Consider the following 54,371-nt stretch of genomic DNA (forward strand, 5'->3'; position numbering starts at 1 on the left):
GGCATCGCGTTGAAACATCCACCACAATACTCCAAAAGCTGTGACGCATAGTCCAAGCTGAGGCCAGCTGGCGCGAGACAGGCTTCCCATCTGCCACAGGCTGAGATCTCTTAGCATACTGTCCGATGCCAGGTAGCTTAGAAGACCGATTCCGGCTCCGGAAAGGGCGCTGATGGCGATTCCTGCCAGTAGCATCAGCATGATTGAGGTTCCCCAGGGACTGCGGCCCAGGCGATACACCAGCAAGGTAGTGATCAGTCCTCCAATGAATGCAGCAAGTGGCAGGTTTACCAGTTGCATCAGCTCCGGATATTGAGTCTGCAGAGGAGCGAGTAGCACTATGGCAACTGCGGCTCCTAGTGCAGCTCCTCCTGAAACTCCGATGATCCCGGGATCGGCCAGAGGGTTACGAAACAAGCCCTGCATCACAGTCCCGCATAGCGCCAGAATGCCTCCGACACAGATGCATAACAGGGTGCGGGGCAAGCGGATCTGCTGGATCACCAATGCAAAAGAGTTTGCTCCCTGTTGCTGGTCGGGCAACAGGCTCTTGAGACTTTCCCCCAGGCTAATGCTGATAGGGCCGGTTGCCAGAGAGAGTACTGCTGCGGCGCACAGTAGCAGAGCTCCAAGCAGGATCAGGGTCGCCGGGGTCAGAGATTTAACCATGACGCTGCGTCATCCCAGGGTAGAGTTTTTCTCTAAGCTCTTTTGCCTGCTCCAGGGTGGTGAGCCCGACTCCACCGAGCAGGGCGTTGTCATCGATCGGGTAGATCTGCCGTTTGGTGTAGGCCGGAGTCGCTGCCAGCATAGGGAATGCATTCACCAGTCCCCGGGTTCCTCCGAGCTGCTGCCAGTTATGGTTACCGATCAGTAAAACCTCGGGCTTCATTTTAACCAGTGCCTCCATTGAGGCAGGCTTGTAGCCATCGAGATCTGAGGCCGGGTTGGCACCTCCGGCCAGCTGGATCAGGGTGTTGGCACTGCTATGATCTCCGGCGACCTTCAGCCCTGATTCCCCGAGGAGTAACAAAAACAACGTACGCTTTCTGGGAGCTGTGGGCGAGTGTTCAAGTTGCTCGACCAGGGTTGCAACTCTTTGGCTAAGGGCTTGCCCTTGCTGTGGGCGATCCAGTGCCTTTGCCAGCAGGCGAATATTGCTCTGAAGGGCCTGGACGGTCGGGGCTGCATCCAGAGTCGTCACCTTTACCCCTGAGCTCTGAACCAACTTGAGGGTGTGATCCGGCCCCATTTCAGCCGTGCCTATTAAGCGTGTGGGGTTGAGGCTCAGCAGCCCTTCAGCCGACAAAGCCCTTAAGTAACCGACTCTGGGTAGTTTCATTTGTCCGGGAAGCTTGCTTTGATCATCCACGGCGATGAGCTGTGGTGTCTCGCCGAGGGCTTGTAGTAACTCGGTCGTGGTGGGCCCTATGCTGACGATTCTGCTTTGGGCCAGCACTGAGCACGATAGCAGTAGGCTGATGATGATTAGGGTCGAGCGTATCATGCGTGTTGTTTATCCATCAGTAGTTGTGAGGTTTTAATATTATGGGCCTGTAAAAACGCCAGTAGTTTGAGCATCTTATCCACGGTGGTTTGCTTATCTGCCCCAATAACCAATGGCCGTTTTGGCTGAGATTTGACCTTGCTTAGTAGCTGCTGACTAAAGGTGTCCCAGTGCTGATAGCTCATGCCATCCAGTGCCCATGGTTTTTTCCCCTCTGAGATATTGATCACCAGGGATTGACTCGAGGCTGGCTTGAGGATCTTCTGCTTGGTTTGGGGCAGCTGCAGATTCAGGGTGTTGAGATGAACACTGGCGGTTAGCAGCAAAAAAACCATCACGATAAAAATGATATCGAGAAGCGGAGTCAGATCCGGGGCCGGAAGTTCGGAGCTTTTGGAGGTGTTGGCGCGGATCATCCGTGACTCTCCTGGTTCAGGGGGACACCTTCCAACCAGAGGTTACAGTGATTCAGGGTATGCTCCAGACCAGCGACAATTCGCTCGGCCCACAGGCCGATCAGCTGGGATCCAACGATAGCCGGCACTGCGATTAACAGACCTGCTGCCGTGGTACGCATGGCGATTCCAAGGCCATCGGCAAGCAGGCTTGGGGTGACGGGATCCTGGGTGTGGGCGATCGCCTGGAACATCTCAATGAGTCCCAATACGGTACCAAGCAGTCCCAGAAGTGGGCTGACAACGCCAAGCAAAGCGAGAAGGCGCAGACCGGCATTGAGTTTACGGCGCCGGGTTTGCAACCAGATTGCGGCACACTCTTCTCGTAACGTTTTGTCCAGATGGTGGTTATTCATCAGCTGTCCTATGCCCTGCTTTTGTAAAGAGCGCTGAGCACTTAATTGCTCTGCTGTATTGCAGAGCTCATCCTGGCTCCACTGAGCGGATGGGCGCTTGAGACTGGACAAGGGATTGCGAGAAATAGCTCCGCTGAACAGAACATAAAGGAACCGCTCCAGCAGCAAAGCCAGGGTTAGCAGCGAACAGATCACCAGGGGCCAACACATCAGGCCAAGCTGTTGCTCTAGTGTATGAATATCAATCATTTAACTCTCCAGTACAAAACGGACGGGGATCTCAACAAGTCGGGGGGTATTACTTCCACTAAAGGGAGCAAATTTCCAGTGACGAACCGCCCTCAGGGCTGATTGATCCAGGAGGGCATAGCCTGAAGACTTGAGTAATTTTTGCCCAAGCTGTTGCCCCTTTTTATTAAGCTCAACCTCTAGCAGCACCAATCCCTGCTGATCTCTTTGTTTGGCAAGCTTTGGGTAGTTCGGGGCCTGGCGGTGGAGCAGTTCAAACTCCCTCACTCGACGCGGTTGTGAGGTAACCAGATTAGCTTTCTTTGAGTCAGCCTGGTGGGCAGAAGCGGTTTTTTGGACAGCCTCCACCTTCTTTGGGTGACGCTCTTTTGGCCTGGGTTGAGGCTTCTTGTGAATGGCCTCTGTATGCCGGGCCTGGAGCTTAGGAGGTTGCGTACCCTTATCCTCCTGGATGAGCTTGGGGGCTGGCTTGGGTGGCGGATCCACAACCGTGACTAGCTGCACGGAGACACTTTTAGGATCATTACCAGCCCCGCTGCTGCTCAGGTTCATGCTATCGCGACTTGCCGCAATAGCCGACAGGGCGAGTCCATGCAATAGCAAGGAGGCACTGATGCATACAAAGTAACGATTCGCTGCCACGACTGGTGTTTTCCTGATTACCCAAACTCATCTATGTTCTGAATTATCCAAAAAACTCCCGCCCTGTCAATGCGAATGAAAATGATAATGATTATCATTTGAATTTAATTCCTGTTCGGGTTTTAATAGCCCGCGTTTGACGAAAACATAACTCGTCAGTGGCTCAGACACAGGAATAGCTCAAACCATGAACACCCGTCTTTCTTTGCTGGCCTTGGCCGTTGCCAGCAGCTTGCCCCTGGTGGCACAGGCTCAATCCGACACAACCCAACCCAGTGAAATTGTCGCGAATACCGGCAAGCATCAGGCTCAGTCAGATGCAACTAAGCTCAATGAAGTCATCGTCAGTGCGGTGCGGCAAAATCACAGTGATGCGCAGCCGACCCAGTCGACCGTGGTTGTTGATCAGCAGAAGTTGGAGCAGAGTCAGGCGGACTCGGTCGCCGAGGCGATTAGCGGAGCCCCCAACATCAGCACCAGTGGGGGCCCCAGAAGCAGTGCTCAGGCGCCGGTGATCCGGGGGCTTACCGGAGATAGGATCCTCCAGGTCATCGATGGTGCCAGGCAAGACTTTAGCTCGGGTCACAGGGGCAGCTACTTTATCGATCCCGAGTTGCTCAAGTCAGCGGTGATCATCAAGGGGCCCAGTAGCTCATTGTGGGGCAGTGGCGCCCTGGGGGGCGCTGTCATCATGCAGACCAAGGATGCCAGCGATCTGCTCAAGGATGGGCAGAAGCTCGGCGGATCTGTCAGTGGTGGCTGGCACAGTAATGATGATAGCTGGCTAAGCTCTGCCTCTGTGTATGGTAAGAGTGACTCTGGAGTCGACTTTTTGCTCAACGGTTATGGCAGGGATAGCCAGGATATCAAGCTCGGGGATGGTTCGAGCCTGGATAACTCAGCTCTGCGACGCAAGGGGGCCTGTTTAAGCTGGGCAGTGACTTTAGCCTGGGGCAGCGGCTGGCGTGGAGCGTTCGCCAGTCAGAGCAAAGTGGAGGTGTGCCGAGCAACCCGGCAGAAGATGTCAGCATGGAAAACCCGCTGGTAGATCGCGATACCCAGGATTTTAATACCACACTGGATTACAGCATAAACCCTGAAAGCTCACCCCTGCTGGATGCCAGGGCTACCCTCTACTACAACCACACCAAGATGGATGAAAACCGGGTGACTAAAAACCAGCAGGATACCACCCGGATAAAAACCCTGGGGCCAGCCTTGGGAATCACTCTAAGATCTGGGGGCAGACTGGCATTACGGGATGGACTGGTATCAGGATAAGACGGATGGAACTCGAGAGGGGGCTAGCCGGCCGGTTCCGGCCGATGGGGATACCCAGGTGTGGGGTAGCTATCTGCAGGCCAATATCCCCCTGGCGCAATCCTGGTCTCTTAATCCCGGGGTGCGCTACGACAGCTTCTCCACTCAGGCATCCAATGTGGCGAACTCAAAGCGAAGCAATGATCACCTGTCACCCTCGGTTGGCCTTAGCTGGCAAACCACCGACTGGCTGCGCCTGACGGCCCGCTATGATGAGGCCTTCAGGGCCCCGACCACCGAGGAGCTTTATACCACAGGGACCCATTACTGCATGGGGCCAGGCATGTGTAATACCTTTGTTCCAAACCCGGATCTCAAACCGGAGACGGCACAGAACAAGGAGCTTTCGGCGGATATGAAGTTCCGGGATTTGCTGGGAGATGACAGCCTCAAGTTCAAAGGCTCCTTGTTCCAGAACGATGTGAAGGACTTTATTGAGACTGTATATACAGCAACGACTACAACTTATCAGAATACTACGAATGCCCGCCTGCAGGGGTATGAGCTGGCGGCGCATTACCGCTGGCGTGAGATCACCACGGCCCTGAGCTATGGGCAGACCCGAGGTACCAATAGGGATAATGGGCAGGCCTTATCGGATATTCCCGCAGATACCTGGGTCTGGGAGATAGGCCATAGCTTCATGCAGCGTGATCTGAATATAGGGGCACAGTTTACCCATGCCGGGAGTCAGGACCGGGTGCCGAGCAGCAGCTCTGTCGAGGGTTACAGTGGCTATACGATCACCAATCTTTATATGCGTTGGCAACCGGCCATGGGAACCTTCTCCGGAGTGACGGTCGATGTCGGGGTCGACAACCTGACTAACCGTGATTACCGCCAGGCCTTTGCCAACCTGGATTCACCGGGGCGAAACATCAAGCTCAATGTGCGTTATCAGTTTTAAGTGGAGATAAATATGACCGAAAAACAGCAGAGACTTCAACAGCGTCTTGGGCCAGAAATTGAGTCCTTTATCGAGGAGCGCAAAACGCTTCAGCTGGCGACGCTGACCCCGGATGGCAAGCCGAGTATCAGCTATGCACCCTTCGTGTGTTTGGACGGCAAATTCTATGTGCTGCTTAGTGATATCGCGCGTCATGGACGTAACCTGCAAAGCTCACCACAGTTATCTTTGATGATGATTGAGGATGAGTCCGGTGCTAAGCAGCTCTATGCACGCAGGCGCCTGACCTATGAGGCGAGTGCCAGTTTAATTCAAAGGGACTCGCAAATCTGGGTTGAGGCCCTTGAGGCGCTGCAACAGAGGTTTGGCGAGATCATTGAGGGATTATCCAGGATGGCAGATTTCAAATTGTATTGCCTGGAGCCATTAAGCGGACGCTATGTGAAGGGTTTTGGGCAGGCTTTTGAGATTTCAGGCAGCGCAGAGATCGATTGGGTGCATCTCAAAGAGGGTCACAAAGAGATGGCCTGACCGGTTTTTTACCGAGCCGAGCATTGCCTTTGCTGGGCAATGTTCGGCACTTAATTCTATGAGTTAAAAGGAAAAAACATGCAAGACAAGCAGCAGCGCCTGAAAGATAAGCTGTACCCACAAATTAGCGAGTTTATTGAACGGCATCGGTCGATGCAGCTGGCGACCCTGGATGCCAGGGGATTGCCCTGTGCCAGCTATAGTCCGTTTGCCTATATAAACGGGGCATTTTTTGTGTTGCTGGGGGATTTTACCCAGCATGGGCAGAACTTAAAGCACAATCAAAATCTTGGGATGCTGATCATTGAGGATGAGCAACAAGCCGAGACCATCTATATCCGCAAGCGGGTCAGCTACCAGGGGCAGGCATCTTGCTGCAAGAAAGGGAGCGCCGATTGGTCTCAGGGCGTTGAGGCTCTGGTTTCGCGTTTTGGGGCCACTTTGGAAAAATTAGCCTTGCTTGATGAGTATCAGCTCTATCGTCTTGAGCCAATCAGGGGGCGCTATGTCAGGGGAGCGAGGCAGGTGTTTAACATAGACTCCGCCGGAGATATTGAGTTTGAGCCTGTGGTTGATGGTTATCAGAAGATTTGCGGGCAAGAGAGTGTATCTAAAGTTGAGGGGGAGATTTGAATGCAAGAGGTTGCACAAAAACCAAGCCTGTCAGGAGCTATGGCCCAGGGATTAATGGAGCTGCTTTCAAGCTGGGGTAACACTACGACCATCGTGATTTTACAGGGCTGTGTATTTGAGTTTAAGGGGATATTTCCGGAGGGGAGTGTAGGGCATGGTTACTTTAACCTAAGTGGGGGGATCCCCGGGCTCAGCGGACACATCAGGCTTGAGGCCATCGCCCGAATCGGCTTTCAGGACCGCCCTCATCGGGGAAAATCCAGCTATGCTTTCGTGTTTGAAGATAGTGATGGCAAAGCTATCTTCAAGGTCTTTTTAGGCAGAGATGAGCGGGGTGAGATCCACTCAGGGCAGCTCGAGGCTTTTAACAAGATTCGGCAACGACAGGCTCTCTGATTATTGCTATACACCCCGAGCCACTTGAGTGGTTTGGGGAGCTATCACTTCGTTTTAGTTCTCACCGGAATCATCATATGCAACCCAAGGCTCACGCCCCTATTCTCAACGAATGGATGACGGGCAGGGCATCGCCCTCTCCGATCCAATACGCATTCTCTGCTAAGAGCGCGCCCCACGCGGGACATCGCCATGGAGCAGCACCCCTTGCTGCGGATCTGCTGGATAGCAGATTCGATCAACTGCTGAGCAACCCTGCATCCAACAAAGCTCGCGCCATCTATCTGCATGTTCCCTTTTGCCGGGCGCGCTGTAGCTTCTGTAGTTTTTTCCAAAATGCATCTTCCCGGAGCATGGTTGAGACCTATTTTGAGAAGCTCCTTGAAGAGATTGAGCGTAAGGCTGAAACCGTCTGGGCACAAAGTGCGCCCTTTGAGGCTGTCTATGTGGGGGGCGGCACTCCAACCGATCTGACTCCAAAGCAGCTTTTCAGGCTTGGCCAGGCGCTCCATCAATCCTTTATCCTGACTCCTGATTGCGAGATAACCCTGGAGGGGAGGTTGAGTCAGTTTGGCGATGAAAAGTTTTCAGCGGCTCTTGAGGGGGGATTTAATCGATTCTCCTTTGGTGTCCAAAGCTTTGATACCAAAGTGCGTAGGGCGGCAAAGCGCCTTGAAGATCGTGAGCCAACCCTGGCACGCCTCAAAGATCTGACTGCTTCCAAGCGGGCGACAATCGCCATCGATCTGATGTTTGGCCTGCCTTATCAGGACGCATCGAACTGGCAGCAGGATCTTAAGGATGTAGTAGACAGTGGAGTGGATGGGGTCGACCTTTACCAGCTGATTGGCTTTAGTGGAACCTCACTGCAGAGGATTGTTCAGCAGGGGAAACTGCCGGAGCCACTGGCGACTCCTGAAAAGGCGATCATGTACCAGTCGGGCTCAAATTTTTTCCGGGATAAGGGGTTTCGCCAGTTAAGTTACTGCCACTGGGCCCGGGGAGACAGGGAGCTGAGCCGCTATAACAGCATGGCCAAAAGTGGTGCTGAGATTTTAGGGATAGGATCGGGGGCGGGAGGCAACCTGGGAGGTTTTTCCTATATGCAGCCAAGGGATCTATCCAGGTGGGGGGAGATGATGGGAAGTCACCTATGGCCGGTTGCCCAGCTAATAGAACAACCGCCTCAACAACCCCTGATTAGTGCAATCGTCGGGGGGTGTGATCGTGGAGCGCTTGAGCCTGTCGGAGCCCTCGCTCATCCCGGGCTGTTTGAGCACTGCCAGCCCCTGTTTAAGGCCTGGCAACAGCATGGGCTGGCGACATTCAAACCAGAGAAGGTTCAACTGACCCAGGCGGGTCAATTCTGGTCGGTTAATCTGGCTCAGGGGATGCAGCAGTATTTGCAGGAAAATGCTATTGCTAGAGAATTTTCCGGATAAGTAGGTGCCCTCTTATAAGGGCCGCTTCGACTTTAAGCTCTGACACGCAAGTCACATCCATGTTGCTCTGCTGCATCGATTATCTTCCCTGATAATCTTTTCCAGCTCAGCGTCCCAGCTTCTCGCTGTGTTGCGATACAACTCCGCCCTTGCTGCAGAAGGTCAGCTTAACAAAGGTTAAAGCTGCACTTGAATTTTAAGGGGCGAATAGCGCCCCTGATTAAACCAAAAATGCTCTAACTCGTTGATCCCGCTACTGCTACATGTATTGTGTGTGCCCGCAGGCATTCCATAAATCCCTCCATGGAGGTTCTAACGCGAAGGCGATAATCCCAGATAGCCCTTGTCAGCTTGGTTGCCATACCTCCCGTTCGGTTATGTCTCAGGTTCGTTGCTCATACAAAGGTGTACTGACTTCAAGGTCACCAACCTTCTGGCGCAGGGATGCGACAGCAGAGGTCCCATTGACGGATACACACCGTGTTGGTGAGGCGTGAAATCAGACATCAGCAACAGATGTAAAACACGATCCTTTCGTTCAATGGCATTGTTAGCCATTTCATCCCTGACCCGGAGAGCCTGCTTATTCAAAACTCAACAGAGTCTAAGTAATATTTATTTTTCCTGTCAAAATAAAAACATTACTCGCTTTGTGCTGTGAGCATTCGCTGTTTTAATCCCAAATGAAATATCCTAAGCAGGGAGTAAAGCTTATGGAGTCATTTAAATCTTTACCTATTAAGTTTATGTCAATTTTAACTCGCTAGAATTGGTCTCAGTCGATGCTTTCATTAATTAGTTGAGTGATTACCTGGAGATGGCAGGGATGTTTAACTTGAAGGGACTGTGTGTGTTGCTATTTGTGGTATGGAGCTTATCGGTGTGGGGGCTGGCTTCACGCACGATCAAGCAATGCCCCGGGGGATGGAGCCGCTTAACTCAAAAACTCCATTGTCAGGAATCCAGTATCAGTTAAGTGGTAATACTATTTAACCCCCCGGGTGTGTCAACTAATGTCGGGGGCGTCTTTTTTTTAATTAAGAATTAAGCCTGGATTAAACTTTAGCTAAAAAGGAGCCGAGACTTTATTTATGTTTCAAATTAATAGCACTATTTGAAACATGAATGAGCATTGGGGGTTTTATAGGATGGAAAGCACCGAGGAGCACTTTACCCGGAGGTCTATGGATATGGGACAAAGTACAATTCAACTTAGAATCGACAAGCCTGCAAATAATGGCAGCGTGGATCTTAACCAGAATGTTGAGATCCAGACCGAGCTCACCCCATCAGCCGAGAGTATCTCTAAGGTCGAGTTCTATATTGATGGTAGTTATATTGGCTCTGCAACACCTCCGAGGGCCAGCTTCGTCTGGAATAGTGGCGCGACCGCTGGTGAGCATAAGATTTCAGTCAGGGCCGTTTATCGTTCTGGCGAAGGGGCTGCCATTGGCTCTGAGATCAAGATAAGGGTCAAGGGTAAGCAGAATGACTTTGCTAACCAGGGACAATCGATTCTCTCAGATCAGGCCGTAGAAGATTTTGGCCATTTTCAGATGAAGGTACAAAATCGCTGGACCATGGTCATGGGAGGGGACATTGGTTTTAATCTTGGGTTTAAGTCCTACTCCTGTGTCGGTGCACAGATCAATACCAATCTTGGTCCTCAGACCAACTTTAACCTTGGGACTCCGATTGTTAATTTTGATCTGGGGTGGCGATTTGGCTTTGCATCTGATCCTGTCAAAGAGTTTAGGGTGACGCGAAGCTCCTGTGAGGCGAAGACAGAGGCCTTAGCTGTGAGAGAGTTAAATACCAGGCTGCAAGGAACCGATGTCTATGAAAACCTTCATCAGGCAATCATGAATCGAACCAATGCTCTTTCCAGCCAGATCTCCATTTTGCAGGGTGAGCTGGCGACGGTTGAGAAAGATATCAAAAAAAATAATGTAAGGATTCGCTCTTGCCAGACTCGGTTAAGCAAAAATGACAGCTCCATATCCGATTGTCAGCAATCTCTTAATACGCATAAGCAATTGCTCAACAACAATGCGACTGTATTGAATAATACCCAGACGAAGATCAATACGGTGATCAGCAATATCAACACCTTTGGAACTGTGATTAACCGAATCGATGGTGTTGTGATGTGGGGGTAAATCAGACTCTCTTTATCACACAAAAAACGCCTCAACATGAGGCGTTTTTTTAAAATTCCTGTTCTTGCTCCTGGTCCAGCTCAGACTTGAGATATTGGAACAGTTTACGAAAGGCGATGGGAGGCGTGTTATTGCTGCGCTCTTTTTGTGCCTGACGGATCAGCTGACGTAGCTTCTGGCGATCCAGGTGATGGTACTCACCGATGAGCTGATTGAGCGCATCATTGCCGCCGCTAATCAGGTCCTCACGCATCTTTTCCAGTTTATGTAGCTTGCCCTGGGACTCGTTATGCTGACCCTCAATTGCATCGATGGCTTGCTGGATGGGCTCAATGTCACGCGAGCGCATCAGTTTCCCAAGGTATTGAAGGTGGCGGCGAAAGGCTTCACGCTTATTGGCAAGCTTGTGGGCCAGTTCGATCGCATCCAATACCTCTTCATCCAGGGGGACTGTCGCGAGTTGTTGTGGATTGAGCTTGGTGAGCTTTTCACCCAGCTCCTGCAACGCATGCATCTCCCGCTTACGTTGACTTTTACTGACCCATTCCTCTTCTTCCTGAGGGCCATCAAAGTTGTTGTCTGAATGTGGATTCATAACCTGCTCTTCATCTCAATAGTCCCTGTATATGGTAACAGGTTCTGGCGATTGTGTATGGTATCCTAAATAGGATTTTTATTGGTCAGGTTGAGCTATGGACATAAATGAGCAGATAAGCCTTGAGCGACTGGAGCTCAAGGAGGCGGTAAGCGAAGCCCTTAAGGTTGCAGACAAGCTGGGGGCGGATGCCGCAGAGGTTGCGATAACCAAACAGGTGGGGATCTCAGTTTCAACCCGCCAGTCAGAGGTAGAGAACATTGAGTTCAATCGGGATGGCGCTTTAGGAATTGCGGTTTATAGTGGCCAAAGTAAAGGCTCCGCTTCCACTTCAGATCTGCGTCCCGAGGCGATCCGCAGCGCGGTTGAAGCCGCAGTTGAGTTTTCCCGGCATACTTCGGTTGACCCTTGTGCAGGCATTGCCGAGCGTGAGCGGATGGCCTGGGAGGCCCCGGAGCTGGATCTTTATCACAGTGCATCTTTGGAGCCCGAGCAGGGAATCGAGCTGGCTGCTGAGTGTGAGCGGCTGGCCCTGAGTCAGGATCCAAGGGTAGCCAAGAGTGATGGAGCTTCATTTAACAGTCATACCGGGATCAAGGTCTATGGAAACAGCCACGGCTTTATCGATAGTTATGTGGGGAGCCGCCACTCTCTGAGCTGTGTGCTGATCGGTGAGTCCGGGGGGCAGATGCAGCGCGACTACAGTTATTCGGTGGCTCGCGATCTCAATAAGTTGTGGACACCGCAGCGGATCGCCGATGAGGCTGTCGAGCGTACCGCATCACGCCTTGGGGCCCGCAAGATAGAGACTCAGAGCGTACCTGTTCTGTTTCGTGCCGATGTGGCATCCGGCCTGTTTGGTCATCTGGTGGGAGCCATCAGTGGCAGCAGCCTGTATCGCAAATCTTCTTTTTTGCTCGATAGTCTGGGTAAACAGATCTTTCCCGACTGGCTCAATATCACCGAAGATCCCCATATCAAGGGAGCCCTGGCCAGTACACCTTTTGATAGTGAAGGGGTTCTCACCGAGAAGCGGCAGATTATTAAGGGGGGCTGCCTTGAGAGCTACCTCCTGACCAGCTACTCGGCGCGGCGCCTAGGGATGCAGACCACGGGTCATGCCGGTGGTATCTATAACTGGCAGGTCAGCTCGACGGGTCAGGATTTCACCGCAATGCTTAGAGAGCTTGGAACCGGTCTGCTGGTGACCGAGCTGATGGGGCAGGGGGTGAACGGTGTGACCGGTGACTACTCCCGTGGTGCGGCCGGTTTCTGGGTGGAAAATGGTGAAATCGCCTTCCCGGTGCAGGAGATCACCATTGCCGGAAATCTCAAAGAGATGTTCCAGGATATCCGCGCCATAGGCACGGATCAGGATGAGCGAGCGACTCTGAAAACCGGCTCTATTCTGCTGGAAAAGATGAAGATCGCCGGACATTAAGGCGGATCTCAAAGAATAGAGAAAGGGGATGTAGTCATCCCCTTTTTTGATCCCTTAAGCCTCCAGATCGTCTTGTGGCCCCGAGCTTGTCATGGGCTGTGCAGGCTTTGCGGCTAACCCGAAGAGATTACGATACAGCACCCCCATCACCAGGGCGGAGAAAGGGACAGACCAGATCAGGCCAATCAGTAGGAATATCGTCGCTATGATATTGATAAACATCAAAATATGCATCGTAGCGAAGACGGTAAACCAGCGCCTGGTAATGGTTTTTCGCGAAAGCTCCATCGCCTGCCAAATCCCGACTCTTTTATCGATCATCACATACATGGCAAACATATAGGCGACAAACAGATAGATAAAGGGAAGGATTAACACCACAAAGCCAAGCGCCAGCAGGATATACATCAGGATCAGCATGCCAAACAGTGGCAGGATCTTATTAAAATAAGCAAACAGGGTTCTGACGGATGCTTTTTCTTCCCGGGCACGATGGATTCCGATAAACATCAGCCCAACTTGCATTGGGGTGATAACAAGCATAAAAATTACCTGCTCCAACATCAAAGATGGCATGGAGCTGATGTTCAGAAACTCACTCAGGAAGCTGGCTACAAAGGAAAGAGCCGTAAAGATCAGGGTATAGACAATGATAGCCAGCCAGTAAACGCCTTTAAATCCCTTGGTCATCCTCCAGGCCTCCCCCATGATATCTTCTATGGAGAATGAGCTGCTGGTGGCCGTACAGTTGCTTTGTTGAGAGGTTTCCGGGTTAGCTTCTGCTTCAGGGGGATCGGGGTCATCTGTTTATCTCCTTATACTCTGGACCTACAACAAGGGTAGGTGTCATCCAGAACCTTCTCAATCTTTTTTATGCAGGAAATCAGGGCATAGTCAGAGAGGGAGATTATCCGCTGAGCGCGCTCAGAGGTTTATCGGGGGTAATACCAATCCCGATGATTAGGTGATCAGAGTTCCTCTCACTCCAATCGGGATAATCTATGGGTCATTTAGCTCGTTGCTAGCATGGGCGTAGTTGCTTAGCAACGTAGCGAGAGCAATGGACTGCGAACTGGAAGAGGCTACCAGGATGGTAGCCGCTGGCTTCGAGCATACAAAGGGAAGTAGCTCCCAAAGCAACGCGCGCGAAGCAGGGTGGAATTGCCTCTTAGCAATGGAACGAGAGGCAGGATGCCGAACTGGGAGGATGCCCATGGATGGGTATCGTTGAGCTGCAAAGGAGCCTCATGGAAGAGGATCGGACTTGCTGCGTGGCGCAAGGGGCTCACAGACTATCGGAACAAGCCGATCAGCTGAGATTACTCCGGCTCTTCGAAGCCACTTTCAACCAGGGCTTTTATTGCCTCAAGGGCCTGGTCTGCATCCGGGCCTTTCACTGTAATCTTCAGTGTCTGGCCCTGGGCGAGCTCCAGCATCAATAGTCCCATCACAGTATTGGCCTCGACACACTGCTGATCGTTACTCAGGGTGATCTTTGCATCAAACTGATCGCACAATTCAACCAGTTTTATAGCGGCCCGGGCGTGAAGACCCAGGCGATTTCGGATGATGGCCCTAGTGCTTACCTTTTTCATTGACCTTGTCGATGGTGCGATGGCGCAGCCGGACATTTTTCCCCATCTGCTTAAAGCGATTCATCAGGTATTCGGCGATGAATACCGAGCGGTGGCGCCCACCGGTACAGCCGATCGCCACTGTGACATAGCTGCGGTTATTGCGCTCAAGCTGCGGCAGCCAGCTGCACAAAAAATTTTGGATTTGCAGCATATACTTCATCACATCGGGCTGGCTGGCAAGGTACTGCTTCACCGGCTCATCCTGACCACTGTAGGGTTTGAGCTCGGGTATCCAGTAGGGATTGGGTAGAAAACGGGCATCAAACACATAGTCGGCATCATTGGGGATGCCGTGTTTAAAGCCAAAGGACTCAAATACCAGGATCAACTCTTTCTCTTTCTTGCCGAGGATCCGCTCACAGATCAGCTCACTGAGCTGGTGAATACTCAGGGCACTGGTATCGATTCTAAGATCGGCACTGGAGGCCAGAGGGGCCAGCAGTCGGCTCTCTTCGATGATCGCCTCATCCAGTGACATATCACCCCTTGAGAGGGGATGTAAGCGGCGGGTCTCACTAAAGCGCTGGACCAGCTTGTCATCGGTGGCATCCAGATAGAGTCCGGTCACATCAATACCAGGTTCACTGCGGATGGTCTGCAGATCGGTGAGCAGCTGCTCGGGCTCTGCTGGCATGTTGCGGACATCGACACTGACGGCAACCTGTTGGTATTTCCCCCGCAGGGTATTGAGGAGCTCGGGCAGCAGGACTACGGGAAGGTTATCGACGCAGTAGTACCCAAGATCTTCTAAAACTCTCAGGGCAACGGTTTTTCCTGATCCGGAGCGACCGCTGACGGTGACTAGTTTCATAATGGCCTCACGCTGAAGTGATGAGCTCATAAAGCTCCTCGCTATCTTTGGCGTTTCTGAGTTTCTGGCTAAAGGATCTTTGATTAAGAGTCTTGGCGATGAGTGACAGGGTTTTCAGGTGTAGTTGACATTGATCTTCAGGAACCAGCAGGGCAAATAGCAGGTCGACAGGCTGACCATCCAGAGCATCAAAATCCAGAGGCTCCTGCAAGGTGATCAGCACCGCGGTCGCTTGCTCCAGATCGGCGAGTCGGCCATGAGGAATGGCGATCCCCTGACCAATCGCCGTGCTACCAATATTCTCCCGGTTTAGCAGGGCTTCGAGTATCGGTAGAGCGGGACGATCCAGATTCTCGGCCGCCAGCTCACTGATGATTTCAAAAGCGTGCTTTTTACTGCGGCACGGGACAGCACTTTGCGTGCAGTCCCGTGTGAGTAGCTCAATAAGATTCATGATGTTATTTGTGAGACATCTTCTCTTTGTGTTTGATGATCTGCCGATCCAGCTTATCGATCAGGCCATCAATAGCGGCATACATGTCCTGGTGACAGGCATTGGCAAAGATCTCGCCGCCATTAACATGAAGATTGGCTTCAGCGATCTGATCGAGTTTTTCTACGTTGAGAACCACATGTACCTGATTGATGTGGTCGAAGCGGCGCTCCAGCTTGGTGAATTTGTTTTCAACATAGTCCCTGAGTGCAGGGGTAACTTCTACGTGGTGACCAGTCAGATTAATCTGCATAAACGTCTTCCTTTTGTTTCTGATGCTTACACCAGGCGTTTTCGTTGGTTAGAAGGTGGTATCGCCAGAGATTCCCGATATTTGGCAATCGTGCGTCTTGCCACCTTGATCTCTTGTTCAGCCAGCAGCTTGGCAATTTTGCTATCACTCAGCGGCTTGGCTGGATTTTCTGCAGCGACCAGTTTTTTGATCAATGCACGAATTGCGGTTGATGAACATTCTCCGCCACTCTCGGTACTGACGTGACTGGAGAAAAAATACTTAAGCTCAAACACACCCCGTGGGGTATGCATAAATTTTTGGGTGGTCACTCTGGAGATGGTGGACTCATGCATCTCGACAGCCTCAGCCACATCATTGAGTACCATGGGTTTCATCGCCTCTTCCCCATGCTCAAAGAATTGCTGCTGATAGTTCACAATACAGCGGGCGACCTTGAGCAGGGTTTCGTTGCGGCTCTCCAGGCTTTTGATCAGCCATTTGGCATCCTGAAGGTGAGAGCGAATAAACTTGCTATCGGCCTGGGAACTGGCAGATCGCACCATGGCCGCATACTGCTCGTTGACCCTTAGTTTGGGTACAGCGTCGGGATTAAGCTCTACCACCCAGCGCTCACCGCGCTTGATCACAGAGACATCCGGAATCACATAGGCCGATGCACTGGAGACGATCCGGTTACCGGGGCGGGGCTCAAGATGCTGGATCAGATCCAGGACATCGCGCAGCTCCTCTTCCTTAAGGCGCATCTTGCGCTGTAGCTGGCGAAAATCTCTTTGGCCCAGCAGATCCATGTGCTGCTCGACCACCTGTTTGGCTTGCTCCAGCCAGGGGGTCGAAGAGTCATAGTTGTTGAGCTGGATCTGCAGGCACTCCTGAACCGAGCGAGCCGCGACTCCGACGGGATCGAAGTGCTGAATTCGCTTGAGGACCGTTATGATCTCCTCGATGGAGATCGGCTCTTCCTCATTGGGACTGCTGACCGCTTCCTGGATATCCTCCAGCTCCTGCTTGAGGTAGCCGGATTCATCGATGCCATCGATGATCGCCAGCGCAATGGCGGATTCCTCATCGGTGAAAGGGGTCATCCTGGCCTGCCAGAGCAGGTGCTCCTGCAGGCTCTGGGTGGTTTCCCCCTGGAACATGGAGTCTCGTTCATCATCGCGAATCGAGACGGCCGGGGTGTTTGCTCCGGCGCTGTAGGCTTCTTCCCAGGTGGTATCTACAGGCAAGTCGTCAGAGAGCTGCTCCTGATCCAATGCTTCTTTGATCTCCAGCTCGCTTTGGTGCTCAGTCTCGGTGTCTGCAGAAAGGGACTCTTCACGGGCTTGATCTGCATCCTGCTCCTGGCTCTCTTCGTTTTCCAGCAGGGGGTTGCTATCGAGCGCTTCCTGGATCTCTTGCTGCAGATCGAGTGTTGAGAGCTGTAACAGCCGGATCGCTTGTTGAAGTTGTGGAGTCATGGTCAGCTGCTGACCAATTCTTAACTGCAGTGATGGCTTCATTTAGGACTGTGCTTCCTTATTGTTATGGCTTTCTGATCCGCTTTCAGCCCGGGTCTGCGCCCTTGCTTTTACTATAGACTGAATTGATCTCCCAGGTAGACCTGCTTGACCTGTTGGTTTGCCAGCACTTCCTGAGGTGTACCCTCCGCTATCAGCTTACCATGGCTGACAATGTAAGCCTTTTCACAAACATCCAGTGTCTCTCTTACATTGTGGTCAGTAATGAGGATCCCAAGCCCCCGGTCCCGTAAATGCTCAATTATTTTTTTGATATCCAACACAGATATCGGATCTACCCCGGCAAAGGGCTCATCGAGCAAGATAAATTTTGGCTCTGCAGCCAGGGCTCTTGCGATCTCAACCCGGCGGCGCTCACCTCCGGAGAGGCTCATTCCTAGACTACCGCGAATATGGGTAATATTGAACTCTTCAAGTAGCTGTTCCATCTTTTGCTGTCTCGTTCCATGATCGAGATCCCGACGAGTCTCTAAAACAGCCATCAGATTTTGTTCAACACTCAGGCGGCGAAAGATTGAGGCTTCCTGAGGTAGGTAGCCGATCCCCTGGCGGGCACGGATATGCATTGGCTCGGTCGAGACATCCAGTTCGTCGATGCAGATGCTGCCGTTATCCCGCTGTACCAGGCCGACGATCATGTAAAACGAGGTGGTCTTCCCGGCTCCGTTAGGACCCAGCAGGCCGACAATTTGCCCGGTTGCAACCGAAAGGCTCACATCCTGAACAACCATCCGACCCTTGTAACTCTTTTGCAGACCTGATGCGGTTAACAGCGCCATAGTGACCTCATTTGTTGCTTTGCTTGGTATCGGATTTTTTGAACTGATTCGGAATAAACACCGTATGGACGCGATCTTGTTTGCCCTTGCTTTGGGCGTTGATCTGCTGTTTATCCATCTGATAGGTAATTACGTTGCCGGTGACTTCACTTTCCAGCTGTTTGACCTGAGCCTCTCCGGTCAGGGTCACCAGCTGTTTGGATACCTGATAGAGCAGGGTATCGGCCCGGCCGTCGACCGGTCTTCCATCATCCATCAGCTGATGAAAAGTAGCAGGCTTGCCATAGGCGGTAATGGTCTTGATCTGACCCTCTTTATCGCGCACCGCGATCACCTTATCTGCGTGAACTAAGATGGTGCCCTGACGGATCACCACATTGCCGCTGAAGGTCAGGGTGCCCGCAGTCATATCGCCAAACTGGGTTTTGGAGACCACATCCACAGGTTTTTGAAAATCGGACTGCTTGGCCAGTGCTGGTAGAGCCAGCAGCATCAGCAGCAGGCTAGCGGTTCGGAGTCGTATAGATTGCATGTGCGTCATCCAGAATCTTGAGTGTTTTCTTGTTTAGGTTACCGACGAAGCCAACCCCGCGGGTCGTGACATCCTGGCCATAGATGACGACCGGCTTATCCCCTGTCACTATGTTGGTTTTAAGATCCAGGGTTGCTTCATCTGTGTTGAGACGTTTGAGATAGTTGTTTGGTTGCAGGCTTTTGCCGACCACATCTCCCTGCATATGGGCACTGACATCCTGGATCAGGGTTCCCTGCTTAGACTTGAGCGACCATTGAGGCTTGCCGGTTGCATCAAACATGGTGATCTTGGGCTGGACAAAGTCACTGCGGCTCTGAGACTGGTAGTACTTCGCCTCGCTCGCAAAGAATGTCTTGTTGATCAGCCCATTCTTCCCATATTCAGTGGTGAGGATATCTTTCGCCTCTGAATCTGGCAGCTTACTCTCGACCTGGATTTCGGCAACCTGCTTTTGGGCCGGGGTAAAATAGCGCCAGCATCCCAGTGCGACAGCACATAGCAGGATCCATAACAGGGTTTGCTTGCTTATCATAGGCTTAGCCCTGTTGCCTGCTCTAGCTTGCCCTGGGCAAACAGCAGTAGATCGGATAACTCACGCACCGCTCCTCGTCCTCCATCGGTTTGGGTGATCCAGTCAGCTTTTGGCTGCAGCAGGGGATGAGCATCGGCGACGGCCACGCTCAGGCCACACTGCTCCATGACTGGCAGATCCACCAGATCATCTCCAATGTAGGCCACTTCCCGGGCCGAAAGTTCCAGCTCATTGAGCAGATATTCAAAGCGCTCAAGCTTGTCTTTTACTCCCTGCCAGACCTGGGTGATGCCAAGCGAAGCCATGCGATCACTGACAATCTGTGAGCTTCGCCCGGTGATGATCGCGATCTCAACCCCGGCATTGCGCAGGGCCTGCATCCCGAAGCCATCTTTGACATTAAATGCCTTGAACTCTTCACCCTGGTTGCCCAGGTAGATGGAGCCATCAGACAGGACACCATCCACATCACAGATCAGCAGTTTGATCGGTTGAGCCTTGTCGATGACCTGTTGGGGGACAGGGCCATAGATGGTGTTTACCATAGTCATTACATTACCCTCGCCTTAACCAGATCCAGCATATTAAAGATACCGACCGGCTTGTGGTCTGGATCAACCACAATGAGTCCATTGATTTTCTTCTCTTCCATCAGCTTCACCGCTTCGGCTGCTAACAGGTTATCACAGATGGTGATACAACCTGGGGTCATCACTTCGCGGATCTGGGTGGAGTGGAGATCATGTTCCTGATTGAGGGTGCGTCTGAGATCCCCATCGGTGTAGAGTCCGGCCAGGGTTCCATCCGGGTTGAGAATACAGACCATTCCCAGCCCCTTGCCACTCATCTCCAGCAGGGTCTCGGTGATGCTGGCATGCAGTGGCACACATGGGATCTCTGCTCCCTGATGCATGATATCACTGACCCGGATCAGCAGGCGTCGTCCCAGGGCGCCGCCGGGATGAGAGAGGGCAAAATCAGCCTCTCTAAAGCCCCGAGCCTCTAGCAGGGTAACGGCCAGGGCATCGCCGAGCACCAGGGCCACCGTGGTACTGGCGGTGGGCGCCAGCCCCAGTGGACAGGCCTCTTTCTCCACGCTGGCGTTGAGGTGAATGTGAGCTTCCTGGGCCATGGTGGACTCTGGATTGCCGGTGATACAGACGAGAGGGACGTTCCAACGCTTGATCACCGGCAGCAGAGCCAGGATCTCATTGCTTTCGCCTGAGTAGGACAGAGCGATCACCACATCCTGGGGGGAGATCATTCCTAGATCGCCATGGCTGGCTTCCCCCGGGTGCATGAAGAAGGAGGGGGTTCCGGTACTGGCCAGGGAGGCTGCAATCTTGCGTGCTATGTGTCCCGACTTTCCCATGCCGGTCACGACCACCTTACCCTGGCACTGCAGCAGCAGTTCACAGGCCTTGGAAAAGTCCCCATTGATGGAGCTGTAAAGGTGTTCTATTGCCGCCTTTTCAATATCAATGACTCGGCGGGCAGTTTCACAGAAGTTGATAGCTTGTTTCATAAAATTCGCGACCGACAGAAAATTAGCCTGGGCGATTATAGAAGAGAATCCACTGATAGGCGACAAAAGAGAGTAACAGAAGCATTCCTTCCCAGCGGTTGATCCGCCGCTGCCCCCTGAAGCTGATAGCCATCAGGAAGAGTAAGCCACTGACAAATATCATATAAGGCAGGTCACGGCTGGTCGCATGAGGGTCGACAGAGTCCGGCCTTATAATTCCCGGCAGGGACATCACCGCCAGGATGTTGAAGATGTTGGAGCCAATAATATTCCCCAGTGCCAGGTCATCCTCTTTTCTGAGAATGCTGATCACACAGGCGGCAAGCTCCGGAAGACTGGTGCCTATGGCTACTATGGTGAGCCCTATGACCAGGTCGCTGATCCCGAAGTAGCGGGCGATATCTGTGGCTGAATCGACCAGCAGGTTGGCACTCAGGGGCAGGACAATAATCCCGACAACCAGCCACAGCAGGGCCTTGAGGGTTGGTACTCCGGCAGGCACCTCCTCCTCGGTTTCATGGATGATCGGATCCTGCTCCGGGGGAGTACGCAGCGAGTACCAGACCAGAAACAGCATCACCCCAAAGAACAGGGCCATCAGGGTCCAGCCCTCCGGGCGGCTCAGGTAGTTGTCTCTGAGCACCCAATAGCCCAGAAGGCTGGTCAGAACCACCAGGGGAAGCTCCCGATAGAGAGTACCGGATGAAACCGTCATCGGCTTCAGCAGTGCGGTGAGTCCCAGCACCAGGGTGATGTTGGTGATGTTGGAGCCGATGGCATTACCGATTGCGGTATTGGTCTGTCCCTTGATGGCCGCCATCGCGGAGACCATGATCTCGGGCGCCGAGGATCCCATGGCAACTATGGTCAGGCCGATGACCAGCGGCGGGATCCCAAAGTTACGGGCGATGGCTGCGGCGCCATAGACGAAGCGATCGGCACTGGCGATGAGCAGAATGAATCCGATAATCAACAAGATGCTTGATATCAGCATGGGCTGCGTTGTTAATTTCCCGTGATGAGGAGTCTATCGATTCCATTGTTGAAAGAATGCGGGGAAAAAGCAATTGGTGAATGTGACGGTTGGTGACGAATGTGAGTTGGCTAACAGTTGCAAAAGGCTGGTGTCCCTTGGCAATTCGTTAGATAATGAGCGATTTTACGGCGATGGGGCGGACAGTTTGCGAGACAATCTGGTTGAAATTAGCGGGTTAAGCTTTAGTCGCGGCGAGCGGGCGTTGTTTCGCGATCTCGATATCCAGATTGCGCGTGGCAAGATCACCGCGATCATGGGGCCCAGCGGGATCGGTAAGACAACTCTGCTTCGATTGATCGGGGGGCAGTTAAGGCCTGAGCAAGGGAAGATCCTGTTTGATGGCGTGAACATACCAAGCCTGAGACGTGGACCACTTTTTGAGATCCGCAAGAGGATGAGTATGCTGTTCCAAAGTGGCGCCCTGTTCACGGCGATGACGGTGTACGAAAATGTTGCTTTTCCACTGCGTGAGCATACCAAGCTGCCCGAGCCATTGATCCGAACCCTGGTGATGATGAAACTTGAGGCGGTCGGGCTTAGGGGAGCCGCCGAGTTGATGCCATCGGAGCTCTCCGGGGGCATGGCGCGGCGGGCTGCGCTGGCTCGCTCCATGGCGCTGGATCCGGATCTCATCATGTATGACGAGCCTTTTGTGGGGCAGGATCCGATCACCATGGGGTGTTGATCAAGCTCATCAAGGAACTTAATGAGTCGTTGGGGCTGACCTCGGTTGTGGTATCCCATGATGTTCCCGAGGTGATGAGCATCGCCGATGAGGTTTATATCATCGCCAATCAGCGGGTGGTTGGACGAGGAACACCTGAGGAGCTCAGGCAGATGCAAGATGTTCCCGAGGTCGAGCAGTTTATCCAGGGACTTCCGGATGGACCGGTACCTTTTCAGTATCCGGCCAGGCCCCTGTTAGAGGATCTTTAGATGGTTGTCAGATTTATTACCGGCTGGGGGCGTATCGGAGTTCGCCGGATTACAGCCTTTGGTCGTAGCGGATTCATGCTTTGGCATGCGCTGCTTGGAAAACCCGAGCCGGCGAAACATTTTCCGCTGTTGATTCAGCAGATTTACGCCATCGGGGTTCGCTCGGTTGCGATCACCCTGGTTTCGGGGCTGTTTATCGGAATGGTTCTGGGGCTGCAGGGTTACAATGTATTGGTTAAATATGGCGCTGAGCAGAGTCTGGGGCCCATGGTTGCCCTGTCTTTGCTGCGTGAGCTGGGCCCTGTGGTGACCGCCCTGCTGTTTGCCGGTCGTGCTGGCTCGGCCCTGACGGCTGAGATTGGCCTGATGAAAACCACCGAACAGCTCTCCTCGCTGGAGATGATGGCGGTGGATCCCCTCAGGCGGGTGATCTCGCCTCGTTTCTGGGCGGGTGTATACAGCATGCCGATCCTGGCCTTCATGTTCTCCGTGGTCGGGATCTGGGGGGCTCAGCTGGTCGGTGTCGATTGGCTCGGGGTTGATAATGGTAGTTTCTGGTCGGCGATGCAGGCGGCGGTGGATTGGCACGAGGACATAGTCCAGGGCTTTGTGAAGAGCGTGGTGTTTGCCATCGTGGTGGTTTGGATAGCCCTGTTTAATGGTTATGATGCTCAGCCTACATCGGCTGGGATCAGTGATGCAACGACACGTACCGTGGTGACGGCGTCACTGGCGGTGCTTGGTTTGGACTTTGTTTTAACAGCGATCATGTTCGGGTGAGATGAATGAAATTCAGTAAGATTGAGTTTGGAGTTGGCTGTTTTATGATCGCCGGGGTGATCGCTGTGTTGATCCTGGCAATGCGGGTTGCCGGGGTCGAGTTCGGCAACAATAATCACAGCTACCCCCTGTATGCCAAGTTTAATAATATCGGCAGCCTCAAGGTGCGGGCCCCGGTCAAGGTTGGTGGTGTGGTGGTTGGCCGGGTGGCCACCATTAGCCTGAGCCCCAAGAGCTTTGAGCCCAGAGTCGAGATGATGATCAATGATAAGTACCACTTCGCAGAGAGCAGCAGTGCTTCGATTCTGACGGCAGGTCTTCTGGGAGAGCAGTATATTGGGCTGACACCGGGATTTGTTGACGAAGATATGGGGGTCGGCATGCTTAAGCCTGGCGGCACCATTGGGGATACCAAATCGGCGCTGGTTCTGGAGGATCTCATCGGCAAGTTCCTCTATTCCAGTAACAAGAAATAAGGAAGCATAATCATGATAAAGCGACTTATTCAGGGGATGACTCTATTGCTGGCATTTTGCATGCTGGCACCGGCCCAGGCTGAAACTTACCCGGCGACCCCCTATCAGGTGATCAAGGTTGCGGCCGATAAAACGTTCCAGGATATCGATCAGCACCAGGATAAGATCAAAAACAATGTTGGTGTGCTACGCACCATCATCCGTAACGATCTGATGCCCTACGTGGATTACAAGTATGCCGCCTATTTTGTGGTGGGTGCCCAGCTGCGGGGTACCACCAAGGATGAGCGCGAAAACTTTGCCAATGCCTTCAGAGATTACATCATCGAGACCTATGCGAACGCTCTGAGTAAGTATTACTCCAATCAGACGGTGAAGGTGCTTGAGCCCAAGCAGCCGAATAACGGCAAAATCGCCATGGTTGAGGTCGAGGTACATCAGGGCGATCAGGCGCCGATCGAGCTGCAGTTTACCCTGCGTAAAAACAAGCGCACCGGTCAGTGGAAGGCCTTTGACATGGTGGCTGAGGGAGGCATCAGCCTGCTGACCACCCAGAAATCTGAGCTGGCGCCTCTGTTGCGTGAGAAGGGAATTGTGGCGGTGACCAAGACTCTGGTTGAGCGGCAAAAGGCCCTGGCGAACGGTAAAGCTTCTGATAGCAAGGCTTCGGCATGACGGACAGGATTGAGCTTCCGGCGATTTTAACCCGGGAAGCGATTCCCGGACTCTGGTCCCAGCCATGGGCTGAGTGTGTGTCCATGGATCTTCGTCAGGTGACGGAGCTGGATTCGGCCGGGGTTGGATTTTTGGTGCATTGGGCGGCTGAGCGGCGGCGGCGTAATTGCTCCGCCACCGTGATCGGTGGACCGGAAACGTTTGATAACCTGACTGCAATTTATGGGGTCAGTGAACTTTTTTCCAGGCAGTCGGATTAATAGGATATTTAAGATGCAACCAGATGAGATCAAAGAGATTTTAAATAAAGAACTGTCATTGGATGAGCTGATGGTTCGTGGTGAAAATGGTCATTTTGAAGTATTTGCTGTCTCTGCACAGTTTGCCGAGATGAGCCGGGTGAAGCGTCAGCAGCTGATCTATCGTCCACTGGCAGAACATATTGCGAGTAATGCAATTCATGCATTGAGCATCAAAACCTTTACCCCTGAACAGTGGCAGCGTGATCGCAAGCTACTGATGATGAGCTGAGAAACGGATAATGGATAAATTTAAGATTAACGGGGGAGCACCACTGCGTGGCGAGGTGCGGATCTCGGGTGCGAAAAATGCGGCCCTGCCGATCCTGTTCGGAACCCTGTTGTGTGATGAAGAGGTCACCCTGAGTAACGTCCCTCATCTCAAGGATGTGAATACGACCCTGAAACTGTTGGAACTGCTGGGAGCCGAAGTAAAGAGCAACGGTGAGATGACGGTTCTGACCGGGGCGGTGAATAATCACGTGGCTCCTTATGAGCTGGTTAAGACCATGCGGGCATCGATCCTGGCCCTGGGCCCGCTGGTGGCTCGCTTTGGCAAGGCGGATGTCTCCCTGCCGGGCGGCTGCGCCATAGGTGCGCGGCCGGTGAATCTGCATATCCATGGCCTGGAGCAGATGGGAGCTCGAATTGAGGTTGAGGGTGGCTATATTCGTGCCCGGGTTGATGGACGTCTCAAGGGCGCTCATATCTTCCTGGATACTGTGAGTGTGACCGGCACCGAAAACCTGATGATGGCGGCGGTGCTGGCCGATGGCCAGACGGTAATTGAGAACGCGGCCCGTGAGCCCGAGGTTATTGATCTGGCCAACTTCCTCAATGCCCTGGGAGCCAAGATCTCTGGCGCCGGAACCGCTACCCTGGTGATTGACGGTGTCGAGAAGCTGCATAGCGGACGCCACAGGGTGCAACCGGATCGCATCGAGACCGGCACCTTTCTGGTAGCGGCTGCGGTCAGTGGTGGACGGATCACCTGTACCGACACAGATCCCAAGCTGCTGGATGCGGTTTTGGCCAAGCTTGAAGAGGCAGGGGCCCTGGTGGAAACGGGTAAAGACTGGATCCGGGTGGATATGCATGAGCGTACCCTGCGGCCGGTCGATATTACTACCGCACCCTATCCCGCCTTCCCAACCGATATGCAGGCGCAGTTCACCTTGCTCAATGCGGTGGCGAAAGGCGCCGGTCGGGTGACCGAGACCATTTTCGAGAACCGCTTCATGCATGTACCTGAGCTGGTGCGGATGGGAGCGGACATTGAGCTGCAGGGCAACACCGCCATCTGCCGCGATTGTGAGTCTCTGTCCGGGGCACAGGTGATGGCGACCGACCTTCGCGCTTCTGCCAGCCTGGTGATCGCCGGGATGATCGCCAAGGGTGAGACCATTGTCGATCGCATCTATCATATCGACCGTGGCTACGAGCATATCGAAGAGAAGCTCAGGGGCTTAGGTGGCTCCATTGAGCGGATCAAGAGTGCTGCGGCTGAGGCTGCAGTAGCGATGGCGGAATAATGATTCTCCATTCGCTGGTGGTTTGATAAAAAAGCTCCCTCGGGAGCTTTTTTATTGCCTTGCTGGCGGTAGGTTTCAGCTCGTTGAGCTAATGTCCTGCGGACTGGGGGAGGTATGTCCTTTGGACAGATATTTATGGCTTCGCCATCTGTGTCGGGTAGCCGACGGCGGGTCAAGGAGAGAACGCCTCTCTCCTTAACAATCCTCCGGTGCCCCTGATCTCACTTGATCCTCAGTGAACCCACAGATTGAAGCGTCGCTTAGACGTTACATCCCTGTAACGGCTAAGCTCTCGTGGCACCCATGCCCCTCAACTTCCATCTCCAACGCTTCACTTCGTCGCTCGCTAACGGGGAGAAAAAAATCCCTCTGCGATTCAGAAGGAGGGAGCGGATGTTAGCCATTAGAGAAGCTTCCTGTAAAACTGAATAGAGAAGATGGAGAGCTTGATGCAGGGGAAGGGAGTTGACTGAGCAAGCATTACTGGCCTTAGCCGCAGATGCCGTTTTGCTGATACACCTGGCCGTGGCAATCTTTATTGTTTTTGGCCTGTTGCTGATTTACCTCGGTTATTTTTTGCAGTGGCTGTGGGTGAGAAACTTCTGGTTTAGAGTGGCTCATCTTCTGTGTATCGGCATAGTGGTGGTTCAATCCTGGCTGGGTGAGATCTGCCCTCTCACTACCTGGGAGATGGCCCTGCGCGCAAGAGCGGGGGAGGTAGCCTATTCGGGCACTTTCATACAGCACTGGATGCAGTACCTGCTTTACTACAATGCACCAGAGTGGGTTTTTACGGTCAGTTATACCATGTTTGGCTGCCTGGTGGTTGCCAGCTGGTTTATCGTATCTCCAACTAGAAACTCTAACTGAAAATCGCTCTATCTTTTCCGCCGATCAATACCGGCTATTGTGTTTTTGGCACAAACGAGCCGTCTGCAGGATAAATCCAAATGCCTTATGGATGATTCAATGGCATGCTGTTCATGCGTATAATTTCAGGCTGAAATTATACAGGGAGTCGTTATGAGCGAAGTGATCAGTCAGTGGCGACCCAGCCACTATAACAAGCATGCCTTGGTGCAGTATGAGCTCTCCTTGGGCATGATAGAGAGTTTCAATATCCAGCGGCATGAAACCATCCTGGATGTAGGCTGTGGGGATGGGCGGATCACCCATGAATTGGCATTAAGGGCTGATCAAGGCCTGGTTGTCGGGGTTGATCGCACCCGGGAGATGATCGACTTTGCCCGCCAGCAATGGCGCGATATTTCATCGCTAAGTTTTCAGCATCAGGATGCAACCGAGCTCAATCTGGAGCAGCAATTTGATCGGGTGACGAGTTTCAATTGCCTGCACTGGATCCGCGAGCTGCCTAAAGCCTTGGCCGGGATCTCCCGGACTCTAAAGTCCGGAGGCAGCTTTGCTGGATTGGTTTACCCCCGCTGCGAAAACCTGTGGATCCCGGCCGAAGAGCTTGAAACCTCGCCTCGCTGGTCCGATGCTTTTCAGGGCTTCATCAATCCCTATGAATTTGATGATGCCGATGGCTACCGGGCCAAGTTGGAACAGGCTGGTTTTTGTGGCATTGAGATGGTGCAGGAGACCAAGCGGCGTGAGTTTTCCTGTCCTCAGGAATTTATCTCTTACATGCTGAGCTGGTTACCCCATCCGGCCCAGGTGGATGATCCTGAAAGCTTCATGGCTGACTGGTTGGCACGTTACCAGGCCTTGACCGGGCAAACGGATGATTATGTCTATATGGATTATCAGGTGCTTACTTTTATCTGTCAGAAGAGTTCCTCAATAGATGAATGTTGAGCGCTTTAGGTGCTAAAAGAGTTCTAAAAATAACTTACCTGAGCTGTGCTCTAATCGGCTTGGGAGGAAGGCTTCTAGCTACAAGCTAAGATGTCAGGAGGGTGTTCTTAGTTCAGCTATTTAAAAAGAGTCCTGGAGCTCGTTTCTGTTAGCTCATTCCTACACCAATCCAAGGCAGGCTCGGTGTCAGTGAAAAATTTTTTCCTAACCTTAGGCGTTGTTTCCAGTCTCTTTTTCATTAGCATTTTCTGGATTGACAGAGAGCAAACAAAAGCTTCACATACCTGATTGTGCTCCTCCATCCACCGGGCAAGCCCATATATGTGCTCCCATATATCTGGTGGAGATAGTTCCCACTGACTCAAGTCTGTTACCTGACCCCAGGGCTGTTTGATCATTGCAACCATTTGCTGCTGATACGCGTTGACAAAATGCTGTGTTGTCTCGACATTCCACCTTCCCAGCACATGCAGAAGCATGATATTGCCTTGGAGCTTCATCTCGAATGAGCCATGCTCTTTCCACTGCATACAAGCCTCCTTTAGCTAAATCGAGTTCATCTTTTCAGTCTAGCATTGTTAAGATAATGTTTCTGGCTGTGAGGTCTGTCGGAAATAGTAAGGCGCTGCCTATTTCCAGCATTATTGTCTCTTTTAACTTCGAAGATCACTCTGAAGGGTAACTTTCGATCTTTTGAATTCGATTGTTATCTAAATGTAACTAGGCGGGTAGTTCAATGCTGCTATCAATGATAGCCGATGCTCTATACTCTTAAAGAGTTGCAGGTGGGAAATGTTCATGAAGGGTTTAGTACAGCTTAAGGTGTTTTGCAAAGTGGCTGAAACCGGAAACCTCACCGAGGCAGGGCGTTTGATGGAACTTTCTCCTTCATCTGTGTCGAGGCAACTTCAGGCACTGGAAAATGAACTTGCAGTCAGGCTCTTTCATAGGAGTACCCATCATGTCGGGTTAACTGAAGCTGGGCAGTTTTACTATCAAAAGGCCTCAAAGGTACTGTTGGAGTTACAGGATACTCATGAGCTACTTTTGGAGTACCAATCCGGTCCGATAGGAACATTACGGATTAGTACAACTCAAGGATTCGCTAACTTTTACCTTGGCCACCATATCCCTGATTTTTTAGAAAAGTATCCAAAGATTAACCTTGATATCCAAGTGTCTGATCAAATGGTGGATCTGATTCAGGAAAATATCGACTTGGCAATACGTTATCATGTACCGGATGACTCTTCACTTATTGCCAGAAAATTTCAAAATACAGAGAAAATGGTCATCTGCGCTAGCCCAACATATTTTATGAGAAGAGGATATCCAGCTTCGCCGGAAGATCTGAAGAAACACAACTGTTTGTGTTGCTGGATAAAAAATTCAAACCGTTGGATTATCAGTCATGAGGGAGAAAAGCATAAAATCCATGTATCCGGAAACCTGAGATCCGATAACATTCCTCTGTTGTTGAGCCAGGCTGTGTCAGGGCTTGGAGTCATCATGGCGCCACTTTGGATGGTAGATAACCTGTTACGTGATGGTTCACTGCTACAAATTTTTAGTGAATATCGAAGTCAGTTAGGCAGCGAGTGCGATCGTTTTATCTATGCTGTTTATCCACATAGAGCTCATCTCCCGAGCAAGGTCAGAGTATTCCTGGACTACCTGATAGAGTGTTACTCTTAAAGTTACTCTGTGTGATAGAAGCGATTAACCAGCTGTTCTAAATATGGTTATACAGGGCGATATTCCTGCAGATATCCCATGAACCCGACTCCCTTCTATGAGGTTCGTGACCAAAGCATTTTCATGCTGCATGAGTGGGGGCTTATGGAGTAGCTTAGCTCTATCTGTTGGATCCCTACATCATCAGAATCAGAAAAGGTGAGCACTCGATTAAATTGCTCTGATCCCACTGGGCGACCGATAGTCATTCGAGCATCTTTTGCTATTTCCTTGTTTCATCAAGCCTTGTCGTAGCTGACCACTGTAACAGGAAGTTGGTTACTTATGTCTGTTAAATAATTTAACATTTATGCTTATTTATCAAATGCTTATGCTTTCCGATGCTACTTTCGAACGTGCTGATATCTGAAGACTTTTCCTGCGCAGTAGGTGTTTCCTGCTTCATCGCGTTTTGCAGAAGCTTCAGGTTCGTGACTACTTGCCACCTATCGAAGAGCATGCTGAATGTCTGTTTCTTGAACTGAAGTAATCCAACCTCAGATGCCTGATAGATTGCCGGGCGCGATTTGACTTTCCAGTTCTTTGCTTTGCAAAAAACGCAAAACCAATTTTGGTTTTTGCCCGATTCCATTAGTTATTGAATGGTTATACCTTTGTTACCAGACATTCAGGCAAACAGGGATTATTCATGAAAAGCACAATTTCAGAAAAATATGGGCCATGGGCACTCATTACCGGAGGAACCTCAGGAATCGGTGCGGCGCTTGCCGAAGAGCTTGCTCAATCTGGAGTCAACCTGCTACTTGCGGCGCGCAATGCTACCAAGCTGGGGCAGCAAGCTCAATCTCTTAAAAGGCGCCATAGGGTTGAAGTTGAGACTATCTCTGTGGATTTGAGTGAGAACGATGGTTTCCGGGAGCTAATCGATAAAACACAAAACTACGATGTTGGACTATTTATCCCTTCTGCAGCTCTCGAAAATAATGGGGAGTTTACCCAGATAGAGGCTAAAGATGAGCTTCGACTGCTACAGCTTAATGTGATATCAGTCTATGCTTTGACTCATCACTTCGCTAAGCGAATGCAGGAGAGAAAAAGAGGAGGGATACTTCTCGTCACAAGTCTGTCAGGTATTATGCCAAGCCCTTACTTTTCGAACTATGCAGGTTCCAAAGCTTATGTTCAAAATCTGGGTTACTCCCTGAACTGGGAGATGAGACGCTATAACATCGATGTTTCTGTGCTCGCCCCAGGCCCAACGGCCACACCGATGCTGGAAGGAACCGGTGTTGACTTTTCTAAAACACAAATGAATATCATGAGTGCAAAGAGTGTAGCCCAGATCGCTCTTAAAGGGTTGGGTCGTAAGGCTGTCATTGTTCCTGGGCTGAAGAATAGAATCATGGCCTTCATGCTCAAATACTTAATAAGTACCAAAAAAGCCATATCTATGAATGGCAAAATGATGGAAAAAGTTGCTGACTTCAATAAGTAATACACATCACTTTAAGGAGATTATTATGACTAATAAAAAGACCGTCGTAATTGCTACTGCTACGCCGAAACCTGAACAAACAGAAGCAATGCAACATTATCTGAAAAATGTAATGCCTTTATTGATAAATAATGAAGGTGAGGTTGTCTACCGAGGGAAAGTAGATTCGCAACTTCATGGTGAGAGTTCTTTTAAAATTGTTCTTGTTATAAGGTTTCCAAATGAGGATATAGTCCGAACTCTGTTTGAAAGCGATGAATATCAGTCATTGGCACCATATCGGGATAAAGGATTTAAGGATTTTGGTATAGTTCTCTCTTCTGAGATGGGTTAACTAAGAAGGTCAAGCGATGATTTAAGCCTGATAGTCTCAATGCTTTATCGTTTTTCCTTAAATGGATGGCTCACATTAGCTATCTTTACTCTGCTAGAGTGAGGCAAATACCCCAGAGTCAGGTTGAATGACACCCCGGTTGTGTTTCAGATAGCTGCTCTTTTTTAAGGTGTACTGCTTTCAACGTCACCGGTCTTCTGCTGCAGGGAGCGCTTCTAGAGATTCAAGGGATTGAGCTACAGCGACCTGTAGTGGTTGAATCCAGACATCAGCAATAGATGTGAAAACCACCTAGTATCCTAATCCTTGTATAGAAAAACTGAGGGAATAAGCGATGAGATATATTAAAAAGCGCCAGGAAATTTATGGTAAGAAAATGGCTTATATTGATGAGGGAGAAGGAGAACCAATTATTTTTCTACATGGAAACCCGACAAGTTCATATTTATGGAGAAATATACTTCCTTATATGGAGGGGAAAGGTAGAGTCATAGCACCAGATTTAATTGGAATGGGTGACTCTGAAAAGTTAGATAATAGTGATGAGAATTCTTATAAGTTCTTTGAGCACGCAAAATATATTTTTAAGTTGCTTGATACTATTGATGTAAAAGAAAATGTAACTTTGGTTATTCAGGATTGGGGTTCTGCTTTAGGTTTTTATTGGGCACATACACATCCAGAATCAATAAAAGGTATAGCTTTTTTTGAGGCTATGATTGCTCCTGTTCCAAGCTGGGATGCTTTTCCTGATGAGGCGCGTGATATTTTCCAGGCATTCAGATCTGACTTGGGTGAAGATCTGATCCTTAACAAGAACCTCTTTGTTGAGGAGCTTATCCAGAAGGGGGTGATTCGAGCATTGTCAAAAGAGGAGATGGATGAGTACCGAAGACCATTTTTAAATTCAGGTGAAGATAGACGTCCCTCGCTCACTTGGCCCAGAGAAATTCCTGTTGCCGGGAAACCCTCAGGAACAAATGAAATAATGTCATCTTATAGTCGATGGTTAACAACAACGCAGTTTCCTAAACTGTTCATCAATGCAGAACCTGGTGCTCTCATTTCAACCAAAGAGGCCAGAGATTATGTTAGATCCTGGCCCAATGTCACTGAGGTCACTGTAGAAGGTATTCACTACGTGCAAGAAGATTCACCTGATGAAATTGGTGTTGCCCTTCAGGAGTGGTACAAAAATCTCTCCTAATTGCTGTGACTCTTCATGATTTATGAGGGTGCAGGAATGGGCCCTTTTTCTTCTCTCCAGCCATTGCCAAAGGGAGAGAGCAGATGTTCGAGAACAAATATGATAATGCAAAATTGAAAATCGTGATTTTGCGCTGTTGACTACTCTGTAGCTTCAAATAGTAAGGGTATATACTTCATAAAAGCACAAGGAAAACAGGAGCATATCGTGGGTAAGTCACAGCACTATAAAGGAATTCAAGAGAGTTATCCGGAGCTGATGGAAGCTTTTGAGGCGTTAGGGAGTGAGGCGAAACAGGCCGGGCCACTCGGCAGCAAAGAGGCTCACCTGATCCAGTTAGCCGCTGCGGTTACGATTCGCTCAGAGGGGGCGACCCACAGTCATACGCGTCGCGCACTCGAAGCCGGGGCATCGCCCGATGAGATCAGGCATGCGGTCCTGCTACTAGTGAGTACCATAGGTTTTCCGACTGCCGTTGCCGGACTGAGCTGGGTTGCTGACATTCTCGATGCTAACTAGGCTCGCTGGAGGTTTCTCGTTCCTAAGGGACCGATAATCACTCATTTTGTCCGTAATAGTCTTTACGGAATTCATCGAGGATCGCTTCGCGTTCGGCGGTGTCGATGGCTAGTTGCTTGAGAAGATAACGGGTGAACTCCAGGCTTGCCTCCAGGTTGTCGGACACCACCATGTTAGCACCGAGCTCCTGGAGCACTTTACACTGGTTGTAGCTGTGCCCCAGGGCACAGATCTGCATCTCAGGATCGCTGTTATGCAGGGTCTTCACCACCTGCTTGGTCGCTTCATAGTCATCCAGCGCGACCACCAGGATCTTGGCCTCTTTGAGGGAGGCGGAATGCAGGATCTCCGGCTGGCGGACATCGCCGTAAAAGACCGGGTGGCCGTGACTTCGTTGCTGCTTGACCCGATTGGCATCCATATCCAGGGCGATATAAAAGATCTTCATCTTAGTCAGGACTTCGCCGATGCGATGTCCTACCTTACCAAATCCGGCCAGCACAATGGGGACGGGGATCCCGGGAGGTGGAGGATAGATGGAGTAATCCGACCCCTGGGAGCGACTCAGGGTGCAGGCCAACCTGGATAGGATGGGAGTAAACAGCATACTGAGGACGACTACTAACATCAGCTGCTGATAGAGGCTCGTATCCAAAATAGTATGCTGAAGAGCCAGCGAGAATATCACCAGGGCAAACTCACCACTTTGAGCCAACATCAATGCCGTCGAAAGCGAGACGATCCCGTTACGGCTAAAGAGATAAGCCAGCGGAAAGATGATGATGATCTTAAGAATAATCAGCAGGCAGACCAGGCCCAGGATCAGCAACGGGTTATCAATCAGACTGATGAGATTGAAGGACATCCCCATCGACATGAAGAAAAGTCCCAGCAGCAGTCCACGAAATGGCTTGATCTCGGCGATCACCTGGTGACGGTAGATGCTGTCGCCTATCAGCAGCCCGGCGAGAAATGCACCCATCTCCATCGACAGGCCGATATGCTCTGTGATGGTGGCCGTACCCAGTACAATCAGCACCGCAGAAGTGGTGAATACTTCTGGGCTGCCAGCCAGAGCAACCCTGTGCAATATGGGGTGCAGGAAGTAGCGGCCACCGAGGATCACCACCAACAGAATCACCAGGGTTTCCATCAGTGAGATGAAGAGCTCACCCTGGAGCGTAAAATCAGGAATTGTCAGCAGGGAGATCAGGGCTAACAGCGGTACCACCGCCAGATCCTGCATCAGCAGTACCGAGAAGCTCATCTTGCCGTATTGAGAGTCCAGCTGCTTATTTTCTCCCAGCAGCTGTAGTACAAAGGCGGTGGAGGAGAGGGCCAGGGCTGAGCCCACCAGGATGGCTGTAATCAACTCAAGCCCGGTCAGAATATAGATCAGAAAACTGAGCACCATCCCGGTCAAAGCGACCTGGAGGACCCCCAAGCCAAAAACCAGCCGCCGCATCTGCCAAAGCTGTGAGGGCCTGAGTTCGATTCCGATAATGAATAGCAGCAGTACCACACCGAACTGAGCAAGGGCTGAGATTTCAGTAATATTATCGATCAGGCCGAGGCCGGAGGGGCCGACAATGACGCCAGCGATGACGAAGCCAGGAATGGATCCAAGCTTGACAGCCTGAAACAGTGGAACAGCGATCACCGCAGCACATAGCAAGATGATGATATCTGTCATGTAAGCCGAGATCATCGGGTGTCATCCATCCTTGTCGTAAGACTCACTGGGTTTGAAGTACTACCAATCACTTTTGCTGATAGCTAAAGTATTTACCCAGTTTCACTCATCCACAAGCAGGCTGTCACTTTGACTCAATCGGAGACACAAAAAAGGCTCCGTAAGGAGCCTTGTTTTCAGTTAGGTCTTTTTCTTGGGAAGCACGAAATAGAGGAGCAGGTAGCCCAGGATGGCGGCCAGAATTGAGCCAAACAGGATCCCCAGGCGATCGTTAAACAGGTAGCCTCCGGTTGCCCCCTGCTCAAAGGCCAGGGAGCTGATAAATAGACTCATCGTAAAGCCGATACCACACAGCAGGGAGACTCCATACATTTCTCGCCAGCGGATGCCATCGGGCAGGCTGGCCATTTTGAGTTTGACCGCCAGGTAACTGAGCCCCAGTACCCCGATCAGTTTACCTATGATGAGACCTCCCCAGATCCCCATGGGTACCGGGTGTAGCAGCGACTGCAGGGTCACGCCCTCAAGAGAGATCCCGGTATTGGCAAAGGCAAACACCGGCAGGATCACATAGGCCACGGTTGGGTGAAGATCGTGCTCGAGTTTTTCCAGCAACGAGGGGCCTTCTTCTCCCTCTTTTTGCTTGAGCGGGATAAAGAACGCCAGCAATACCCCGGCCAGGGTGGCGTGTACCCCGGATTTCAGCACCGCGATCCACAGAATTAACCCGACCAGCAAGTAGGGGGTTAGCTTGGTGACTCCACGTCGATTCAGGATATACAGGACAATCAGAGACAGGGCCGAGATCACCAGTGAACCGAGAGATAGGTTGGAGGTATAGAAGAGGGCGATGATAATGATGCCGCCGAGATCGTCGATGATCGCCAGGGTCAGCAAAAATAGCTTCAGGCTGTGGGGGACCCGGCTGCCGAGCAGCGACAGGACACCCAGGGCAAAGGCAATATCCGTTGCCGCTGGAATTGCCCAGCCGCGCATCGCCATCACATCCCCGTGGTTAAAATAGCTGTAGATCAGCGCCGGGACAACCATGCCCCCGACGGCGGCAAATAGCGGCAGGGAGAGCCTGGATCGATCAGATAGCTCCCCCATCAGCAGCTCTCGCTTGATCTCAAGTCCCACCAGCAGGAAAAACAGGGCCATCATCCCGTCGTTTATCCAGAGCAGCAGGGGCTTTGCGATCTGCAAGGCGCCAAGTCGGACCTCAACATGGGTTCCCAGCAGGGCATCGTACAGAGGTTTGGCGGCAGAGTTCTCAATGATCATCGCGATGATCGCGGCGATCACCAGAATAATACCGGCGGCAGCCTCAAGGCGCAAAAACTCACGAATAGCTTTCAACATGTGTCGGATCTCTCCTCAAATTTAGCCTCAAGCAACCCACGACCAAGCTTCTTACAGCTTAGTCAAAAAGAAGTGGTGTTGGCTCAGGAGGCGTTGTTATTGCTTTGGTAGCGTGTGTCCTCGGTAATAGTTACCGGGACTGTCATCTTTTTGCCCTGACGCGAGATGGTCAGAGAGAGAATGCTGCCAGGCTTTGCCGCCGCAACCTTGTCCAGCACCTGACTGGCAGATTGGATCGGCTGATTATTTATGGCTAGCAGCACATCATTGATCTTGATCCCGGCCTTGTCGGCCGGACTATTGGCTACGATATGATTAATAACGAGTCCCTGGTTATCACCAAGGTTGAGAAGACGCGCCATGATGGCGGAGGGTTTGATTGCTCCAACACCCAGGTATCCGCGGATCACCCGGCCGTGCTCGATGAGCTGCTTCATGACATCGAGGGCGAGCTTGTAGGGAACGGCAAAGCTGATGCCGTAGCCTTCCTGATTTCGAGTCGTGTGGTAGGTAGCGGTACTGATCCCGACCAATTCGCCTCGGGTGTTGATCAGCGCTCCCCCTGAGTTCCCTTCATTGACGGCGGCATCGGTCTGCAGGAAATCCTGGCGACCATTACTATCGGCGCCTAGGCTGCTGAGATCGCTGCGCCCCTTAGCGCTGATGATCCCCTGGGTGATGGTTTGCCCTACATTGAAGGGGTTGCCTATGGCCAGCACCACGTCGCCGACCTGGGGATCGATATTGTTGTCCTGAGGGATCACAGGGAGGTTGTTGGCCTTGATCTTGAGCAGGGCCAGATCCGTGAGTACATCAGTACCGATCAGCTTGGCGTCGACGATCCGTCCATCCTGCAGCGCCACTATGATCTGGTTGGCCCGGGCGATGACATGATAATTGGTTAGAATGTAGCCGCCACGATTCATGATCACACCTGAACCCAGCCGCTGAGGCTGAAGACTTGGCTGACTATCCAGCTGGGCCTGCTGCATGCTTTGGGTGTAGATATTGACCACCGCAGGTGCGGCGCGATTAACCCCATAGGCGTAGCTGACTACACCCTGGCGCAGGTAGATATTTTGCGGCAACAGTTGGGCGGCCTGTTGGCGTAGTCCCGGGATCGCCAACACCAAGATCGCTGCCACCACTATTCCGGCACAGATGGACTTGAGAAGATAGATAAAGATGCTTCGCGACATGTGATGACCCCAGGCAGATGAGCCCTGAGGATAACATGATTTGAGGGGGAAGAGGAACGGCCTGGCAAGCCAGGCCGTGGATTTATTAGCGGATCACCAGATACAGTGAATTGTTACCGCGCTGGATATTCAGGGCAAGCAATTCCTGCTTGTTTTTCAAAGCCTTACGTAGCTCACCCATGTTCTTGATGCGTTGGCGGTTGACGCCAATGATGATGTCATTTTTACGCAGTCCAGAGAGGAAGGCCGGTGAGTTCGGGATCACTTTCTCGACCAGGACTCCCGGAGTTCCCTCCTTCTCTTCGATAGTGCTCAAAGTGGCACCTTCCAGAGCGGGGGTGATGACGCTGGCCTTGACCTGATGGTCTTCGGCGCGGCGCAGGGTTACCTTGAATTCATTGATCTTCCCGTCGCGGAATACACCCAGGGTGATCTCTTTACCGGCACCCATGGTTGCGATCTTGGCGCGCAGCTCACCGAACGAGGAGATCTTCTTACCATTGATGCTGATGATGATATCACCGGCTTTCAGGCCTGCGGCCTGGGCGGCTGAATCCTTGAGGACCTGACTGACAAAGGCACCATGGTCTTTATCATAGCCAAAGGCTTTGGCGAGATCTGAAGTCAGCTCTCCACCCATGATTCCCAGGGTTCCGCGGCGGACCTCACCATATTTGAGGATCTGTGAGACCAGGTTTTTCACCATCCCGGAGGGAATGGCAAAGCCAATGCCGATATTGCCACCATTGGGACCCAGGATAGCGGTATTGATCCCAACCAGTTCACCCTTGAGGTTCACCAGGGCACCACCCGAGTTACCGGTATTGATCGCCGCATCGGTCTGGATGAAGTTTTCATAGTGCTCGACGTTGAGGCCACTGCGTCCCAGTGCACTGACGATTCCTGCGGTCGCAGTCTGAGTCAGCCCAAAGGGATTACCGATCGCAATCACAAAGTCGCCGACCTTCAGCGAGTCGGAATCGGCAAATGGCAGAGCTGTCAGGTCTTTTGCATCGATCTGCAGCAGTGCGATATCCGACTGAGTGTCAGCGCCGATCTTCTTAGCCTTGAATTTACGGCCATCTTTCAGGGTGATCATGATCTCATCAGCATCCTGAACGACGTGGTTATTGGTGACTATGTAGCCTTTTTTAGCGTCGATGATAACGCCGGAGCCCAGAGCTTTAAAGGCGCGCTCCTGAGTCTGCTCAGAAGGCATGTTGGGCCCAAAGAAGAACTTGAATGCCTCAGGAATGCGCTCACGGGTGATCTTTTTTCCCGAAACAGAAACGGTGACCACTGCCGGCGAGCTCTTGGAAATCACGGGGGCCAGACTTGGAAGACCCTGGCTATTGATAAGATTGGCTGGCAGTGCGGCAAATACCGGAGAACACAAGCCGCCCAGGCTGAATACTAAAACAGTAAAAAGGGTGAGGGCTCTCTTCATCCAGAAAACTCCTTGTTGTTGAAAAACAGTTCGCAGAATAAGACCACCTCGCCGCGGCTTAAGTTCCGGGCAAGAAGGCCATAAAGCTGCGAGTATACAACACTCTATCGCAACAGGCCGGAAGACTCTCCTGAGTAGTCACGGGGTGCCTGCTCATCTTCGGCTTGCTTCTCAAGCCTCGGGGTATTTTGAAACAGCTGCTGATGGAGTTCTTCGGACTTAATCAGGCCCGATGAGCTGTGCATCATGTGCTCACAAAAATGCTGATAGCTTTGATTGAGGTGCTGCAATACTTCAGCGCTCTGTACAAAGTGCTCCTGTACCTGCTGCTGGTAGCGTTCATGATTTTGCAGTGCCTGCTCCAGATCCTGAGTCAGTTGCTCGGTTGTGGCACAGGGTTTGCGGGAAAAACGACCGGCAAAAAAGCCGATGACTAATGCGATGATTGCGACAAGAATAACGTAGAGCCAGAGCGTGGCAGTCATGGTGATCTCCTCATTGTCCAGACATCCTTGAGTGTGGCTTCATTCCTTGCCACTATATCCTACCCATAGAGGAAGCGATATCAAATTTTAGGACGAGGATGGGACCAGAAGATGAGTGTTAAACAGCGCTATCAGCGGGATCTGCAGCAGGGATTTAAACAGGACTCGGCTCAGCGAGTTGCTGTGGAGCATCTGGATGCCCTGAGTCATGCGCTGGAAGTCACTGCTCCTATGCAACAGCCTAAACTTCGGCATCGGCTTCTCAGGCGGCGTGTGGTGACGAAAGTCTCTATGCCTCGCGGCCTTTATCTTTGGGGGGGCGTCGGTCGCGGCAAGACCTACCTGATGGATCTCTTCTATGAATCACTGACGACTTCGGCCAAGCAGCGTTTTCACTTTCACCATTTCATGAGCCGGGTTCACCAGCAGCTCAAAGGCTTGTCCGGTCAGAGTGACCCCCTTAAGAAAGTGGCGGAGCAGTTTACCCGTGAGTTCAGGGTGCTGTGTTTTGATGAGTTCTATGTGTCAGATATCACCGATGCCATGCTGATTGGTACCCTGTTTGATGAGTTGTTTCAGCGGGGGCTGACCCTGGTGGCGACCTCAAACTGCCACCCGGATGATCTCTATAAGAATGGCCTGCAACGAGCCAAGTTTCTGCCGGCTATCGCTCTGCTCAAGGAGCACTGTGAAGTGCTTAATGTGGATGGGGGAGAGGATTACCGGTTGCGTACCCTCAAGCAGGCAGAGATCTACCATTACCCTCTGGACTCCCGGGCGGAGCAGAATCTGCAAGCCTGCTATCGGCAGCTGACTCAGCAGTCGATCGACCCGGCTTCGAGCCAGGAACTTGAGATAGGGCAGCGTAATATCAGGATTCGCCAGGCGGGACATGGGGTATTGATGGCCGACTTTCACGCCCTGTGTTGTACTGCCCGCAGCCAGCTCGACTATATGGAGATCGCCAGGCGCTTTCATACCGTACTGCTCTCAGACCTGCAACAGATGAATGAGCAGCTCGATGATGCGGCGCGGCGCTTTATCGCCATGGTGGATGAGTTTTATGAGCGTAGGGTCAAGCTCATCATCTCGGCGGCCGTGCCCCTTGGGGAGATCTATACCCGGGGACGGCTGGAGTTTGAGTTCCAGAGAACCCGCTCCAGGCTCGAAGAGATGCAATCTTTCGCCTATCTGGAGCTCCCTCACCTGGCCTGAGTAGGGACTATAGAGGTGGGCTTTGTAAAATTTATCAAAAAGGTGGGTGATTTTTTCAGCGACATCCCCTATAATCGCGCAGCCCACGTTGCAAATACTCTTTGTAATATATAAGACATATGTCGACCACTTGTTCTCGAAGGAGTACGGGTGGCTTAGCGTTGTAGTTAGGGAAGCCTTCCTGCAACAAACACTGTAACAACTTCAATTTTTGGGTGCAGAAGTTACATGAAAACTTTCGTTGCCAAGCCAGAGAGCGTAAAGCGCGACTGGTACATTGTTGATGCTGAAGGTAAAACTCTGGGACGCATCGCAACTGAGATTGCTCACCGCCTGCGTGGTAAGCATAAGCCTGAGTACACTCCACACGTTGACTGTGGCGACCACATCGTTGTGGTTAACGCTGCTAAAGTTCACGTTACTGGTAACAAGCGCTCTGGCAAAATCTATCACGCGCACACTGGTTACCCAGGTGGCCTGAAGTCAATCAGCTTCGAGAAGCTGATCGAGAAGGCTCCTGAGCGTGTAATCGAGTCTGCGGTTAAGGGTATGCTGCCACGCGGTCCGCTTGGTCGTGCTATGTTCCGTAAACTGAAAGTTTACGCGGGTGCCGAGCACAAGCATGCTGCTCAGCAACCTCAGGTACTGGACATTTAAGGATCAGGCAAATGGCAGATAATCAATATTACGGCACTGGCCGTCGTAAAAGCTCAGTTGCTCGTGTCTTCCTGAAGGCAGGTAGCGGCAACATCGTAGTAAACAAGCGTTCTCTGGACGTATACTTCGGTCGCGAGACCGCTCGCATGGTTGTTCGTCAGCCACTCGAGCTGGTTGAGATGATGGAGAAGCTGGATCTGAACATCACCGTTAAGGGTGGTGGTATCTCAGGTCAAGCTGGTGCAATTCGCCACGGTATCACTCGTGCGTTGCTTCAGTATGACGAGACGCTGCGTCCAGCTCTTCGTCAGGCTGGCTTCGTTACTCGTGATGCACGTCGCGTTGAGCGTAAGAAAGTGGGTCTGCATAAAGCACGTAAGCGCCCACAGTTCTCTAAGCGTTAATATTTGGCTCCGGCCTTATATTCGAAAAAGCCCGGCTTGTCCGGGCTTTTTTTATTGGCGTTTGAATAAGATAGAGGACAGGTTGCACAAAGGATGCGCTTTGTTTTGCTCAGAGGGCTCAATTTGCTGAACAAACAGGCATTTATCTGGTAAACTCATCCTCTTGCTGAAAATTTGGCATTGTCCTGCCCGAGCGGTGGCGGCCAGGTTTCAGCCCTATTACATTTTTTCCCTGCAGGGGCCGTGAAATCCCGGTGGTCTGTGGGATGTTCTGACAACTTTTTGGAGGGTTCAATGGCTGTTGCTGCCAACAAACGCTCAGTAATGACACTGTATTCCGGTGCCGATGATCTTTATAGCCATCAGGTACGTATCGTGCTGGCGGAGAAGGGCGTGAGTGTTGATATCAATCACGTAGACGTCAACAACCTCCCGGAAGAGCTGGCGGAGCTGAATCCTTATGCTAGTGTTCCGACTCTGGTTGATCGTGAGCTGGTTCTTTACAACTCCCGTATCATCATGGAGTACCTGGATGAGCGGTTTCCGCATCCACCATTGATGCCGGTTTACCCTGTATCCCGTGGTCATAGCCGCCTGATGATGCACCGCATCGAAAATGACTGGTACAGCCTGGCCCACATCATTCTTGAGGGTAAGGATGGTGCAGATGCCGCACGTAAGCAACTCAAAGAGAGCCTGCTGTCGATCGCGCCTCTGTTTGCTGAGTACCCTTACTTCATGAGTGAAGAGTTTGGTTTGATGGATTGCTATATGGCTCCTCTGTTGTGGCGTCTTCCTCAGATGGGAATTGAGTTAGCTGACCGCAGTGCTAAAGATCTCAAGACCTATATGATTCGGGTGTTTGAGCGTGAGTCTTTCCAGGCTGCTCTGACCGAAGCTGAGCGTGAAAACCATAGTCAGGCGAGTATCTAAGGATGGAGATCGAGATGACTCCCAGTCGTCCCTATCTGCTTCGGGCGTTTTACGACTGGATCCTGGATAATGAGCTGACTCCCCACCTGTTGGTCAATGCTGAGCTGCCTTATGTGCAGGTTCCTCAGCAATTTATCAATGATGGGCAGATCGTGCTGAATATCGCGCCGCGTGCCGTGGTTGGATTTACCATGGATGACGATGCGGTTAGTTTTAACGCTCGTTTCGGTGGCGTTGCTCATCAGGTTTATGTGCCTATGGCAGCTGTGATGGCGATTCAGGCACGTGAAAATGGTGCCGGGACCTTCTTCCCGCCAGAGCCAGCCTATGAGAGCTGGAGTGCAGATGCCGATGCAGAGCTTGAAACAGCGCAGCCATCTCAGGCCGCACCCCTGGCCGAGCTTGAGGCGGTGGAAGAATCTGCTGATGAGTCAGACAGTGAAGCGGCTGAGCGTCCCAAGGGGCGTCCAACGCTGCGGGTGATCAAGTAAGTTTGTTCATCTGAATATAAAAAAAGCTCCCGAGGGAGCTTTTTTTATATCTGGAGAAAGGTCTACCCAGAGATGTGGTGTATCTGCAGGTTGGAGCTCAGCAGCCAGATCGCTAATAGCAGGAAAATGAGTCCCATGAACCTGTGTTGATAGAGATGGAATTTATGGCTGTTTAGCAAGCGTTTTCCCAGTGTTCCTGCCATGGCTACCACCAGAGAGTAGAAACTAAATCCACTGAAATTGAGGATTAAGCCCAGGATCAATATCTGAATCCCTGTACTGCCGGTTGCATGATTGGATACAAATTGTGGAAGAAATAGCACAAAAAAGATCAGAGCTTTTGGGTTGAGAAGGCTGGTTAAAAATGCTCGCCGGTACAGGCTATTCGTGAGTTGATGACGAGGAAGCTCAAGGGTGCTTATTTTCGTATCTACCCTGCTTTTAAAAGAATCCCAGCTTAATTTGAGCAAGTAGAGTCCGCCGATCACCTTTATTGCATTTAAAGCCAGCGGACTCATGACAACCAGTGCAGAGATCCCCAATGCAGCGAGCAAAGTCATACTAAAGCCAGCACTGCAGATCCCAAGACAGGTGAAAAATCCAACACGACGCCCATAGCTGATGCTGGAGCTAATGATGAGCAGCAGATCCGGACCCGGGATCATGAGAAGGGCAATGATAGCCGTCAGGTAAATCGGTAAGATTGAAAAGTCTATCATTGAGGCTTAGGCAAAAAGTATAAGTATGATCGGGGAGGGCATTCTACTGGCTCGAAGCGTGAAAGTCATCCTGCTCACGAAATCACAGGCTTATCTCAAATGGGATTTAAGGCATGCCTGTGATTGATTAGGGAGTGTTAGTTTTGCTGGCGAGTCGGTGTGATCACCAGGTCTCGGATACAGACACTCTGCGGAAGCGAGTACGCAAATACAACTGCATCGGCAACATCTTTTGCTGTGATGGCACCACCAATGCTCTCTTTCCAGTTCACATAATCCTGCTGGATTTTTGGATCTGTAACGTGCTGCAGTAGCTCAGTTTCAGCTGCTCCCGGAGAGATGGTGATAACACGCACGTTATGGGGAGCCATTTCCCAGCGAACCGTTTCACCAATACCATGCACCGCAAACTTTGTACCTGAGTATGCGGCATGCTCTTCATAGGTTTTTACACCTGCAACGGATGAAATGTTGATAATTGTTCCGCTTTTGCGTTGCTTCATTTTATTGAGAACAACCTGCATGCCATTTAAGACACCAAAGACATTGGTGGCAAACATCTTCTGCCACTCCTGAGGATCCTGATCCTCAACATGACCCAGCAGCATGACTCCCGCATTATTTACCAGACAGTCAGTTTCACAACCAAAAATCTCTTCGGCCTCATCGACAGCCTGCGCGAACTGCTGATGATCTGAAACATCCACCTTTCTGCAGATTGTATTGGGGAGCTCCAGTGCCTCCAGTTTTTCTACTCTTCGGGCAAGTAGCAGCAGAGGGTAGCCAAGGCCACTTAACTGCTTAGCGATTTCAGCCCCAAAACCTGAGCTGGCACCCGTGATAACAACTAACTTCTTATCCATGATTGAGCCTTAAATAATGAACTTACAGCCATGATGGAGAGCTGTGACACGAATAATTGGATCTCGCCCTCAGCCATTTTGGACGAATATCATACCAAAATAGTTTTAGTTTCAAAGCGCAGATTGATTGATGGTTGTTGCCATTGTGTGAATTCGCCTGGACGAAGGAATGAATTGAGTCTGAGCTGTGGGCCGCAAAGCATGTGTGAGAAGCAAATGGGCTGGCCTGGAGATCGTTTTCTCTTGGCTTCTTTATAGGGGCTTCAGCCAGAACAGTGCTTGGGTTAACCTCAGATCTGCATAAGCGCTTCCTTTTCAAGCCGAGACATTCGGATGCTCGGCTTCTTTTCCTGGAAGGTATATGCAATGAGGCCAGCAAGGAGATTCACCATAAAGCTGACGCAGCTACGATGCCGTGAGTGTTCTATCTGAGAGATGTTCTTCAGCTGATCAAAGACGGTTTCAATGATGAAGCGTTTGCGAAGCATCAGCTTATCCCATAGCCGCATCAACTTTGGTTTCATATTCTTCCTGATGCTGGTAATTAATGTGACCCCTTGGTCTGCCAGCTCTTCTGCAAGTGGTCCTGAAATATAGCCTTTATCTCCATAGAGTGAACCCCAGAGCTGCTCGCACATTTCAGGAAGAGGAGTTCTGTCATCAACATTGGCTGGGGTTAATTTGACCGAGATAACACCACCTTGATCATTGATGATAAGGTGCAATTTAAATCCATAAAACCACCCCATGGTTCCTTTGCCACGCTTGGCAGCACCTTGAAATACTTGATGTCGAGGGATGCGAAGGTTATGGCAAACCTGAAGTTTTGTTGAGTCGACGAATGCAATCCCAGTAGGTTTTGCTTGTCTGTGGGTGAGATAGGAGCACAAAGGGACAAGGGTCGTTTGCATCAATTTCAACATCCGGGTGTAACTCACCAGGCCGGGGAACTCGCTTTTCCAGTACTTACATACGAACTGAAGATAATAGGATTTAAAGTCTCGGAATCCCAAACGATGGAATGCGATGACGATGGTCATCACTTCACTGACAGCCAGGCGAGAGGGTCTGTTCCGCTGCTTCACACCTAAGGAGATCTGCTGTTTTTGCCAAGCGGGTAGAAAGACCTGACAGAAATCATCGACATCAACGAAAATAGCTTCTAAATTGATCATGCCCAAGCTCCTTGGCGATTGATGGTTCTGGACAAACGATCAGATCGCAGCTTGGGCTTTTAGTTCCCCTCTTATGCGCAGCTCAGGTTGGGTTAATGAATTTGGCAGTATATGCCGAGGGTTTTAGCTGTGGTGTCAGGGTCAGAAAGATAGCCGGAGCCTGGCTCCGGCAGTGAACATTAATCTGTGTATTGAAACACCTTGACCACCCGCTTGACGCCATCCACATTGCGCGCCACATTGACGGCGTGCTCGGCATCCTCGCGAGAGGTTACCCCGATCAGGAAGACCTCACCGTTTTCGGTAACTACCTTGATCTGCAGCGGGTTGACGTTCTTGTTGCCAAATAGCTGGGTTTTCACCTTGGAGGTGAGCCAGCTGTCGTGCATCCGGGTCGACATGGAGACGGGCTCGGCGATGCGGATCTCATTATAGATCTGCTTCACTCCCGGAACCTTCTGTACCAGGGCAACGGCCTGGGCTCGCAACTCTTCGGTCGGAGCCTCACCTATCATCAGCACCCTGCCATTGGTGCTGATGACACTGATGTTGGTCTTTTCGTGGATAGTCTTGTTTCCAAACAGGGCATTGCCAGCCTTGAACTCTATGGTTTGATCATCAATCTGTGAACCCAGAGTACGTTGATCGTTTGCTGCTGAAACTGTGGTCGCGGTTCCAGCAACAAATAGCCCGACACAGCCACTGAGACTGAGTGTGCTGGCGAGCAGTAATGTCAGATAGATGAGGCGTTTCATCAGTAATCATCCTGTCTTGGAAAGAGCGAGCGATCGATGAGATCGCAGAAACAGTGGATGCTGAATTGGTGGAGCTCATGGATTCTGGCGGTTGAGCTCGATGGTACCCGGATCTCGACGTCATTGGGGCCCAACAGTCCGGCCATTTCTCCACCGTCACGGCCGCTGAGGGCGATGATGGTCATATCCCGGCTCAAGGCGGCCTTGGCCGCATTGAGGATGCTGGGGCTGTGGCCGGTCGAGGTAATGGTTAGCAGAATATCCCCCTGTTGACCCAGGGCCCTGATCTGCTTGGCATAGCATTCGCTAAACTCTTCATCGGTGGCGATGGCCGAGATGGTGGTACTGTCGGAGCTCAGCGACATCGCCGGCAGGCTTGGACGCTGTGCATCGTAGCGATTGATCAGCAAGGAGGCCAGTAGCTGGCTCAGAGCCGCAGAGCCACCGTTACCACAGGTCAGGATCTTGTTGCCGTTTAGCAGGCAATGCACCATCATGGAGGCGGCGCGCTCCAGGGGGGCCGCCAGCGCTTCAGCGGCGGCTATCTTGGTTTGAATACTTTCAGTAAAGCTTTGTTTAATCCATTCCTGCATGAGTTCTCCTCAAAAGGCGTTCTGAATCCATTCAATATCACCAGATTGTGCGCTAAATGCGACGACATCGAAACGGTATAATTGCTTATGCTCATTCAGCCCCTGCTGTTGCAGATAGAACTGAGCCGCTCGACGAATTTTTTGCTGCTTGGCGGGGGTTACGGATGCCAGGGCTCCCCCAAAACTATCGCTGGCACGATAACGGACCTCGACAAAGATCAGCGTCGAGCCAGACTCCATGATGAGGTCCAGCTCTCCACTGCGGCAGCCATAGTTTTTCGTCCGCAGCTTCAGCCCCTGAGATCTTAAATAATCGATCGCCTTTTTTTCAAACGCTTCGCCCAGTTGGCGACTACTGAGCGTCATCGCTTGCCGTATCCTGCTGATCGACAACCAGCCGACCATTTTCGTAGTGGGCCCACATCAGTTGGCGCTGCACCACTCCCTGTGAATCGACCGTAAGATCTCCGGTGAGCCCCTGGACACTGTATTGAGGGAGCTGGCGTAGCTGTGCCAGGCGCTCCACCAGTGACAGTGAATCATAGCCCAGGGCAAACAACCTGAGCTGATTGCTGGTCAGGGTCGGCCAGAGGTGACGCACCCTAGCCATCAGGGATGGATCCTGTGAAAGCAGCCAGGGCATCTCGCTAAGCTGCATCTTGTTCATCTCTTCGACCGATTTGAGGGCCTGTTGACTGAGTCGGCTCATTGAGCTGGCATAAACCGGGATCGGCTTTGCATAGGGGCTGACACTCACGTCGATAAAGGGCTTGACCAGCAGGGTGTTAGCGGGAGAGGAGATGAGATAGATCGCATCTGTGTCCCGGCGGCTACGTGCCTCATCCTTGAGTTTGAGGCCTGTCAGGCGCTTGATATCACGAATTCGCTGTTTGCTATCGCTGACCCCAAGGATCTGCTGAACCGTTTGCTGGATCTGCTGCTGGTTATCAAAGCTTGCGATCTCAACCTCCTGGTGACTCAACTCCTGCCAGCGCTGCTCAAAGGCCTTGGACATCCTCTGGCCGAGCTGATCTTTAGCCGCGATTATGATTGGGTGACGGTGCCCATCCTGCCAGATCTTGTTAGCCCCCTGGACTGCCTCGCCTTCGGGAGAGAGGCCGAAATAGAAGAGTTGCTCCGACTCCTTAAGTTGTTCGGGTTGATTAAGGGCGAGCTCGGGAATCGTTTGGTTGATCTCGGTAAACAGCTCAACCCGGTTCTTGTCCAGGGGGCCTAACACAAACTGCATCCCATCTGTGGTTAACTGCTGGTACAGAGCCTGGAGATCCTGGGTATTGCTGTCGTAAAAATGCAGTTCACCAGCGTGGTGGGTATTCTTATAAGCCATCAGGATGCCGTTTTGCATGATCTCACCCTGGGGGGCCAGGGGACCGGTCAGGGGAAGCAGCACGGCAATTTTTTTCGGTACAAAGGCTTCAATACTCAGCAGCTGATCCAGATTAGCGGGCATATTCTCCAGCGCCGGGTGTCCGGGGAATGTCTGCTTCCACTCCTGGAGCTTTTGGATCAGTACGACAGGTTGTGCTCCATACTGGTTGAGTGTTGCTGCCAGCTCAAACCAGCCAGTTGTCACATCCGGAGCTGGAGCGGTTTCAGCGGCCCGCAGGGTGAAAGGCGTGAACTGATTTAGCAGGCGCCATATTCTCTCCTGTAAGTCTTTTTTAGCTGCGGGAACCGAGGTGAGCTGATCTTGTTGGATCAGGGCTCTGGCGGCCCCGAGCTGATCCCCTTGCTGCTGTTTGAGTTGCGCCTGCAAGCGATAAAACTCACGTTGTTCTGCAGCAGGAAGGTCAGCTGACTGGAGCTCATCAAGTTGTTGGCTGGCTTTCTCAGGGAGCTGTTCGAAGAGAGCGAGCTGGGTCTGTAGCAAAGCAAGTTGCTGCTTTTGCTGCGGGCTAAGCGTTCCGGTTTGCTCCGAGGCTGCCAGCAGCGAGCGGGCTCTGGAGAGCTCGCCTCGGATCAGCGAGGAACGAATCGCCAGTAGCTGCCAGCTGGATTTAAGCTCAGGGGTGCTGGCTTTGACCTGCTGCTGCAGGTAGGTCTGCGGTGCCAGCGCCTTGGAGTCGAACAGTGCGGGCGGTTGATCGGGTTTGAGTGCTCCCATCTGTGAGGCACAGCCACTGATAAAGATCACCAGTGCCATCACCAGCAGTCGTGTTACACTTCTGTTCCTGTTAAAACGATTCAATCTAGATCCCCTGCCCGGTATGCGAAGCCCTATTTTAATCGGCTGAAGTAAGGGACACAATTACTAAGAGAGACAAACCCATGAGTGATGCTGCGATCCTTTATATAGTGCCGACTCCAATCGGTAATCTTGAGGATATTACTCTGCGTGCCCTGCAAACCCTCAAAGAGGTTTCACTGATTGCGGCGGAGGATACCCGGCATACAGGCAAATTGCTGAGCCACTACAGCATCAAAACCCCGACTTTCTCACTGCATGATCATAATGAGCAGCAAAAGTCCCAGCTGCTGGTGAATAAACTCAAAGAGGGGCTGTCGATTGCCCTGGTCTCGGATGCCGGAACGCCGCTGATCAGTGACCCCGGTTACCACCTGGTCCAGGCGTGTCGCCAGGCGGGGATGAAGGTGGTGCCTCTTCCCGGCGCCTGTGCTGCGATCACAGCCCTGAGTGCGGCGGGATTGCCGACCGATCGTTTCGGCTTTGAAGGGTTCTTGCCGGTTAAGAGTAAGGCCCTTGAGGATAAGCTCAACTCAATTAAGGATGAGCCACGCACTCTGATCTTTTACGAGTCACCACGTCGCCTCAAGGCTACGGTTGCCAGGATGGTTGAGGTGTTGGGTAGTGGACGTCGTCTGGTGGTAGCCCGTGAGTTGACCAAGTGTTTTGAGACCATCACCAACCTGCCCGCAGGTGAGCTTTTGAGTTATCTCGAAGAGGACGAGGTGAATAGCAAGGGAGAGATAGTGCTGATGGTCGAAGGGGCTAGCAAAGCTCAGGACGCTCTGTCTCAAGAGGTGATCAACACCCTGACACTGCTTTACGCTGAGCTTCCCTTGAAGAAGGCCGCAGCACTGACAGCCTCAATTCATGGGGTGAAGAAGAATGCCCTCTACCAGTATGGGCTCGAACATTTAGGCTAGGCTGCTAAGCGTTATTGTCCATATGCTTATGCTGTTGTTCTTGGTTTGCCACGCAGTGGCAAACCGTGTCGGGGGTGCCGATGTATATGGATATGCGAATGCAACGATAACCAGGGATGGTGTTAGTTGCCGATAGCACATTACTTTTGTATCGCCAAAAGTAATCAAAATCTCACTCCGCGCGATGCATTTATCATCCCTGATAAATCTCACCAGCTCGATATCCTATCTCGCGCTATGTTACTCCGCGAGTAACTTCGCCCATGGCTCAAGTACTCCATAGTACAGATGAAAATGGCCAATGTATTTTGATCTATGGAGTATTAGGCTGGTGGCTTTTGATTGTATTTGAGCGGGGGCTTTGTTAGTATCCTCCGGCTCAGAGTCGGCCAGACAGTCGCCGCGAGGTTCGCCTCGGGGAGGAAAGTCCGGGCTCCGCAGGGCAGGGTGCCAGGTAACTCCTGGGGGGCGCAAGCCTACGACCAGTGCAACAGAGAGTAAACCGCCGATGGCCTTCGGGCACAGGTAAGGGTGAAAGGGTGCGGTAAGAGCGCACCGCGCGGCTGGCAACAGTCCGTGGCACGGTAAACTCCACCCGGAGCAAGATCAAATAGGGTTCCTATGGCGCGGCCCGCGTTGGAACCGGGTAGATTGCTTGAGCCATGGGGCGACTCATGGCCTAGATGAATGGCTGTCCACGACAGAACCCGGCTTATCGGCCGGCTCTGAGCACTCCTTCTATGATCCTAAGGCCTTGGGATCAGGGGATCATCTATATGGTGGTCGTACTCTTCATCATCGGGATCAGGTTCCAGCAAGTGGGAGACATCATCCTCCCCACGCCGATAATTTCCATCATCCGACATGCCCATTTCGACCAGGATCTCATTGGTCAGTTCCAGCGCAGGCGCGGCAAAATGTTCTTTGGAGACCTCGGCGGCAGTATCAGAGGTGAACCAGCTACAGTAGTATTGCTTCACATTATTGTGTTCGTGAGGGTAACTGCCGGTGACCGTCATGGCCGGGCCACCGCTCTTGAGGCGGACCACATCGCCAATTTTAAACTCCTGTGCCATGCTTGCTCCTTGACCACAAAGATCCCTGTGCTTTTTTTATCCTAAGCCTTTCTGATGAATTCGGCTAGATTGTTCACCCCTAACTTGCGGTTTTTTCCACGGATTATCCGCCCGGGATAGTTCCATAACTTTTGACCCTGGGTTATCATTTCGCGTTTGATTTTCCACCCCGGGTGCAGGAAAGGTCAGGAGTTGCCTCAACCGATTCAGGTTATTTTATTTGAGAAACTGTGTTTTTCAATTGGCTCCCTGTGAGGGTTCATCAACCTCTCAAGCCTTGTCTCGGCTGGTTTTCGGGAAAGATTTGCATGAAAAATAGGCATTTTTTTGTTCTGTTTTCTCTCGCTAAATCAAGCAAATGAAGCGAACTCTTGCAAAATCACGGTGAAAACTACGGGAACATGCAGCCTTCTTTCCTTGCAAAGGGGTAATGTGCTCCTTACACTTTAGTCAAAGTGGGAAAAAGTGGATCTTGGTGGTTAAAAGTAGATCCCTGGGGCGGAAAAATGCTTAGAGGTGCACAGGCGGTAACTCTCGATGCAAAAGGTCGGCTGGCGATGCCGACCCGTTATCGTGAGTGGCTGCGTAGCGACAGCGAGAATTTGCTGGTGTGCACCATAGACATCAATCACCCCTGTTTGCTGCTTTACCCCATGTATGAGTGGGAAGCGATAGAACGCAAGCTGCGCTCACTATCGAGTATGAATCCAATGGAGCGCCGCCTGCAACGCCTGTTGCTGGGTCATGCAACCGAATGTGAACTGGATAATAATGGCCGGATGTTGATCAGTGGTCCGCTGCGTCAACACGCAGGGCTGGGACGCAAGGTGATGCTTGTGGGTCAGCTGAATAAGTTTGAACTGTGGGATGAAGCTCGCTGGCAGCAGCAGGTAGCAGACGATATAGAACTGCTTCCGGATGCTGATTGGAGCTCATCAGAGCGATTGCAAGATTTTTCACTTTAAGAACAAGATGACTGAACAACAATATTTGCATAAGACTGTCCTGTTGCATGAAGCGGTAGATGGACTGTCTATTAAAGAGGATGGAACCTATATTGACGGCACCTTCGGCCGTGGTGGCCACTCGCGCCTTATCCTCGAGCAACTTGGGCCCAATGGCCGTTTGATTGCGATCGATCGTGACCCACAGGCGATCGCCGAGGCACAAAAGATTGATGATCCCCGCTTTGAGATTGTGCACGGTGCATTTTCCGAGCTGGCCAGCTATGTGGCCGAGCGGGGACTGACCGGCAAGATCGATGGTGTGCTGCTGGATCTGGGAGTCTCCTCACCTCAGCTTGATGATGCCGAGCGCGGCTTTAGCTTCATGAATGATGGCCCTCTGGATATGCGGATGGACTCCAGCAAGGGTGAGACTGCAGCGGACTGGCTGGCTTACGCTGAAGCGGAAGATATCGCCAGAGTGCTGAAAGAGTATGGCGAGGAGCGCTTTGCCAAGCGGATCGCCCGCGGCATAGTACGCCACCGTGAGGAGCAGGTTTTAGAGCGCACCGGGCAGCTGGCAAGTCTCATCGCAGAGGTGAGCCCGACCCGTGAGCGGCATAAGCATCCGGCGACCCGTAGTTTTCAGGCGATCCGTATCCATATCAATGGTGAGCTTGAGCAGATTGATGAGGCGCTGGAGGCGGCACTCAAGGTGCTGGCTTCCGAGGGGCGGCTGTCGGTGATTAGCTTCCACTCCCTTGAAGATCGCCGGGTGAAGCGCTTTATCCGCAAGCATGAAAAAGGGATTGAGCCACCTCCGGGCCTGCCTCTGACCGAACAGCAGATGAACCAGGGACGCTCCTTGCGCTCAATTGGCAAGGCGCGTAAGCCCAGTGAGCAAGAGATAGAGCAGAATGTGCGGGCCAGAAGCTCGGTGTTACGAATTGCTGAGAGACTGGTGTTTTAACCGGGAGAGAACATGGCTGAGCAAAGGATCAACCTGACACGGGAGATACTCAGTGACCTGCTACGGCATAAGGTGCAGCTGATATTGGTTGTGCTGGTGTTGGTGGCGGCATTTTCAGTCATCGTCATCACCAACCAGACCCGGATCGCCATAAGTCAGCAAAATAAGCAGCTGATGCACCAGGACAAGCTGGATGATGAGTGGCGGCATCTTCTGCTGGAAGATAGTGCATTGGCGGAGCATTCGCGGATCAGTTTTATCGCGCGAACCAAGCTTCAGATGGTGCGACCGGCACCCAAACAGGAACGGATCATTACTGAGCGATGAAGTATCAGGGACGAACCAAGAAGCAAAAACCGGTTCTCAGCCAGTGGCGCTTTGCCACGGTCGGGGCCGGGATTGCGCTGCTGTTTATAGTTCTTGTGGCTCGGACCGCCTATATCCAGGTGGTTGAACCGGATCAGTTGCGTTACCAGGGAGATCTGCGCTCGCTGCGGATTACCACCACCGAAGCCCAGCGCGGGATGATCGAGGATCGCAACGGCGAAGTGCTGGCGGTCTCGGTTCCTGTCGAAACCGTATGGGCCGATCCCAAGCTGGTGCATGATAAGGGCTCTCTGCAGCATAAGGCGGCCTGGCAGGCGCTGGCCGACGTGCTGGATGACTCTTATGACAGCCTGTATGACAAGGTCAAAAATCCTAAGAAGCGCTTTGTCTATCTCAAGCGGCAGGTCTCTTCGG

The 54,371-nt window shown here is 51.8% G+C and carries 63 protein-coding genes, 1 other RNA gene and 2 pseudogenes (2 of these 66 only partly in view); 34 read left to right on the top strand and 32 right to left on the bottom strand.

Features of this window, described 5'->3' with window-relative positions:
- The 5 genes in view from DB847_RS01875 to DB847_RS01895 are tightly spaced (each overlapping or abutting the next) and all read right to left on the bottom strand, a layout consistent with a single transcriptional unit that may run on beyond the window.
- A protein-coding gene (locus tag DB847_RS01875) for a FecCD family ABC transporter permease (RefSeq protein ID WP_108649190.1) crosses the window boundary here: on the bottom strand, positions 1 to 669 show its 5' portion. 366 nt of this gene lie to the left of the window's left edge; the window shows 669 of its 1,035 coding nt (coding positions 1-669); it begins with the start codon at positions 667 to 669; the stop codon falls past the left edge of the window.
- Positions 662 to 1,507, bottom strand: a complete 846-nt coding sequence (locus tag DB847_RS01880) for a heme/hemin ABC transporter substrate-binding protein (protein ID WP_108649191.1) — start codon at positions 1,505 to 1,507, stop codon at positions 662 to 664. The genes DB847_RS01875 and DB847_RS01880 overlap by 8 nt, the downstream gene beginning before the upstream one ends.
- Positions 1,504 to 1,923 (bottom strand): ExbD/TolR family protein, encoded by a 420-nt coding sequence (locus DB847_RS01885; RefSeq protein WP_108649192.1) that lies wholly within the window; start codon positions 1,921 to 1,923, stop codon positions 1,504 to 1,506. Before DB847_RS01885 ends, DB847_RS01880 begins: the two co-directional genes overlap by 4 nt.
- Complete coding sequence (locus tag DB847_RS01890) at positions 1,920 to 2,567, bottom strand: MotA/TolQ/ExbB proton channel family protein (RefSeq protein WP_108649193.1); 648 nt, start codon at positions 2,565 to 2,567, stop codon at positions 1,920 to 1,922. The genes DB847_RS01885 and DB847_RS01890 overlap by 4 nt, the downstream gene beginning before the upstream one ends.
- Entirely contained in the window at positions 2,568 to 3,209 is a 642-nt protein-coding gene (locus DB847_RS01895) for an energy transducer TonB (RefSeq protein WP_108649194.1), read from the bottom strand.
- A 187-nt stretch (positions 3,210 to 3,396) separates the two neighbouring features.
- On the opposite strand from DB847_RS01895, the gene DB847_RS01900 reads away from it, so the two are divergent.
- The 8 genes from DB847_RS01900 to DB847_RS01935 all read left to right on the top strand — a co-directional run bounded on the left by DB847_RS01900 (position 3,397) and on the right by DB847_RS01935 (position 10,597).
- Positions 3,397 to 4,257, top strand: a complete 861-nt coding sequence (locus DB847_RS01900) for a TonB-dependent receptor plug domain-containing protein (RefSeq protein ID WP_108649195.1) — start codon at positions 3,397 to 3,399, stop codon at positions 4,255 to 4,257.
- Complete coding sequence (locus tag DB847_RS01905) at positions 4,239 to 4,490, top strand: hypothetical protein (RefSeq protein WP_108649196.1); 252 nt, start codon at positions 4,239 to 4,241, stop codon at positions 4,488 to 4,490. The genes DB847_RS01900 and DB847_RS01905 overlap by 19 nt, the downstream gene beginning before the upstream one ends.
- Positions 4,471 to 5,436, top strand: a complete 966-nt coding sequence (locus DB847_RS01910; RefSeq protein ID WP_108649197.1) for a TonB-dependent receptor domain-containing protein — start codon at positions 4,471 to 4,473, stop codon at positions 5,434 to 5,436. Before DB847_RS01905 ends, DB847_RS01910 begins: the two co-directional genes overlap by 20 nt.
- Positions 5,437 to 5,448: 12 nt before the next feature.
- Complete coding sequence (hutZ, locus tag DB847_RS01915) at positions 5,449 to 5,967, top strand: heme utilization protein HutZ (RefSeq protein WP_108649198.1); 519 nt, start codon at positions 5,449 to 5,451, stop codon at positions 5,965 to 5,967.
- A gap of 78 nt (positions 5,968 to 6,045) precedes the next feature.
- The gene (locus DB847_RS01920; RefSeq protein WP_108649199.1) at positions 6,046 to 6,600 is read left to right on the top strand and encodes a pyridoxamine 5'-phosphate oxidase family protein; all 555 of its coding nucleotides are present in this window, start codon (positions 6,046 to 6,048) and stop codon (positions 6,598 to 6,600) included.
- Positions 6,601 to 6,996, top strand: coding sequence for a heme utilization cystosolic carrier protein HutX (hutX, locus tag DB847_RS01925; protein ID WP_199911683.1), 396 nt, complete (start codon positions 6,601 to 6,603; stop codon positions 6,994 to 6,996).
- A gap of 77 nt (positions 6,997 to 7,073) precedes the next feature.
- Entirely contained in the window at positions 7,074 to 8,438 is a 1,365-nt protein-coding gene (gene hutW, locus DB847_RS01930; protein ID WP_108649200.1) for a heme anaerobic degradation radical SAM methyltransferase ChuW/HutW, read from the top strand.
- Between the two features lie 1,148 nt (positions 8,439 to 9,586).
- Entirely contained in the window at positions 9,587 to 10,597 is a 1,011-nt protein-coding gene (locus DB847_RS01935; RefSeq protein ID WP_108649201.1) for an Ig-like domain-containing protein, read from the top strand.
- 49 nt (positions 10,598 to 10,646) lie between these two features.
- Here DB847_RS01935 and yjgA read toward each other — a convergent pair whose 3' ends face one another.
- Complete coding sequence (gene yjgA / locus DB847_RS01940; RefSeq protein ID WP_108649202.1) at positions 10,647 to 11,192, bottom strand: ribosome biogenesis factor YjgA; 546 nt, start codon at positions 11,190 to 11,192, stop codon at positions 10,647 to 10,649.
- 97 nt (positions 11,193 to 11,289) lie between these two features.
- Between yjgA and pmbA the strand changes: the two genes are divergently transcribed.
- On the top strand, positions 11,290 to 12,633 hold the full coding sequence (gene pmbA / locus DB847_RS01945) for a metalloprotease PmbA (RefSeq protein WP_108649203.1): 1,344 nt from the start codon (positions 11,290 to 11,292) through the stop codon (positions 12,631 to 12,633).
- A gap of 54 nt (positions 12,634 to 12,687) precedes the next feature.
- Here the strand turns inward: pmbA and DB847_RS01950 are convergent, their stop codons facing one another.
- The 12 genes from DB847_RS01950 to DB847_RS02005 form a co-directional block, all read right to left on the bottom strand.
- Positions 12,688 to 13,323: a hypothetical protein gene (locus DB847_RS01950; protein ID WP_159084337.1), complete on the bottom strand. Its 636-nt coding sequence runs from the start codon at positions 13,321 to 13,323 to the stop codon at positions 12,688 to 12,690.
- A 629-nt stretch (positions 13,324 to 13,952) separates the two neighbouring features.
- A complete protein-coding gene (locus DB847_RS01955; RefSeq protein ID WP_108649205.1) occupies positions 13,953 to 14,228 on the bottom strand; it encodes an HPr family phosphocarrier protein in 276 nt (91 codons plus the stop codon).
- Positions 14,209 to 15,081, bottom strand: coding sequence for an RNase adapter RapZ (gene rapZ, locus DB847_RS01960; RefSeq protein ID WP_108652882.1), 873 nt, complete (start codon positions 15,079 to 15,081; stop codon positions 14,209 to 14,211). The genes DB847_RS01955 and rapZ overlap by 20 nt, the downstream gene beginning before the upstream one ends.
- Before the next feature lie 7 nt (positions 15,082 to 15,088).
- Positions 15,089 to 15,535, bottom strand: a complete 447-nt coding sequence (gene ptsN, locus DB847_RS01965; protein WP_108649206.1) for a PTS IIA-like nitrogen regulatory protein PtsN — start codon at positions 15,533 to 15,535, stop codon at positions 15,089 to 15,091.
- 4 nt (positions 15,536 to 15,539) lie between these two features.
- Positions 15,540 to 15,827 carry a ribosome hibernation promoting factor gene (gene hpf, locus DB847_RS01970; RefSeq protein WP_108649207.1) on the bottom strand — a complete coding sequence of 96 codons (288 nt, stop codon included), beginning with the start codon at positions 15,825 to 15,827 and terminating at the stop codon, positions 15,540 to 15,542.
- Positions 15,828 to 15,853: 26 nt separating this feature from the next.
- A complete protein-coding gene (locus DB847_RS01975) occupies positions 15,854 to 17,329 on the bottom strand; it encodes an RNA polymerase factor sigma-54 (protein ID WP_108649208.1) in 1,476 nt (491 codons plus the stop codon).
- A gap of 71 nt (positions 17,330 to 17,400) precedes the next feature.
- A complete protein-coding gene (gene lptB, locus DB847_RS01980; RefSeq protein ID WP_108649209.1) occupies positions 17,401 to 18,126 on the bottom strand; it encodes an LPS export ABC transporter ATP-binding protein in 726 nt (241 codons plus the stop codon).
- 7 nt (positions 18,127 to 18,133) lie between these two features.
- Positions 18,134 to 18,658: a lipopolysaccharide transport periplasmic protein LptA gene (lptA, locus tag DB847_RS01985; RefSeq protein ID WP_159084338.1), complete on the bottom strand. Its 525-nt coding sequence runs from the start codon at positions 18,656 to 18,658 to the stop codon at positions 18,134 to 18,136.
- The gene (gene lptC / locus DB847_RS01990) at positions 18,630 to 19,193 is read right to left on the bottom strand and encodes an LPS export ABC transporter periplasmic protein LptC (protein WP_108649211.1); all 564 of its coding nucleotides are present in this window, start codon (positions 19,191 to 19,193) and stop codon (positions 18,630 to 18,632) included. The genes lptA and lptC overlap by 29 nt, the downstream gene beginning before the upstream one ends.
- A complete protein-coding gene (gene kdsC, locus DB847_RS01995) occupies positions 19,190 to 19,744 on the bottom strand; it encodes a 3-deoxy-manno-octulosonate-8-phosphatase KdsC (RefSeq protein ID WP_108649212.1) in 555 nt (184 codons plus the stop codon). The genes lptC and kdsC overlap by 4 nt, the downstream gene beginning before the upstream one ends.
- Positions 19,744 to 20,718 carry a KpsF/GutQ family sugar-phosphate isomerase gene (locus tag DB847_RS02000; RefSeq protein ID WP_108649213.1) on the bottom strand — a complete coding sequence of 325 codons (975 nt, stop codon included), beginning with the start codon at positions 20,716 to 20,718 and terminating at the stop codon, positions 19,744 to 19,746. Before DB847_RS02000 ends, kdsC begins: the two co-directional genes overlap by 1 nt.
- A 22-nt stretch (positions 20,719 to 20,740) precedes the next feature.
- The gene (locus DB847_RS02005; protein ID WP_108649214.1) at positions 20,741 to 21,712 is read right to left on the bottom strand and encodes a calcium/sodium antiporter; all 972 of its coding nucleotides are present in this window, start codon (positions 21,710 to 21,712) and stop codon (positions 20,741 to 20,743) included.
- Between the two features lie 187 nt (positions 21,713 to 21,899).
- Between DB847_RS02005 and mlaF the strand changes: the two are divergent.
- The 9 genes and pseudogenes from mlaF (at position 21,900) to DB847_RS02050 (ending at position 28,270) form a co-directional block, all read left to right on the top strand.
- Positions 21,900 to 22,690: pseudogene (gene mlaF, locus DB847_RS02010) on the top strand (phospholipid ABC transporter ATP-binding protein MlaF).
- Positions 22,691 to 23,470, top strand: a complete 780-nt coding sequence (mlaE, locus tag DB847_RS02015) for a lipid asymmetry maintenance ABC transporter permease subunit MlaE (RefSeq protein WP_108649215.1) — start codon at positions 22,691 to 22,693, stop codon at positions 23,468 to 23,470.
- 5 nt (positions 23,471 to 23,475) lie between these two features.
- Positions 23,476 to 23,946, top strand: coding sequence for an outer membrane lipid asymmetry maintenance protein MlaD (gene mlaD / locus DB847_RS02020; protein ID WP_108649216.1), 471 nt, complete (start codon positions 23,476 to 23,478; stop codon positions 23,944 to 23,946).
- Positions 23,947 to 23,958: 12 nt separating this feature from the next.
- Complete coding sequence (locus tag DB847_RS02025; RefSeq protein WP_234418484.1) at positions 23,959 to 24,621, top strand: MlaC/ttg2D family ABC transporter substrate-binding protein; 663 nt, start codon at positions 23,959 to 23,961, stop codon at positions 24,619 to 24,621.
- A complete protein-coding gene (locus DB847_RS02030) occupies positions 24,618 to 24,881 on the top strand; it encodes an STAS domain-containing protein (RefSeq protein ID WP_108649217.1) in 264 nt (87 codons plus the stop codon). Before DB847_RS02025 ends, DB847_RS02030 begins: the two co-directional genes overlap by 4 nt.
- A 13-nt stretch (positions 24,882 to 24,894) precedes the next feature.
- A complete protein-coding gene (locus tag DB847_RS02035) occupies positions 24,895 to 25,152 on the top strand; it encodes a BolA family protein (RefSeq protein ID WP_108649218.1) in 258 nt (85 codons plus the stop codon).
- 10 nt (positions 25,153 to 25,162) lie between these two features.
- Positions 25,163 to 26,452 (top strand): UDP-N-acetylglucosamine 1-carboxyvinyltransferase, encoded by a 1,290-nt coding sequence (gene murA / locus DB847_RS02040; protein ID WP_108649219.1) that lies wholly within the window; start codon positions 25,163 to 25,165, stop codon positions 26,450 to 26,452.
- A gap of 465 nt (positions 26,453 to 26,917) precedes the next feature.
- Positions 26,918 to 27,322, top strand: coding sequence for a DUF2784 domain-containing protein (locus tag DB847_RS02045; RefSeq protein ID WP_108649220.1), 405 nt, complete (start codon positions 26,918 to 26,920; stop codon positions 27,320 to 27,322).
- Positions 27,323 to 27,475: 153 nt separating this feature from the next.
- Positions 27,476 to 28,270: a class I SAM-dependent methyltransferase gene (locus DB847_RS02050; protein WP_108649221.1), complete on the top strand. Its 795-nt coding sequence runs from the start codon at positions 27,476 to 27,478 to the stop codon at positions 28,268 to 28,270.
- Between the two features lie 116 nt (positions 28,271 to 28,386).
- Here DB847_RS02050 and DB847_RS02055 read toward each other — a convergent pair whose 3' ends face one another.
- Positions 28,387 to 28,800: a hypothetical protein gene (locus tag DB847_RS02055; protein WP_108649222.1), complete on the bottom strand. Its 414-nt coding sequence runs from the start codon at positions 28,798 to 28,800 to the stop codon at positions 28,387 to 28,389.
- A 268-nt stretch (positions 28,801 to 29,068) separates the two neighbouring features.
- Between DB847_RS02055 and DB847_RS02060 the strand changes: the two genes are divergently transcribed.
- The 5 genes from DB847_RS02060 (at position 29,069) to DB847_RS02085 (ending at position 33,520) form a co-directional block, all read left to right on the top strand.
- The gene (locus DB847_RS02060) at positions 29,069 to 29,965 is read left to right on the top strand and encodes a LysR family transcriptional regulator (protein WP_159084339.1); all 897 of its coding nucleotides are present in this window, start codon (positions 29,069 to 29,071) and stop codon (positions 29,963 to 29,965) included.
- A gap of 637 nt (positions 29,966 to 30,602) precedes the next feature.
- Positions 30,603 to 31,460, top strand: a complete 858-nt coding sequence (locus DB847_RS02070) for an SDR family NAD(P)-dependent oxidoreductase (protein WP_159084340.1) — start codon at positions 30,603 to 30,605, stop codon at positions 31,458 to 31,460.
- 25 nt (positions 31,461 to 31,485) lie between these two features.
- Positions 31,486 to 31,794 (top strand): DUF1330 domain-containing protein, encoded by a 309-nt coding sequence (locus DB847_RS02075; RefSeq protein WP_108649226.1) that lies wholly within the window; start codon positions 31,486 to 31,488, stop codon positions 31,792 to 31,794.
- Between the two features lie 334 nt (positions 31,795 to 32,128).
- The gene (locus DB847_RS02080; protein WP_108649227.1) at positions 32,129 to 33,001 is read left to right on the top strand and encodes a haloalkane dehalogenase; all 873 of its coding nucleotides are present in this window, start codon (positions 32,129 to 32,131) and stop codon (positions 32,999 to 33,001) included.
- Positions 33,002 to 33,208: 207 nt separating this feature from the next.
- Positions 33,209 to 33,520 carry a carboxymuconolactone decarboxylase family protein gene (locus tag DB847_RS02085; protein WP_199911684.1) on the top strand — a complete coding sequence of 104 codons (312 nt, stop codon included), beginning with the start codon at positions 33,209 to 33,211 and terminating at the stop codon, positions 33,518 to 33,520.
- A gap of 37 nt (positions 33,521 to 33,557) precedes the next feature.
- Here DB847_RS02085 and DB847_RS02090 read toward each other — a convergent pair whose 3' ends face one another.
- The 5 genes from DB847_RS02090 to DB847_RS02110 all read right to left on the bottom strand — a co-directional run bounded on the left by DB847_RS02090 (position 33,558) and on the right by DB847_RS02110 (position 39,706).
- Positions 33,558 to 35,228, bottom strand: a complete 1,671-nt coding sequence (locus tag DB847_RS02090; RefSeq protein ID WP_108649228.1) for a monovalent cation:proton antiporter-2 (CPA2) family protein — start codon at positions 35,226 to 35,228, stop codon at positions 33,558 to 33,560.
- Between the two features lie 165 nt (positions 35,229 to 35,393).
- The gene (gene nhaA, locus DB847_RS02095) at positions 35,394 to 36,575 is read right to left on the bottom strand and encodes a Na+/H+ antiporter NhaA (RefSeq protein ID WP_108649229.1); all 1,182 of its coding nucleotides are present in this window, start codon (positions 36,573 to 36,575) and stop codon (positions 35,394 to 35,396) included.
- 83 nt (positions 36,576 to 36,658) lie between these two features.
- The gene (gene degS / locus DB847_RS02100; protein ID WP_108649230.1) at positions 36,659 to 37,774 is read right to left on the bottom strand and encodes an outer membrane-stress sensor serine endopeptidase DegS; all 1,116 of its coding nucleotides are present in this window, start codon (positions 37,772 to 37,774) and stop codon (positions 36,659 to 36,661) included.
- Between the two features lie 85 nt (positions 37,775 to 37,859).
- Complete coding sequence (locus DB847_RS02105; protein ID WP_108649231.1) at positions 37,860 to 39,221, bottom strand: Do family serine endopeptidase; 1,362 nt, start codon at positions 39,219 to 39,221, stop codon at positions 37,860 to 37,862.
- A 104-nt stretch (positions 39,222 to 39,325) separates the two neighbouring features.
- Entirely contained in the window at positions 39,326 to 39,706 is a 381-nt protein-coding gene (locus DB847_RS02110; protein WP_108649232.1) for a YhcB family protein, read from the bottom strand.
- Positions 39,707 to 39,817: 111 nt separating this feature from the next.
- On the opposite strand from DB847_RS02110, the gene zapE reads away from it, so the two are divergent.
- The 5 genes from zapE to sspB all read left to right on the top strand — a co-directional run bounded on the left by zapE (position 39,818) and on the right by sspB (position 43,406).
- Entirely contained in the window at positions 39,818 to 40,921 is a 1,104-nt protein-coding gene (gene zapE / locus DB847_RS02115; RefSeq protein ID WP_108649233.1) for a cell division protein ZapE, read from the top strand.
- Between the two features lie 228 nt (positions 40,922 to 41,149).
- Complete coding sequence (rplM, locus tag DB847_RS02120; RefSeq protein WP_108649234.1) at positions 41,150 to 41,578, top strand: 50S ribosomal protein L13; 429 nt, start codon at positions 41,150 to 41,152, stop codon at positions 41,576 to 41,578.
- 11 nt (positions 41,579 to 41,589) lie between these two features.
- Complete coding sequence (gene rpsI / locus DB847_RS02125; protein ID WP_108649235.1) at positions 41,590 to 41,982, top strand: 30S ribosomal protein S9; 393 nt, start codon at positions 41,590 to 41,592, stop codon at positions 41,980 to 41,982.
- A gap of 294 nt (positions 41,983 to 42,276) precedes the next feature.
- The gene (gene sspA / locus DB847_RS02130) at positions 42,277 to 42,915 is read left to right on the top strand and encodes a stringent starvation protein SspA (protein ID WP_108649236.1); all 639 of its coding nucleotides are present in this window, start codon (positions 42,277 to 42,279) and stop codon (positions 42,913 to 42,915) included.
- Between the two features lie 14 nt (positions 42,916 to 42,929).
- On the top strand, positions 42,930 to 43,406 hold the full coding sequence (gene sspB, locus DB847_RS02135; RefSeq protein WP_234418485.1) for a ClpXP protease specificity-enhancing factor: 477 nt from the start codon (positions 42,930 to 42,932) through the stop codon (positions 43,404 to 43,406).
- A gap of 62 nt (positions 43,407 to 43,468) precedes the next feature.
- Here sspB and DB847_RS02140 read toward each other — a convergent pair whose 3' ends face one another.
- From DB847_RS02140 to DB847_RS02170, 7 genes are all read right to left on the bottom strand, one after another.
- On the bottom strand, positions 43,469 to 44,125 hold the full coding sequence (locus DB847_RS02140; protein WP_108649238.1) for a LysE family translocator: 657 nt from the start codon (positions 44,123 to 44,125) through the stop codon (positions 43,469 to 43,471).
- 137 nt (positions 44,126 to 44,262) lie between these two features.
- The gene (locus DB847_RS02145) at positions 44,263 to 44,988 is read right to left on the bottom strand and encodes an SDR family oxidoreductase (RefSeq protein WP_108649239.1); all 726 of its coding nucleotides are present in this window, start codon (positions 44,986 to 44,988) and stop codon (positions 44,263 to 44,265) included.
- A 290-nt stretch (positions 44,989 to 45,278) separates the two neighbouring features.
- Positions 45,279 to 46,163 carry an IS982 family transposase gene (locus tag DB847_RS02150; RefSeq protein WP_108649240.1) on the bottom strand — a complete coding sequence of 295 codons (885 nt, stop codon included), beginning with the start codon at positions 46,161 to 46,163 and terminating at the stop codon, positions 45,279 to 45,281.
- Positions 46,164 to 46,342: 179 nt separating this feature from the next.
- Positions 46,343 to 46,918, bottom strand: a complete 576-nt coding sequence (gene dolP, locus DB847_RS02155) for a division/outer membrane stress-associated lipid-binding lipoprotein (RefSeq protein ID WP_108649241.1) — start codon at positions 46,916 to 46,918, stop codon at positions 46,343 to 46,345.
- Entirely contained in the window at positions 46,918 to 47,511 is a 594-nt protein-coding gene (locus DB847_RS02160; protein ID WP_108649242.1) for an SIS domain-containing protein, read from the bottom strand. Before DB847_RS02160 ends, dolP begins: the two co-directional genes overlap by 1 nt.
- Before the next feature lie 9 nt (positions 47,512 to 47,520).
- Positions 47,521 to 47,877 carry a YraN family protein gene (locus tag DB847_RS02165; protein ID WP_234418486.1) on the bottom strand — a complete coding sequence of 119 codons (357 nt, stop codon included), beginning with the start codon at positions 47,875 to 47,877 and terminating at the stop codon, positions 47,521 to 47,523.
- Complete coding sequence (locus tag DB847_RS02170; protein WP_159084341.1) at positions 47,864 to 49,720, bottom strand: penicillin-binding protein activator; 1,857 nt, start codon at positions 49,718 to 49,720, stop codon at positions 47,864 to 47,866. Before DB847_RS02170 ends, DB847_RS02165 begins: the two co-directional genes overlap by 14 nt.
- A gap of 80 nt (positions 49,721 to 49,800) precedes the next feature.
- Here DB847_RS02170 and rsmI point away from each other — a divergent pair, with 80 nt between their 5' ends.
- The gene (gene rsmI, locus DB847_RS02175; protein WP_108649245.1) at positions 49,801 to 50,640 is read left to right on the top strand and encodes a 16S rRNA (cytidine(1402)-2'-O)-methyltransferase; all 840 of its coding nucleotides are present in this window, start codon (positions 49,801 to 49,803) and stop codon (positions 50,638 to 50,640) included.
- A gap of 381 nt (positions 50,641 to 51,021) precedes the next feature.
- An RNA gene (gene rnpB, locus DB847_RS02180) (RNase P RNA component class A) lies at positions 51,022 to 51,371 on the top strand.
- A 15-nt stretch (positions 51,372 to 51,386) separates the two neighbouring features.
- On the opposite strand, the gene DB847_RS02185 is transcribed toward rnpB, so the two are convergent.
- Positions 51,387 to 51,716: a YodC family protein gene (locus DB847_RS02185; protein WP_108649246.1), complete on the bottom strand. Its 330-nt coding sequence runs from the start codon at positions 51,714 to 51,716 to the stop codon at positions 51,387 to 51,389.
- Positions 51,717 to 52,222: 506 nt separating this feature from the next.
- On the opposite strand from DB847_RS02185, the gene mraZ reads away from it, so the two are divergent.
- From mraZ to DB847_RS02205, 4 genes and pseudogenes are all read left to right on the top strand, one after another.
- Positions 52,223 to 52,681: a division/cell wall cluster transcriptional repressor MraZ gene (gene mraZ / locus DB847_RS02190; RefSeq protein ID WP_108649247.1), complete on the top strand. Its 459-nt coding sequence runs from the start codon at positions 52,223 to 52,225 to the stop codon at positions 52,679 to 52,681.
- Between the two features lie 7 nt (positions 52,682 to 52,688).
- On the top strand, positions 52,689 to 53,630 hold the full coding sequence (gene rsmH / locus DB847_RS02195) for a 16S rRNA (cytosine(1402)-N(4))-methyltransferase RsmH (RefSeq protein ID WP_108652885.1): 942 nt from the start codon (positions 52,689 to 52,691) through the stop codon (positions 53,628 to 53,630).
- Positions 53,631 to 53,642: 12 nt separating this feature from the next.
- Positions 53,643 to 53,957, top strand: a complete 315-nt coding sequence (gene ftsL / locus DB847_RS02200) for a cell division protein FtsL (RefSeq protein WP_108649248.1) — start codon at positions 53,643 to 53,645, stop codon at positions 53,955 to 53,957.
- Positions 53,954 to 54,371, top strand: a pseudogene (locus tag DB847_RS02205) (peptidoglycan D,D-transpeptidase FtsI family protein); it runs 1,342 nt beyond the window's last position. Before ftsL ends, DB847_RS02205 begins: the two are co-directional and overlap by 4 nt.

Origin of the sequence: Dongshaea marina, assembly GCF_003072645.1 — a bacterium.
Taxonomy (GTDB): domain Bacteria; phylum Pseudomonadota; class Gammaproteobacteria; order Enterobacterales; family Aeromonadaceae; genus Dongshaea; species Dongshaea marina.

Excerpts from the sequence above, each read along its gene's own strand:
- DB847_RS02140 (WP_108649238.1), bottom strand. The coding sequence starts at position 44,125 with ATGATAGACTTTTCAATCTTACCGATTTACCTGACGGCTATCATTGCC.
- DB847_RS02035 (WP_108649218.1), top strand. The coding sequence starts at position 24,895 with ATGCAACCAGATGAGATCAAAGAGATTTTAAATAAAGAACTGTCATTG.
- hutX (WP_199911683.1), top strand. The coding sequence starts at position 6,601 with ATGCAAGAGGTTGCACAAAAACCAAGCCTGTCAGGAGCTATGGCCCAG.
- mlaD (WP_108649216.1), top strand. The coding sequence starts at position 23,476 with ATGAAATTCAGTAAGATTGAGTTTGGAGTTGGCTGTTTTATGATCGCC.
- DB847_RS02110 (WP_108649232.1), bottom strand. The coding sequence starts at position 39,706 with ATGACTGCCACGCTCTGGCTCTACGTTATTCTTGTCGCAATCATCGCA.
- DB847_RS01935 (WP_108649201.1), top strand. The coding sequence starts at position 9,587 with ATGGAAAGCACCGAGGAGCACTTTACCCGGAGGTCTATGGATATGGGA.
- DB847_RS02090 (WP_108649228.1), bottom strand. The coding sequence starts at position 35,228 with ATGATCTCGGCTTACATGACAGATATCATCATCTTGCTATGTGCTGCG.
- yjgA (WP_108649202.1), bottom strand. The coding sequence starts at position 11,192 with ATGAATCCACATTCAGACAACAACTTTGATGGCCCTCAGGAAGAAGAG.
- DB847_RS02055 (WP_108649222.1), bottom strand. The coding sequence starts at position 28,800 with ATGCAGTGGAAAGAGCATGGCTCATTCGAGATGAAGCTCCAAGGCAAT.
- ptsN (WP_108649206.1), bottom strand. The coding sequence starts at position 15,535 with ATGAATCTTATTGAGCTACTCACACGGGACTGCACGCAAAGTGCTGTC.
- rsmH (WP_108652885.1), top strand. The coding sequence starts at position 52,689 with ATGACTGAACAACAATATTTGCATAAGACTGTCCTGTTGCATGAAGCG.
- DB847_RS01955 (WP_108649205.1), bottom strand. The coding sequence starts at position 14,228 with ATGAAAAAGGTAAGCACTAGGGCCATCATCCGAAATCGCCTGGGTCTT.
- rpsI (WP_108649235.1), top strand. The coding sequence starts at position 41,590 with ATGGCAGATAATCAATATTACGGCACTGGCCGTCGTAAAAGCTCAGTT.
- DB847_RS02000 (WP_108649213.1), bottom strand. The coding sequence starts at position 20,718 with ATGAAACAAGCTATCAACTTCTGTGAAACTGCCCGCCGAGTCATTGAT.
- mlaE (WP_108649215.1), top strand. The coding sequence starts at position 22,691 with ATGGTTGTCAGATTTATTACCGGCTGGGGGCGTATCGGAGTTCGCCGG.
- DB847_RS01880 (WP_108649191.1), bottom strand. The coding sequence starts at position 1,507 with ATGATACGCTCGACCCTAATCATCATCAGCCTACTGCTATCGTGCTCA.
- ftsL (WP_108649248.1), top strand. The coding sequence starts at position 53,643 with ATGGCTGAGCAAAGGATCAACCTGACACGGGAGATACTCAGTGACCTG.
- nhaA (WP_108649229.1), bottom strand. The coding sequence starts at position 36,575 with ATGTTGAAAGCTATTCGTGAGTTTTTGCGCCTTGAGGCTGCCGCCGGT.
- rapZ (WP_108652882.1), bottom strand. The coding sequence starts at position 15,081 with ATGAAACTAGTCACCGTCAGCGGTCGCTCCGGATCAGGAAAAACCGTT.
- degS (WP_108649230.1), bottom strand. The coding sequence starts at position 37,774 with ATGTCGCGAAGCATCTTTATCTATCTTCTCAAGTCCATCTGTGCCGGA.
- DB847_RS02025 (WP_234418484.1), top strand. The coding sequence starts at position 23,959 with ATGATAAAGCGACTTATTCAGGGGATGACTCTATTGCTGGCATTTTGC.
- DB847_RS02105 (WP_108649231.1), bottom strand. The coding sequence starts at position 39,221 with ATGAAGAGAGCCCTCACCCTTTTTACTGTTTTAGTATTCAGCCTGGGC.
- DB847_RS02075 (WP_108649226.1), top strand. The coding sequence starts at position 31,486 with ATGACTAATAAAAAGACCGTCGTAATTGCTACTGCTACGCCGAAACCT.
- dolP (WP_108649241.1), bottom strand. The coding sequence starts at position 46,918 with ATGAAACGCCTCATCTATCTGACATTACTGCTCGCCAGCACACTCAGT.
- DB847_RS02160 (WP_108649242.1), bottom strand. The coding sequence starts at position 47,511 with ATGCAGGAATGGATTAAACAAAGCTTTACTGAAAGTATTCAAACCAAG.
- sspA (WP_108649236.1), top strand. The coding sequence starts at position 42,277 with ATGGCTGTTGCTGCCAACAAACGCTCAGTAATGACACTGTATTCCGGT.
- DB847_RS02185 (WP_108649246.1), bottom strand. The coding sequence starts at position 51,716 with ATGGCACAGGAGTTTAAAATTGGCGATGTGGTCCGCCTCAAGAGCGGT.
- DB847_RS02030 (WP_108649217.1), top strand. The coding sequence starts at position 24,618 with ATGACGGACAGGATTGAGCTTCCGGCGATTTTAACCCGGGAAGCGATT.
- DB847_RS01975 (WP_108649208.1), bottom strand. The coding sequence starts at position 17,329 with ATGAAGCCATCACTGCAGTTAAGAATTGGTCAGCAGCTGACCATGACT.
- DB847_RS02080 (WP_108649227.1), top strand. The coding sequence starts at position 32,129 with ATGAGATATATTAAAAAGCGCCAGGAAATTTATGGTAAGAAAATGGCT.
- DB847_RS02165 (WP_234418486.1), bottom strand. The coding sequence starts at position 47,877 with ATGACGCTCAGTAGTCGCCAACTGGGCGAAGCGTTTGAAAAAAAGGCG.
- kdsC (WP_108649212.1), bottom strand. The coding sequence starts at position 19,744 with ATGACTATGGTAAACACCATCTATGGCCCTGTCCCCCAACAGGTCATC.
- DB847_RS01910 (WP_108649197.1), top strand. The coding sequence starts at position 4,471 with ATGGACTGGTATCAGGATAAGACGGATGGAACTCGAGAGGGGGCTAGC.
- lptA (WP_159084338.1), bottom strand. The coding sequence starts at position 18,658 with ATGCAATCTATACGACTCCGAACCGCTAGCCTGCTGCTGATGCTGCTG.
- DB847_RS01900 (WP_108649195.1), top strand. The coding sequence starts at position 3,397 with ATGAACACCCGTCTTTCTTTGCTGGCCTTGGCCGTTGCCAGCAGCTTG.
- rsmI (WP_108649245.1), top strand. The coding sequence starts at position 49,801 with ATGAGTGATGCTGCGATCCTTTATATAGTGCCGACTCCAATCGGTAAT.
- DB847_RS01905 (WP_108649196.1), top strand. The coding sequence starts at position 4,239 with ATGGAAAACCCGCTGGTAGATCGCGATACCCAGGATTTTAATACCACA.
- DB847_RS02050 (WP_108649221.1), top strand. The coding sequence starts at position 27,476 with ATGAGCGAAGTGATCAGTCAGTGGCGACCCAGCCACTATAACAAGCAT.
- lptB (WP_108649209.1), bottom strand. The coding sequence starts at position 18,126 with ATGGCGCTGTTAACCGCATCAGGTCTGCAAAAGAGTTACAAGGGTCGG.
- DB847_RS02005 (WP_108649214.1), bottom strand. The coding sequence starts at position 21,712 with ATGCTGATATCAAGCATCTTGTTGATTATCGGATTCATTCTGCTCATC.
- lptC (WP_108649211.1), bottom strand. The coding sequence starts at position 19,193 with ATGATAAGCAAGCAAACCCTGTTATGGATCCTGCTATGTGCTGTCGCA.
- hutZ (WP_108649198.1), top strand. The coding sequence starts at position 5,449 with ATGACCGAAAAACAGCAGAGACTTCAACAGCGTCTTGGGCCAGAAATT.
- sspB (WP_234418485.1), top strand. The coding sequence starts at position 42,930 with ATGACTCCCAGTCGTCCCTATCTGCTTCGGGCGTTTTACGACTGGATC.
- DB847_RS01890 (WP_108649193.1), bottom strand. The coding sequence starts at position 2,567 with ATGATTGATATTCATACACTAGAGCAACAGCTTGGCCTGATGTGTTGG.
- DB847_RS01885 (WP_108649192.1), bottom strand. The coding sequence starts at position 1,923 with ATGATCCGCGCCAACACCTCCAAAAGCTCCGAACTTCCGGCCCCGGAT.
- pmbA (WP_108649203.1), top strand. The coding sequence starts at position 11,290 with ATGGACATAAATGAGCAGATAAGCCTTGAGCGACTGGAGCTCAAGGAG.
- DB847_RS01950 (WP_159084337.1), bottom strand. The coding sequence starts at position 13,323 with ATGACCAAGGGATTTAAAGGCGTTTACTGGCTGGCTATCATTGTCTAT.
- DB847_RS01920 (WP_108649199.1), top strand. The coding sequence starts at position 6,046 with ATGCAAGACAAGCAGCAGCGCCTGAAAGATAAGCTGTACCCACAAATT.
- hpf (WP_108649207.1), bottom strand. The coding sequence starts at position 15,827 with ATGCAGATTAATCTGACTGGTCACCACGTAGAAGTTACCCCTGCACTC.
- rplM (WP_108649234.1), top strand. The coding sequence starts at position 41,150 with ATGAAAACTTTCGTTGCCAAGCCAGAGAGCGTAAAGCGCGACTGGTAC.
- mraZ (WP_108649247.1), top strand. The coding sequence starts at position 52,223 with ATGCTTAGAGGTGCACAGGCGGTAACTCTCGATGCAAAAGGTCGGCTG.
- zapE (WP_108649233.1), top strand. The coding sequence starts at position 39,818 with ATGAGTGTTAAACAGCGCTATCAGCGGGATCTGCAGCAGGGATTTAAA.
- DB847_RS02060 (WP_159084339.1), top strand. The coding sequence starts at position 29,069 with ATGAAGGGTTTAGTACAGCTTAAGGTGTTTTGCAAAGTGGCTGAAACC.
- DB847_RS02150 (WP_108649240.1), bottom strand. The coding sequence starts at position 46,163 with ATGATCAATTTAGAAGCTATTTTCGTTGATGTCGATGATTTCTGTCAG.
- murA (WP_108649219.1), top strand. The coding sequence starts at position 25,163 with ATGGATAAATTTAAGATTAACGGGGGAGCACCACTGCGTGGCGAGGTG.
- DB847_RS02145 (WP_108649239.1), bottom strand. The coding sequence starts at position 44,988 with ATGGATAAGAAGTTAGTTGTTATCACGGGTGCCAGCTCAGGTTTTGGG.
- hutW (WP_108649200.1), top strand. The coding sequence starts at position 7,074 with ATGCAACCCAAGGCTCACGCCCCTATTCTCAACGAATGGATGACGGGC.